The organism is Janibacter sp. CoH_79_TC_3 (genome assembly GCF_058197955.1).
This window is the reverse complement of the sequence record NZ_JBXWIV010000006.1, coordinates 1-57,671: the sequence shown is the minus strand read 5'-3', so window position 1 is coordinate 57,671 and position 57,671 is coordinate 1. Positions and strand designations below refer to the sequence as shown.

The following is a 57,671-nucleotide window of genomic DNA, read 5'->3' as shown; positions in this document are numbered from 1 at the left end:
GCGCCGATCGAATATGCGCATCGCTTGATGGAGCGTCAATCTGAGCTGCGCCGTGGCGGTGATCTGCCTTGGTTACGTCCGGATGCCAAAGCCCAAGTGACCCTGAAATATGACGGTAATAAACCGGTTGCCATTGACGCCGTGGTTTTATCAACTCAGCATGATCCAAGTATCTCGCAAGCAGACCTGCAAGAAGCGGTAATGGAATCTATCATCAAGCAAGTATTGCCAGCAGATTTATTGCATGCCGGTACGCGCTATCATATCAATCCAACTGGCAAATTTGTCATTGGTGGTCCTGTTGGTGACGCAGGATTGACTGGTCGTAAAATTATCGTTGATACTTACGGCGGTATGGCGCGTCATGGTGGCGGTGCATTTAGCGGTAAAGATCCTTCAAAAGTCGATCGCAGCGCTGCTTACGCGGTGCGTTATGTGGCCAAAAACATCGTTGCTGCCGGTATTGCAGATCGCTGTGAGTTACAAGTGAGCTATGCGATTGGGGTTGCTGAACCGACTTCGATTTCAATCAATACTTTTGGTACTAACAAAATCAGCAATGATGAAATCATTAGCTTAATTCGTACCCATTTCGACCTACGTCCTTACGGTATTACGCGTATGCTGAATTTATTGCAGCCGATGTACCAGCAAACCGCAACCTTTGGTCACTTCGGTCGCCAAGGTTCTGAAACCGCGTTTACTTGGGAAAAAACCGACAAAGCAGAAATCTTAAAAGCCGATGCAGGTTTATAAAATTTGTACTTAACATCTTATTATTTTATTCAGCGATTCAATTGCTGTGATAAATGTAAATTTACTTACCATTATTAGGAGTCGCTTATGTCTCAAGACAATATGCCAGACAATGTTCAAAACAATGCCCAAAATGATGCCCAAAATGACGATATTGATGCTGCTCTTGAAATCACCCCTGAGATGCAAGCATTTTACCAGCGTGCCGATGCGATTATTGGCGTGGCAAACAGTCAACTAGGCCCTGAAGCACATTCAGGTCAGGTAGGCGCGTCACTGCTTTATGCGGCGGCACGTTATAGCGCTTCAGTTGCCTCTATTGGCTTTGTAAAGGGTGATGATTTCGCCAAAGAAAAAGACGATATCGTTGAGTTTTATACCAAACAATATCGTCAAATGTTAAGCGATAACTTGACTGACTACGCACAAAACTTTGATAAGTATGTACAGCTTAATAAAGATGATAAACCTGCGCAGTAAGCTTCCTAAAATCTTATTCAAGAATTTTATTAAGAAGTAACATAAATAACCCAAGCCTTATAAGCTTGGGTTTTTATTGTTCTAATACTGCGCTTATTAAATATGAGTAGCGAATTGAAAACTCAGTTGTACATTTGCTTTTTGTTAAAAACTGGCGTTTAATACAAAACAAATGACGGAAATTATATAATGACAAAAACTGCATAAGGATATTTATAATGAGCGCTCTATCTAAACCATGGCTATCTTTATTAAAGCCTTCTACCCTTGTCCTATCACTCACCATAACTTTTACACTCGGTTTAGCAGGTTGTAATAATATCAGCCCTAACTCAAACTCTATGCCTGATAGCACACCTATTCAGCCGCCCGCTTCTAACACCAGTCAGCCTCCCAAAGGAATCGTTGCCCAATGTCCAACCTTTAACCCTGAAAAAACCATGTGTACAGCGCAATACGATCCGGTCTGTGTAAAAACTCAAGTCGGCTCAGTGATAAGCTATCGCACGGCTGGCAATGCTTGCTCAGCTTGTAGCACGCCTGAGGCAATTAGCTATGTAAAAGGCGAATGTTTATAACAGTAATAATTTCGAAATCATATTGTTAAATATCTATCATTCGCTAAATACCAATACATTATTAAACGCTAATAGAAAATCCCAGCTCAAAAACTGGGATTTTTCACATTATTAACTATTAGCATTTTTCAGAAAATTAAATTCTTGAGTTATCTAAATAGTTACTCATCAATTTTCTTAATGCTCGGCGGTCCCGTCAATAACTCTTCATCACGGAACTCATTGGCGGAGTTGTGCTCAGCCGATTCTTCAGTGATAAACCACTGCTGATTACGATAAAGTATCAATCTATCACGGCTCAAGCCCCGCAGTAATGAATACATCATAATGACAATGACCACGGCAAATGGAAGGCCAGAGACGATAGAAGCGGCTTGTAGCGCACCCAAACCGCCTGCGGCTAATAGCACCGCCGCTATCACGCCTTCTGTGCCCGCCCAGAATAACCGCTGGATTTTCGGTGGGTTAGTGTCACCGCCCGAGGTCAGCATATCAATGACAAAACTGGCAGAATCTGATGAGGTGACAAACCAAAGTACAATCATCACCACGATAAGTCCGTTTAGTGCTGCGGTCAGCGGATACGACTCCATCAATTTAAAGATAGCACTACCAGTATCTGCTCGCACTGCTTCAACCAGTCCTGGACTTGCGATATTTGGGTCAACCGCTGCCATCAGTTCCATATGAACGGCTGAACCACCAAAGGCGGTGAACCATAAGAATAAAATAGTAATCGGGATTAATAACACCCCTAGGATAAACTCGCGAATGGTACGACCACGAGAAATACGGGCAACGAACACGCCAACGAATGGTGACCAGCTAATCCACCAAGCCCAGTAGAACACCGTCCAAGACGACTGCCAGTTGGCTTCCCCTTCATAAGACTCTGTCCACAGACCAAGTGGAATCACTTGATGCAGATAATTGCCGATATTCTCAAAGAAACTGTTAAAAACAAACTGGGTTGGACCCAAAATAATGACAAAGCTTAATAGCACAATGGTGAAGAAAATATTGATATCACTTAAGCGCTTAATCCCTTTATCCAGTCCCATTAATAGCGACAACCCTGCCAGCATGGTGATAAAGGCAATCAAGATAATTTGCACGGTGATGTTATTTGGAATACCAAATAAACTCTCAAGCCCCGAGTTAATCTGTAGTACCCCAAGACCTAATGTCGTCACCACACCAAACATGGTACCAAATACTGCCAGTGTATCGACCGTATGACCCATAGGGCCGTAGATTTTTTTGCCAATTAACGGATATAGGGTTGAGCGAATCGCCAACGGCAGGCCACGGCGATAATGAAAATACGCCAAGGATAATGCCACCATGCCATAGAGTGCCCAGACATGCAGACCATAATGCAAGAACGAGATGTTCATCGCTTGCTTAGCGGCGGCAATACTTTCAGGCTCACCTAACGGCGGCGCCATAAAATGATATAGCGGCTCAGCCGTACCCCAATAGAGCAAGCCAATACCGATACCTGCGGAAAATAGCATGCCAATCCAAGACACCAGATTGTATTCTGGGTTCTCGTTCTGGTGACCGAGCCTAATATCGCCATAGCGGCTAAATATCAGATAGATACTCATTACCAACGTTAAGTTGACCACCATGATAAAAAACCAACCAAAGCGCATCGATACAAATGCCTTCGCTTGGCCGAACACTTCGGTTGCCAATTCATTAAAAAAGGCACCGAAAATAATAAACGCGAGGATTAAAATCGCTGAGGTTAAAAAAACAGGTCTACTTACCCGTGGAAAAGGGCCCAATCGGCCAACTTTAACGTGATCCATTCAGTCGTCTCAATTTTTTAGGACGCCAACCTTAACAAGATATTTACAAACTATCAAATCGGGCCAGTCATCTGCTAATGGTAAAAATTAAAAAATCCTAAGATAACGATGCATCTTAGGATTTTAAATGACAATTATTATATTATTTTTTTACATAAAACCTATAGCATCTAACTACATGATTACGTTAATAAAAACGCTTTTAAACTTGCTATACGTAGCCTATTAATCACCTTTCACAATTTTAGGCGGGCCTTTTAATAATTCCTCATCAACGAACTCATTGGCCGAATTATGATCAGCTGATTCGTCAGTAATGTAACGCTGCTGGTTGCGATATAAGATAAGACGGTCGCGACTCATGCCACGTAATAGCGCATACATCATCACAAATATAACCAAAGCAAACGGCAATCCTGCCACGATGGCCGCCGCTTGTAATGCGCCTAAACCACCTGCTGCTAATAAAATTGCCGCAATCACGCCCTGCATAATTGCCCAAAATAAACGCTGAATTTTAGGTGGATTGGTATCACCACCAGCCGTCAGCATATCAATGACAAAACTGGCCGAATCTGATGATGTCACAAACCAAAGTACAATCATGACTACAATTAATAAGGTGATGGGTTTGGTAAATGGATAGTATTCAACCAATTTAAAAATGGCACTACCCGTATCAGCTTGCACCGCGGCGACCAATCCTGGGCTGACCAAATCAGGACTGATAGCGGCTAGCAGCTCCATCTGAATGGCAACGCCACCAAAAGCCGTAAACCAGAAAAACAATATCGTCATAGGGATAAGCAGCACGCCAAATACGAACTCGCGAATGGTACGACCACGGCTGATACGCGCGATAAACACGCCGACAAACGGTGACCAACTGACCCACCATGCCCAATAAAATATCGTCCAAGCGCTTTGCCAATCAGTGCCACTATAAGCTTCGCTCCACGTCGATAAGGTGACGATGTTTGCCAGATAGTTACCAATATTTTCAATAAAGCTGTCAAAGATAAATAACGTGGGACCCAAAATCACCATAAAGGCCAATAGAATACCGGTCAGTCCCATATTGATATCACTGAGGCGCTTAATGCCTTTATCAAGACCTAACATCAGCGAGCCACAAGCTAATGAAGTCACAAAGGCGATGATAATAAACTGTACGGTCAAGGTATTAGGGATACCAAACAAGCCTTCTAGACCCGAGTTAATCTGCATAACCCCAAGACCTAAAGACGTCACGACGCCAAACATCGTGCCAAATACCGCCAAAATATCGACGGTATGTCCCCATTTACCATAAATCTTTTGTCCAAGAATCGGATACAAGGTTGAGCGAATCGATAACGGCAGACCACGGCGGAAGTGAAAATAGGCTAACGACAAGGCAACGACGGTATAAATCGCCCAAGCATGCAGCCCCCAATGTAAAAACGAGAGATTCATCGCTTGCTTGGCCGACTCTACAGTCTGTCCCTCACCAATGGGAGGCGCCATAAAGTGGTACAAAGGTTCTGCTGTGCCCCAATAGACCAATCCAATCCCGATACCCGCCGAAAAAAGCATCGCAATCCATGAAAATAAGCTATATTGCGCTCGTTCTGTTTGTTTTCCTAAACGAATATCGCCGTAGCGACTGGCAGCAAGGTAAATACAAAATACCAGCGCCACGTTAAATAAGATGATAAATAACCAGCGGAATTTTTCGGCGATAAAGTCCTGTAAGAAACTAAAAAGCGCGGCTGCAGTTTCAGAAAATAACGAGCCAAAAATGATAAAGCCGACAATTAAGATACTTGAGGTGATAAACACAGGTTTATTTACCCGTGGAAATGGGCCGAGCTTACTTATTTTTATGTCGTTCATTCGCTAAAACCTTATATTTAAGAAAGGTTACCTTAACAAACTAACCTTTAATTATCAATTAACTACCAAATAAACTCGATAAAGACATTTTTTAGTCACAAGTTGATTGGCTGGTTTAAGTCTCTATTAAGGTTGGATTTAGAGGTGCTAAGCAATTATTTTAGTTAGATTGTTTAGCTCGCTATTTATATATCTCCTGTTATATAGAGCGCGTTATATAAGGCATGTTATATAGGTCATGATGCAGACTATTAGAAAATCCACTAATTGGGTAATAATCGCAGCAGCCTACCATTAGCGCCATCTTCTAATAACCACACTTGCCCATCGACGTTTAAGACCCCACGAATACGCTCACCCATATCATAGCGATAGCGTTCTGCCGCACCGTTATTTTTATCAAAATTCACTACGATAAGCGCTTTTGATGACAAGCCGCTGATAAGGGCGTTGCCTTGCCATGCTGGAAAGTCATTATATTTACCCGCTTTATAAATACTTATGGAAGAAGGTGATATCACTGGTGTCCAGCTAATCTTGGGCGCAGTAAATTCTGGTCGGGTATCATGATCAGGAATATCCGTCCCTGAATAGTTACGACCATTGGAGACAACTGGCCAGCCATAGTTCTTACCTTTTTCAATGAGATTAAACTCATCACCGCCGCGTGGACCCATTTCGTGCGCCCAAAGTCTGCCTTTGTCATCGAAAGCCATACCCAGTACATTACGATGCCCGATCGTCCAAAACTGGGCAGCAATACTCGTATCACTGGTATTTTTCGCAAATGGATTGTCGGCTGGCACTGAGCCATCAGGATTTAATCTAATAATTTTACCTAGATTTACACTCATGTCCTGCGCAGGCGTTTTTTCTTGACGCTCACCTGAGCTGATATATAAATACTTGCCATCAGGTGAGAAGAGCAAGCGATGGCTATAATGCCCTTGCCCACTCACTTTTGGCATTTGCTGCCAAATGGGCGTAATGGCTCTCAAGCTTGGCGCGCCAGTATTCAATCCTGACAGCTTGGCCTTGATAACTTTTGCCCCGAATTTATCACTATCAGCGCCCTTGCCTGCTTCGACATAGCTAAGATAGATATTATTAGAAGTAGCAAAGTCTGGTGCAAGGATAATATCGCCAAGTCCACCCTGCCCGCCATAAGCCACTTCGGGAATACCAGTCACAGCGGTTTTCATTCCTGTTGCCGTATCAACAATCAAAAGCTCGCCTGTTTTTTGGGTCACCAGTAGTTTGGGCGCTTTATCTTTAACAGTAGGTAATGCGATCATTGCCCAAGGTTCATCGAAGCTAGCAATTTTCTTGGTTGTAAAGGCAGGTTTTTCCATGCTTGCTATGGATTCGCTGACAGATGCTTTCCCTTCTTTATATTCAGTCAGATCTGCATTGGTATTAACGGCTGAAGGGTTGGAGCAAGCAGAAGCACTAAACAGTAGTGCTGTGATGATTAACGGTAACATTAATGGTCTGCTCGTCTGTTTCTTATCGGTCATCATCATGATGTTATCTCCCTTAATTTTGCAGTTTTCTTATTCTCGTCTAGGTTATTTATACCACAGCCAAAGTATGGTAACGGTAAAATAATTATAGCGCCCAACGCAAAAACCCCTTACTTGCCTGTATAAACAATAGGCAAATAAGGGGTAGTTTTAAGCTTTCCATTAGCTAGAAAATGAAACTAAGTGTACTCAGCTAATGTAACAAACGCTTGATTTAGCTCATTCTAAGCTTATCAAAGGTCAGTTTATCATCGGCACCGACATCGACTTTGATGATATCGCCTGCGACAAAATCACCTGCCAGTAGTTTCAATGACAATGGATTTTCAATCTCTTGCTGAATAGCGCGTTTTAGTGGACGCGCACCATACACAGGATCATAACCAACTGCCACCAGCTTGTTCATCGCATCGGCTGATAACTCGATATCCAACTCACGCTCATGCAAGCGCTGACGCAAGCGATCCAACTGAATCGCAGCAATGCCTGACATCTGCGACATACCCAGTGGATGGAATACTACGATTTCATCAATACGGTTAACGAATTCAGGGCGGAAATGCTGTCCAACCGATTCCATAACCTCAGCTTTAATACTCTCGTAGCTTTCACCAACCATTTCTTGGATTTTGTGCGAGCCCAAGTTACTGGTCATAATGATAACCGTGTTTTTGAAGTCAACCACGCGACCTTGCGAATCCGTCAAGCGACCGTCGTCCAATACTTGTAGCAAGATATTGAACACATCGGGGTGTGCTTTTTCAACCTCATCAAACAAAATTACACTATAAGGCTTACGGCGTACGGCCTCAGTTAATGCACCGCCTTCTTCATAACCAACATAACCTGGAGGCGCACCCACCAAACGACTGACGCTATGCTTCTCCATATACTCACTCATGTCGATACGAACGATCGCATCCTCAGAATCGAATAAGAAGTTTGCCAATGATTTGGTTAGCTCTGTTTTACCCACACCCGTTGGTCCTAAGAATAAAAACGAACCTGAAGGGCGATTTGGATCCGATAAGCCCGCACGACTACGGCGTACCGCATTGGCGACCGCCTCGACCGCTTCATCTTGACCGATGACACGCTCATGAAGTTTTTCTTCCATCGCTATCATCTTGTCACGCTCGCCTTGCATCATTTTATTCACTGGAATACCAGTCGCAGCCGCCACGACCTCAGCGATTTCATGATCGGTGACTTTATTGCGCAGCAATTTTACAGTGATTGGCTCGCCAGCTTGCTCTTTTTGCTCTGCCGAATCAATCTCGGCAATTTGTTTTTCAAGCTCAGGTATCACACCATATTGTAAGCGAGACATCTCTGCATAATCGCCTTCTCGACTGGCTTTCTCTAACTGAATACGTGCTTTATCCAAGTTTTCTTTATGCTGTTTGCTCCCTTCAACTAAAGCTTTTTCGGCCTGCCAAATCTCATTGAGATCCGCGTATTCTTTCTCTAACTCTTCGATCTGAGCATCTAGTATTTTAAGCTCTGCTTGCGCGCCTGCATCCTCTTCATTTTTTAGCACTTCGCGCTGCATTTTCAGCTGAATACGGCGACTATCGAGCTTACCTAAGGCTTCAGGTTTACTGTCCATCTCCATCCGCAGGCGACTGGCGGCTTCATCAATCAAATCAATCGCTTTATCCGGTAACTTGCGATCCGTAATATAACGATGGCTCATTCGCGCTGCCGCTATAATCGCGCTATCTTGAATAACGACGCCATGGTGCAGCTCATAACGGTCTTTTAGACCACGCAAAATTGCAATGGTATCCTCAACTGTTGGTTCATCGACCAGCACTTTTTGGAAACGACGCTCAAGCGCGGCATCTTTTTCGATATATTGACGATACTCATCTAGAGTCGTCGCTCCGACACAATGTAACTCACCACGAGCCAGCGCAGGTTTTAACATATTACCAGCGTCCATCGCACCATCCGCTTTACCGGCACCGACTAAGGTATGTAGCTCATCTATAAATAGAATGATATTGCCTTCTTGCTTTGATAAGTCGCTGAGTACCGCTTTGAGGCGCTCTTCGAACTCACCACGGAATTTGGCACCCGCAATCAATGAGCCCAAATCTAACGACAATACTTCTTTATGGCGTAGACCTTCTGGCACATCACCACTGATAATTTTCTGTGCTAAGCCCTCAACAATAGCGGTTTTACCAACGCCCGGCTCACCGATAAGCACTGGATTATTTTTGGTACGGCGCGATAGTACCTGAATGGTACGACGAATCTCTTCGTCACGACCAATCACCGGATCAAGCTTACCAAGCTCCGCCTGTTCAGTTAAATTAATCGTATATTTATTCAGCGCATCACGTTGATCTTCGGCGTTTTGATTATCTACGGTGTCATCACCTCGCAATTGCTCAATCACCGCTTTTAACTTACTTGCGGTCACGCCAGCACTTTCAAATATCTTTTTAGTGTCGCCTTGTTCAGCGAGCGCCAACATCACCCATTCAGTGGCGATAAAATCATCGCCTTCTTTTTGTGCTTGACGATCTGCCAAGTTCAGAATTTTAACTGAATTGGGGTTTAAATTAACGTCGCCTGTTGGCTCGCTAATCGTTGCTTGATTCTCAAGCGCTTTTGCCACGCCATTTTTCAGCGCAGGGATAGACGCGCCCGCTTGTTGGCAGATAGATAAGTTAGACTCATCTTGCAGTAATACCGCAAGCAAATGCACAGGGTCAATACCTGTGTGGTCGCGACCTAGTGCCAAACTTTGTGCCTCTTGAATCGCCGACTGCAGTTTTTGGGTAAATTTCTCAAATCTCATATTTTTGTCCTCTTATAATTGATAATAATTTATATCTGATAGTAGCTGCGGCTTTTTATAAGTATTAAGATGCCGAAAGCTTTTCGTTGTTATCTATATCGGGTTTATTGAGTAATATTTCAATGTTAATTTAACTTTAATAAATAATTATTACAGGCTTATGAATGTCAATTCCTATCAGTTAAGAAGCCAATACACAGCGCTGAAATATCACCTTATTAAAATAAACCTTACTTATAACAATGATATGACGATAAAGCATTAATAGGCACATTTATGAGAGATTTCAAGGGAATATAGAAAAGAAAAGATAGGAAGCTTGAGTATGAGCAAAAACAAAGAAATGTATTTTAGAATACTATTAAACCAATAGAAAATACTAGGGCGTGTCCTCAATTCAATCGATGGACATCTAATCGATGGACATTTAAATGGGCTAAAAATAAGCTGAATAAGAGTACCTTAACTATGTTAACAAGGTATTTATTCTACAATTTCGATCGCTGTGCCAATCTTTACAGCAGCCATGATTTCATCCATCTCATCATTGGTCACTGCCATACAGCCTTCCGTCCAATCGCGTTGTTGGTTAAGTATGCCAAATGCACCAAAGCCATTTTTCTGCCCATGAATCATGATATCACCACCAGCACTGACGCCTCGCGATTTGGCGCGGGCTTTATCCGCCGCATTGGGATAACTGACGTGAATAGAACGGTAATATCCAGATTTTTCATTTTTATAATCGAGTGTATAGTTGCCAACAGGTGTACGTTGATCGCCTTGTTGTTGCTTATGTCCAATAGGATTACCACCGAGCGCAATATGATAAGATTTAATCACTTTATCATCACTTAACAACTGCAGAGTACGAGCGGACTTATCGACAAAGACTTTATCAATCATCGTGCTTTCAGGCATAGATTGTTTATTCTCTGAGTGACTCTTAGCATGAGTGATATTACTGGTACTCATAAAAGCAACTAAGCTAAACCCTATCGCGACAAATAACCAACTTGAGTATTTATGAGAATCTAGACGGAAAAATGACATAGCTTTTGCTTCTTATGATGAGTAAATAAAATTATCATCTATAAGATAGCAAAAAACTATGCCAAGCGTTGTGCGAGTTATAGGAATAAAACTCAAAGCTTCGATATTAAATCTCTAATACCCTATTACACCATACGAATCGCACCATCTAAACGAATCACTTCACCATTCAAGTAGGCATTATCAATGATATGCACAACCAATTTAGCAAACTCATTTGGAGTACCCAAACGTTTAGGATATGGTACTGCCGCCTCTAGTTGCTCACGCGCCTTCTCAGGCAGACCTTGCATCATAGGTGTTGCAAACACACCCGGCGCAATAGTCATCACTCGGATACCATGACGAGTCAGCTCACGTGCTAGCGGCAACATCATGCCAACGACACCAGCTTTAGATGAGGCATAACTGCCTTGTCCGACTTGCCCATCAAAAGCGGCAATAGAAGCCGTATTGATGATAATTCCGTTGTCAGCATTGACTTCGTCCGATGGTTTAGCAGCAACGCGCTTAGCAATACTCGCTGCCACCAAACGTGCCACGTTAAAAGAACCAACAAGGTTAATATTCACGCCACGGCTAAACGACTCAAGATCTGCTGGATTATTTTCACGATCTAACAATTTTTGTACGACAGCGATGCCTGCACAGTTAATGGAACCTTGCAGACCCTCGAATGCCTCTTCAGCCATAGCAACAGCCGCTTGAACGTCATCACCACTGGTGACATCACAGCGCACAAAACGAGTGTTGTCGCCCAACTCATCGACCAGTACTTGTCCTGCTGACTCGTTAAGGTCAGCGATGACAACCTTACCACCTTGAGCCACAATAGCTCGCACTACTGACTCACCCAGACCTGACGCGCCGCCAGTAACCAAAAAGCTGCGTTGCTCAATTTGCATAATTATTCCTTTAAATGGTTATTACTAATATCTGTTTTAATAGTCAATTGACACTTTATTCTTACTTAAGCCACAGATAAACTACGCAGCAAAAAGCGCTGAATTTTACCACTTGGCGTTTTTGGTAATGCTGCCACAAACTCAACTTCGCGGGGATAGGCATGGGTCGAAAGACGCTTACGTACCAAGTCTTGAATCTCTTTGGCAATCTCATCAGTTGCTTCGATGCCATCTTTTAGCACCACATAAGATTTAATCGTATGACCACGCACCTCATCTGGTACACCAACCGCTGCTGACTCTGCAACCGCTTCATGCTCAAGCACGGTGTTTTCGACATCGGTCGGACCTACCCGGTAGCCTGCCGTAATAATAATATCATCATCACGCCCTGAGAACCAATAACTGCCGTCGCTATGACGCTCGACCACATCGCCTGTCAGATAATAATCTTCAGTGAACGCATCTTTTTCATTCCAGCTATAGCCGCGGAAATAAAACGCGGGCGATTGACTGACCACCACTGCCAACTGGCCTTGCTCGCCATCAGGCAAGATGTTCATATCATCATCTAACACCACCAGTGTATGTCCCGGTAGCGCCATCCCCATCGAACCGACTGGACATTTATGCTCTAACGCATGGTGCTCACAACATGTCATGCCTGTTTCGGTCTGCCCATATTGATCACAAACTTTACAGTTTAAGTAGGTTTCAACCCAGTTGACCACTTCGGTATTCAAGGTCTCGCCTGCTGAATTGGCACAGCGTAACGATAGCTTGGCATTGGCGTCGTGGTGAGCACTTTCAAACACACCACTCGATTTCATCATCCGAAATGCCGTTGGTGAAGAAGCCAAATTGGTAATCTCATGACGGACCATAAAGTCGCGGGTATTAGCAGCATCAAAGCCCGATTCATTAAAATAAGTGGTGACGCCCATCAGTAAGGGACCCGTAATCGCGTAATATAGTCCATATGCCCAACCGGGATCAGCCATATTCCAGTAGTTATCATCGGCGCGCAAGTCAATCGCATAGCGCATATATAGATAAAAAGCTGATAGCGCACTTAATGGCACACTAACGCCTTTTGATTTACCTACCGTACCTGAGGTAAACATTTGCAAAAACGGTGCATCGGTATCCAATAACACTGGCTCGATAGCTTGCGGCTGCGCTGCCATCATCTCTGTATAGCTATCATCGCCCCAGTTATTCTCTAGCTTTCCATCATTCTCACTGCTAACCATGACCATTTTAGTTTGCTTAAGCAAGTCGTCGAACTTGCCGCGATTATCAATATTGGTAAAAACTACTTTAGTATTGGCTTTATCCATCCGATATTTAATCGAATCATAACCAAAGGCAGTAAATAGTGGCTGATAGACTGCGCCAATCCGCCAAGTGGCTAATACAATCGTGAGTAGCTCAGGGGTGCGCGGTAGCATAGTCGCCACTTGGTCACCAGCTTGCACGCCATAAGACAGTAATAAATTGGCAACTTGCGCACTTGCCTTATCAAGCTCTGCAAAAGTCATGCGCGTCACATTGCCAGAGGTATCTTCATGCACTAACGCCAGATGATCGCCGCGACCATCACGCACATGACGACCGCAACACGCCATATAAGTATTCAAACGGTCGTCTAACTGCTCGCCATAGATTTCTGACAATAACGCATTCATATCAAAGTTATGATAGTAATCGCTGTAGCTCGTTGGTGTATGAGTAATATTTTTACCGGAGTTTGCGGACGAATGGTTCGAAGAGGAGGTGTTCATAAGCTAATCCTTTAGCAATAGAGAGTCACTGACGCTATCAGCGCTTTATCAGGAGTAAAACAGTCATATCTTATTAACTATTTTCTCTTATGGTTCGCACATATCAAAGTGCGTATGCTCTATTAGTAACGCATTTTTATATTTGTTTCAATACATAACGTATCATTTTCATAATTAATATGATTTTTTGATAAAATTAAATTTATTGTATGGCACTTAAAAATCCTAGCAGCGCTTTCTCTTCACAGCTTTGATATTGCTTGGTACGTCCACGGCGCGCTTGTTTATAAGGCTCAAAAAACTGCCCTACTAAAAACTTATCGATAATAACGGGATTGACATAAGACGCTCGGCAGACAGCAGGCGTATTGCCAAGCTCTTCTGCCACCGCTTTAACCATATTCGTGACCAGTTGCTGACGCTCATTGCTGTTAGAATCACTGGCTAATATTGCGCTGCCATCAGCAGTCTGCAGCTCATCGTATAAATAACTGGCAGCAAGAACACTCGCCATCCATGTACGAAAATCTTTTGCGCTATATAAATCGCCACTATACAGCGCGCGCTCATTATCATAAGCGCAAGTATGCGACCGTAGATAGTCATTGATATCGCTACTATCGACAACTTGCTTATCACCATTATCATCCAAATATTTAAAAACCTGATAACCCGGCAACTCCGAACAGGCTTGCACAATCTCAATTAAACGCTCATCTTGCAGCTCTATATGATGCTCTTTAGCACTTTTTCCGACAAAATCAAACGCTAAGCCATTATCCGTTTCGCTGACGTGTTTACTGCGTAACGTGCTGAGGCCATAACTTTTATTCATCTTCGCATAGCGGCTATTACCAATACGAATCAAGGTCGTTTCTAATAGTTTCACCACTGCTGCCAAAACATTGTCACGCGATAGTGGCGCTGCTTGCAAGTCTTTTTCGACTTGCGCACGCAGGTTTGGCAACGCCTCAGCAAAACCTATCATGGCATTGAACTTAGCTTGATTACGTACGCGGTCCCACTCGGAATGATACAAGTATTGCTTGCGTGCTTTATCATCACGCCCTGTCGATTGCAGATGCCCTTTATCATCTTGGCATATCCAAACCTCTGACCACATCGGCGGTATCACTAAGGCATCAAAACGCTGGCGCAATGCTTTGTCTTTGACCGTTTTACCAGTAGCGTCTTTATAAGTAAAGCCGCGACCCCAACGCCTGCGCGTAAACCCCGGTTCATCGTCGCTGACGTAGCGTAAGTTGGCTAAACCAGCCAAATGCTCATAATCATGGCGTATGTCTTGCGTATTGGTTGGTTGATTTGACTTCGCCATAAAAAATACTCATCTGATAATATCGTTGTTTTAGCATAATCAACTGCCCTTATCTTTGCTGTGTATTTGTCATGGACAATGTGTAATCCTGTGTAAAATAAAGGCGATAAAAGCCTTGTGGATTTTGAGCGTTACGACATAATTTAAGATACATTTACTGAAGGCACCGCCAACATGACAAATTCCACCCTTATGAATTCAATCAATGGCTCTTTAAAAATAGCGTCATTATCTGCCGCTGACTATGAGTCTTGGCTCAGCTTGTGGCAAAGCTATCTCACTTTTTATGAGAGCAGCTTGCCATTAGAAACGACGAATGCAACGTGGAATAATGTGCTCGATAGCAACGTACCTATTTATGGGTTTGGGGCTTGGTTAGAGGATAAGTTAGTCGGTATCACTCACGTGGTGCTACACCCTAATACTTGGAATAGCACTGAATGTTGCTACTTAGAGGATTTATACGTGGCTGAATCTGTGCGAGGGCACGGTGTAGGACGAGCATTGATTGAGTATGTCTATGAGTTTGCCCGCCAGCAAAACTGCAACCGCGTTTATTGGGTTACTCAAGAAGAAAATACAGCTGCACGCCGGCTCTATGATACGCTTGCGACCAAAACCGATATGATTCAATACCGCAAGGATTTATGATTGATTGCTTGCAATTTTTGATAAATAAATAAATAGATAGATAGGTAGCTGCTTTTTTACAACATAGTCAATGTAAAAACAAAAAACGCCAAGTATTGAATACTTGGCGTGTTTATAAGTCATATTAATCTAAGCTAAAAAACTATGCACCATAAGTGCATAGATAAGCCGTTTCCACTGCTACTTTTACTTGAAATTTCTGATTGGCTTCAATAGTAAATTGCTCACCAGTATTGAAGGTTTGCCATTCATCACTATCTGGCAGCTTGACCGTCAAAGCACCGCTAACAACTGTCATCGTTTCAAATTCGCTGGTGCCAAATTCGTATTCACCAATCTCCATCACCCCAACAGTGGCAGGCTTAGTAGCGGTTTGAAAGGCAATAGAAGTCACTTTATTATCAAAATAATTATTAACGCTTGGCATAATTTTCCTTAATTGACTGTTGGTTGATATTTTAAAAATTTCTTTATGGTCTAGCTTTACAGTCCAGCCTTAAGACTCGCTTCGATAAATTGATCAAGGTCACCATCGAGCACCGCGCCGGTATTAAAGGTTTCAACGCCCGTACGCAAGTCTTTAATACGTGAGTCATCGAGTACGTAAGAGCGAATTTGACTGCCCCAACCGACATCAGACTTACCATCTTCAACCGCTTGCTGGGATTCCATCCGTTTTTGCATCTCAAGCTCATAAAGCTTGGCGCGTAACAACTTCATCGCTGTGGCTTTATTACCATGTTGGCTACGCTCGTTTTGACAAGTGACCACAACGCCAGTCGGTTCGTGAGTAATACGCACCGCTGAATCGGTGGTGTTCACGTGCTGACCACCTGCGCCCGATGAACGATAAGTATCAATACGCAAATCAGCTGGATTGATATCAATCTCGATATTATCATCAATTTCAGGCGATACAAAAACGGCAGCAAATGAGGTATGACGACCGTTATTACTGTCAAACGGTGATTTACGGACTAAGCGATGCACGCCAATTTCAGTCCGTAACCAACCAAAGGCATAATCGCCTTTAATTTCAATGGTTGCCGATTTTATACCAGCGACACCGCCAGCAGACACCTCGATAACGTCCACTTTAAAGCCATGCGCTTCTGCCCAACGTGTATACATACGCAGCAGCATCTCTGCCCAATCTTGTGCCTCGGTACCGCCACTGCCTGACTGGATGTCCAAATAGCAATTATTTGGGTCCATCTCGCCACTAAACATCCGGCGGAACTCTAAATCAGCAACGCGCTTCTCCGCATCGTCCAGTTCGGCTTGTACATCCGCCAGCAGTGATTCATCTTCTTCCTCAACTGCTAGTTCTAACATCGCCGAGGCATCTGCTAAAGTAGTCTCAAGCGAAACGACGACGTCGATGACACCATCAAGCTGGCTTTTTTCTTTATTAATCTTAGTCGCACGCTCTGGATCATTCCATAGCTCGGGGTTTTCTAATTCTAAATTGACTTCTTCTAAGCGTTCTTGCTTGCCATCGAAGTCAAAGATACCTCCGAAGGTCCTGCCCACGCTCAGATAAATCTTTGATTTGTTCTTGGTAAGGATTAATTTCCATAAAGGTTCCTATTTTTACGATAAATATCTAACGAATACGGCGCTATTTTAAAGGAGATTGATGATAAATAGTTGGCTAATTATGACTGGCCTTACCTTTAAGCACTTCAAACCGCCTGAATTGACCAGTCTTCAACTGCCCAGCGATGTGCGAGTGCATGCGCATGTAGCGCATCATCGGGCGACACACAGATAGCCACATCCGCCCATTCTAATAATGGAATATCATTTTTAGAATCTGAATAGGCATAGGTTTTATCAAAGGTAGTACCTACTGATTGCTGCTTATCCAGCCATTTATTTAGATGGTAAATTTTACCTTCCTTAAAGTTTGGTTGATCCGTTAGTTTGCCAGTATAGCGCTCGTTTCTTATCTCGAGAGGGGTCGATAAAACATTGGCATCTTCAATACCAAAACGCTTCGCAATAGCTGATACCACAAAGTTGTTTGTCGCAGAAATTATCACCACTTCATGACCCTTCTCAACGTGATGACAGAGCACCTCCATGGCTTTTGGGCGAATGTGCGGCTCGATTTCAGTCTTAATATAGTCTTCGCGTAGCTCATGCAGTCTAGCCATCGGTAAGCTACTTAAAAATTGCGCGACAAATTCATTATATTCGGTCGCATCAAGCGTACCTTCGATATAATCTTGATAAAACTTTTGATTGGCGGTGCGGTATTCAGCTTCGTCAACGAGATTATGCTTGACGATATATTCGCCCCAGAGATAATCGCTATCGACGTCGAGCAAAGTATGATCTAAATCAAAGAGTGCCAACTCTTTTGGTGCATGTCCTGCTTGTGTTGCCTGCATAATGGAACCTTATTTTTTATTTATTAAAAGAATAATTTTTTGAATGTAAAATATTTCAGAAAAATATCGGATATAAAACGTGCTGCATCATTCCCTATAAGCCTACTGTTTACCAAACAAATTTATGCTAACTTATTTACTTTAATGTCTCATTAGCTTATCTTTAGCCTGCTTGATAATAACAATAGAGAACTTTATGAAAGCGCCTGATGATAAAACCGTTTTGTCTAATAGACCGCGACGTCCTGCCCGCTCAATCAGAGAAATCAGACGACGGCAATTAGGCAAAAGCTACCAATCGCCTTTAGAGCGTCTGCTTTATGCACTGTTAAACGCGCTATTATATGGTTTTGGCGGCTTACTTATCGACCTTGCGATTGTTGTTATTCGCTCAATTGCCGGTATGGGTAATGGCGAGATATTCTGGCTATTTACCCCGTTTATGCTAGTTTTGGGGGCGTTAACAGGCTTTATCGTCGGTAAAAGCGCTGGTGCTGAAAGCGTCAATGCCTTAAATATCGACGATACGGGTAATAATCATTATCTTAGTGACCATTCTATACGCCATGATATCTTTCGCGGTCTGATTATTGGCATTATCATTTTTGCCATCATTTGGCTGATCATGATGCTAATGGCATAACAACCATTTGTATAGAAAGCGACTCAATGTCAAAAACAATATTAAACACCCTAAAAACTCATAAAAAGGATTGCTTACTTTAAAGCCATCCTTTTTTTATTATAAAACTCTTATTACTACTGTATTAATTAATCTGGCATGGCTATTTCTGTTAAGCCAGTTTTAAACTTTTGACAACGTTCCGCATAGTGCATTGCCGACAGTTTTAACATTGCCGCTTGCTCATCTGTCAAAGTTTTGACCACTTTTGCCGGCGCGCCCATCACTAGCGAATTGTCTGGAATCTCTTTACCTTCGGTGACCAAAGCTTTGGCACCAATGATACAGTTTTTACCGATTTTGGCATTGTTCAATACCACCGCGCCAATACCAATTAAGCTGTTATCACCAACTTCGCAGCCATGCAGCATCGCTAAATGTCCAATGGTGACATAATTACCAATTTTTACCTCAATGCCTGCATCGGTATGAATGACGCTGTTTTCTTGCACGTTACTATAATCGCCAATATGAATGCGCTCATTGTCACCGCGAATCACTGCCCCAAACCATACGTTGGCTTTATGACCCAAATACACATCGCCTATCACGCGAGCGGTATCTGCTACCCAACCGTTAAATGGTACTGCAAACTCTGGCGCTTTGTCTAAATATTGATAAATCATAATCCATCCTTAGTTGTTATTTTTATACAAGTTTATACATGGTGAAAAGTGTGTCGTAAAGAATGATAGCGTTAAAATCATGTCATAAATAAATATGATCTAAAGCGTGATAGTTGTAAAGAATGACAAAAACTTTATAGTATAATGCTGCCGATAAACAGAGCCGCTAATTAATAGAGCAATTAGCATTTAGAATAAAGCCGTATGCCATTTATCAATATAAAATGACCAGAATATTTTATACGGATAATTAACGCTCACCAACCCTCTTTAGGATCGCAGCAATGATCAGCAAACAATACGCCCCTATCATTTTATTATCGACCAGCTTGATGGTTGCCATCCCTGCCCACGCAGAAAGCAGCTCTACTACCAAGGTAGGCGATGTGCTCGCCTTTGCGATACCGGCAGCTGCTTACGGTAGCACTTATTATATGGATGATAAAGAGGGTCGTCAGCAATTTTACTATTCATTTGCGACCAACATTGCTGCGACACAAGTGCTAAAGTCAGTGATAGATAAAGAGCGCCCCAACGGTCGTGATGAGGACTCCTTCCCTTCTGGTCATACTTCAGTGGCATTTCAGGGTGCCAGCTTTATTCATAAACGCTATGGTTTAGAATATAGCATTCCTGCTTATATTGGTGCAGGATTTGTGGCATATAGCCGCGTTGAGGCCGATGAGCATGATGTGACTGATGTTCTGGCGGGCGCTGCCTTAGGTATTGCCAGCAGTATGTATTTAACCAAAAGCTATTATGACGACCAACTGCATATCGCTACCAATTTATCACCCGACTATTACGGCGTATCGGTGCATTATAATTTTTAACGATCGGTTATTTATCTGAATTAACGACGGGGCTGATTTAATAAAGTGACAGTATTGGTCTTAAGACGTGTACTTATCTTAAAATGGCGCTAAATATAGATCGAAAAATAACAGACGAGAGAAGGTGCTAGCCCTTAACGCAAAACTCTAGTATAATGCGCAAAATCTGTGCCAAAGCGAGCGGACATGATGTAAGTTACTTATTCACCCCTTAGTGAATCCTGTACCTTTTCATCGATGATGTCTTCTCGCTTTTTTGTGGAAAAAATTTGGCTTTAACACTTTTTTATCATTATTTAACAGCCGTTAGATAGAGATTAAAACGCACTTTAGAGCAAGTTTTTACCATAAAACATCATGGCACTCACCAATAACAGCGGAGGCAACCCTTGAATTCATCGACAGAAATACAAGCAATTTTGGCACTAGCAGACGGTACGATTTTTCGCGGTTTGAGTATCGGTAGTCTTGGTCATCGTGTCGGTGAGGTGGTATTTAATACAGCCATGACAGGGTATCAAGAAATCCTAACTGACCCAAGTTATGCGCGTCAGCTAGTGACGCTTACCTACCCGCACATTGGCAATACTGGTACCAACGCTGAAGATGTCGAGTCTGGTAACGGTCATCAAGTGTGGGCTGACGGTCTTATTATCCGCGATGCAACGATGGTCACTTCAAACTTCCGCAACTCTCAATCATTGAGTGATTATCTACAGAGCCATGATACGGTCGCTATTGCTGATATTGATACCCGTCAATTGACCCGCCTACTACGTGATAAAGGCGCACAAAACGGTTGTATTATGACGGCTTCTAATGGCGAGACTATCAGCCATGATGACGAGCAGCAAGCAATTAAATTGGCGCAAGAATTTGCTGGTATCGAAGGGATGGACTTGGCAAAAGAATGCTGTACACCGACGACGTTTGAATGGACAGCCGGTAGCTGGGATTTATCAGACACTCTACTGAACCGTAATGTAGCTGGTAGCCATGATAGCGGTACGGGTGGCTTCTTCAAGCATTTGGGTACGCATGTCGAAGCAAAATATAACGTGGTCGCCTATGACTTTGGTAGCAAAACCAATATCCTACGTATGCTTGTTGACCGCGGTTGTCATGTAACCGTCGTACCAGCGCAAACACCTATCGCAGATGTGTTAGCAATGAATCCAGACGGCATTTTCTTATCAAACGGCCCTGGCGATCCTGCTGCCTGTGACTATGCCATCGACGCGGTACGTCATATCATTGAAGAAACGGACATTCCAACTTTTGGCATCTGCCTAGGCCATCAGCTGATTGGTCTTGCCAGCGGTGCAAATACCATCAAAATGAAAACCGGTCATCATGGTGCTAACCATCCCGTACAAGATTTGGCCACGGGTACCGTTATGATTACCAGTCAAAACCATGGTTTCGCGGTTGATGAAGACACGCTGCCTGCCAACGTCAAACCTACTCATCGCTCATTATTTGATGGTACCAACCAAGGGATTGAGCTGACCAATAAGCCAGTCTTTAGCTTCCAAGGTCACCCAGAAGCAAGCCCTGGGCCGCACGATGCCGCGCCACTGTTCGATAAGTTTGCAGAGATGATGGCAGCCGCTAAAGCTTAAACTATCGATAATTAACAGCAAGCAAAATAAAAAGTATAAAGCTTGAAGCACAGACAGTGTTTCAAGCTACTCCAGACCAAACACGATAAGCGTTATTGAAAATACAGATTAATCAAAATATCACCCAAACGAAGGTAGCCTTAACTATGCCAAAACGTACCGACATAAAAAGTATTCTTATCATAGGCGCAGGTCCTATCGTCATCGGTCAAGCGTGTGAGTTTGACTATTCAGGCGCTCAAGCCTGTAAAGCACTAAAAGAAGAAGGCTACCGCGTCATATTGGTCAACTCAAACCCTGCGACCATCATGACCGACCCTGCCATGGCTGATGCGACTTATATTGAGCCGATCACTTGGCAGACGGTTGAGCAAATTATCGCTAAAGAACGTCCTGATGCTATCCTGCCAACGATGGGCGGACAGACGGCGCTGAACTGTGCCTTAGAACTAGATAAGCATGGTGTATTGACCAAGTATAACTGCGAGCTGATTGGTGCAACCAAAGACTCGATTGAGATGGCAGAAGACCGTAACTTGTTCGATAAAGCGATGAAACGTATCGGTCTTGAATGTCCTCGCGCTGAAACCGCTGAAACCATGGAAGAAGCCTTTGCAACCCAAGAAAAAATGGGTTATCCATGTATCATTCGTCCCTCATTTACGATGGGTGGTTCGGGCGGCGGTATCGCTTATAACCGCGACGAGTTTATCGAGATTTGTGAGCGCGGCTTTGATTTATCACCAAACCATCAATTGCTAATCGATGAATCGTTAATCGGTTGGAAAGAATACGAGATGGAAGTGGTACGTGACAAAAATGACAACTGCATTATCATCTGTGCGATTGAGAACTTTGACCCAATGGGCGTACATACTGGCGACTCAATCACGGTTGCACCAGCACAAACGCTGACCGATAAAGAATATCAAATCATGCGTAATGCTTCATTGGCCGTACTGCGTGAGATTGGTGTAGAAACGGGTGGCTCAAACGTGCAGTTCGGTATCAACCCTGACACTGGTCGCATGGTCGTCATCGAGATGAACCCACGCGTATCACGCTCATCAGCACTGGCATCAAAAGCCACTGGCTTCCCGATTGCTAAAATCGCTGCCAAACTAGCGATTGGTTACACGCTTGATGAATTGCAAAATGACATTACAGGTGGCAAAACGCCAGCGAGCTTTGAGCCTGCGCTTGATTATGTCGTGACCAAGATTCCACGTTTTAACTTTGAAAAATTTCCACAAGCGGATAACGTGCTATCAACCCAAATGAAATCGGTTGGTGAAGTGATGGCGATTGGTCGTAACTTTCAAGAATCGATGCAAAAAGCGCTGCGCGGCATGGAAACCGGCAATGATGGTTTTGATGAGCAAATTGACTTATCAAAAGTGAGCATTGAAAAGGCACGTAGCGAAATTAATAATCGCTTAACTATTCCAACGCCTGAACGTATTTATTATATTGCAGATGCTTTCCGTATTGGCATGAGTGTCGATGAAGTGTTTAACTTAACCAAAATCGACCCATGGTTTTTGGTACAAATTGAAGATATCGTCAAAACCGAAGCGCAAGTTAAAGCCTTAGGTTTTGGTGGTTTAACTGAAAAGAACTTACGCGGCTTTAAGCGTAAAGGCTTATCAGATTTGCGTTTGGCGAAACTGCTTGGTGTCTCACAAAAGCAGCTACGTACTAAGCGTTGGGATTTAAACGTTTATCCAGTATATAAGCGTGTCGATACCTGTGCCGCAGAATTTGCCACCAGTACTGCTTATATGTACTCAACGTACGACAGCGAATGTGAAGCCAATCCAACGAATAACAAGAAAATCATGGTCATCGGTGGCGGTCCTAACCGTATTGGTCAAGGTATCGAGTTTGACTATTGCTGTGTACATGCTGCGCTTGCGATGCGCGAAGACGGCTACGAGACCATCATGGTTAACTGTAACCCTGAAACCGTTTCGACCGATTACGATACTTCTGATCGTCTCTACTTTGAGCCAATCACGCTTGAAGACGTGTTAGAAATTGTCCGTATCGAAAATCCTGATGGCGTGATTGTGCAGTTCGGTGGTCAAACGCCATTGAAACTAGCCCGCGCCCTAGAAGCTGCTGGCGTCAAAATCATTGGTACCAGTCCTGATGCGATTGACCGCGCTGAAGACCGCGAACGCTTCCAACATATGATTCAGCAATTGAATCTTATTCAACCAACCAATGCCTTAGCCACCAGCTTAGAAGATGGTTTGGTCAAAGCAAAAGACGTTGGTTATCCATTAGTTGTACGCCCATCTTACGTACTTGGTGGTCGCGCGATGGAGATTGTCTATAACGAAGATGAGCTAAGACATTACCTGCGTACCGCCGTACAAGCTTCAAATGAAGCGCCAGTATTGCTCGATCGCTTCTTAGATGATGCCATTGAAGTCGATGTCGATTGTGTTAGCGACGGCACAGACGTGGTGATTGGCGGTATCATGCAGCATATCGAACAAGCGGGCGTACACTCTGGTGACTCAGCCTGTTCACTGCCGCCTTACTCATTATCTGATGAGCTGTGTGATGTGATGCGCGCGCAAACCGTCGCCATGGCAAAAGAGCTTGGCGTTATTGGTCTGATGAATGTCCAGTTTGCGGTAAAAGGTGAAACGGTTTATATTTTAGAAGTTAACCCACGTGCTGCGCGTACCGTGCCGTTTGTCTCTAAATGTATTGGTACTTCTTTAGCGCAAATCGCAGCTCGCTGTATGGCTGGCACGTCATTGAAAGACCAAGGTTTTACTACCGAGATTGTTCCTGCATTTTTCGCGGTAAAAGAAGCGGTATTCCCATTTGCTAAATTCCCTGGTGTTGATCCAATCTTGAGCCCTGAGATGAAATCAACCGGTGAAGTCATGGGCGTAGGTAAAACCTTTGGCGAAGCATTCTACAAAGCGGTTATCGGTAGTAATGAGCGTCTGCCAGGTCTGCCAACTGAGGGCGAAACCAAAACTGTCTTTATCTCAGTACGTGATAGCGATAAAGAACAAGTTGCCCCTATTGCCCGCCAACTTATCGACTATGGCTTTAAAATCGTTGCGACTGCTGGTACGCAAAAAGTGCTTGCTGAGAATGGTATTGAGTGCAAACAAATCAATAAGGTCACTGAAGGTCGCCCGCATATCGTCGATGCCTTGAAAAATGGTAAAATCGACCTTATTATCAATACCACTGAGGGCAAACAGGCCCAAGAGGATTCATTCTCTATCCGCCGTAGTGCTCTACAAGGTAAAGTGTTTTATGTGACGACCCTAGGGGCGGCAGATGCGGTTTGTAAATCTTATGCTATTGACTTACCATTTGATGTGTATAAGCTACAAGATTTGCATGAACAAGCAAAGACTATCGCTTAGCTCTATTGACTTGGCAGCATAATTTCAGTAGATTAAGCATAATTGCACCGCTTGTTTAATAGCTGATGCAAAACGTGTTATCGATATTCATATAACAGTAGTGCTTAAAAAACGTACTGCTTAGAAAAGAAGTGCTTTAAAAAATTAGTACTTTAAAAAAACAAAGTTTTAAAAAGACAGACCTAAAAAGCATAGTGGCTAAACTGCGACTATGCTTTTTATTACGTAAGGTTAATGTGCATTATCTAGCAGTGTATATACGTTCATAGATAAGCGCACATTTACTGATGACGCCGTCTAAAAATCATTCTTTTTATATATTCACATACTCATTGCAACAACACTGACACCATCTCACTATTCACTAGGAGTAGGAGATGGTGTGGTGTTATTGGTTTAAGGAAAAAACATGCAACGTTATCCCATGACTCCGCAAGGACATGCGGCTCTAGAAGCCGAATTAAAACAGTTAAAAAGTGTCGACCGTCCACGTATCACCGCTTCTATTGCTGAAGCCCGTGAACACGGCGATTTAAAAGAAAACGCTGAATATCATGCCGCTCGCGAACAACAAGGTTTTTGTGAAGCGCGTATCCGTGATATCGAAGCCAAACTTGGCGGCGCGCAAGTGATTGACCCGACGACGTTACCAAAGGATGGCCGTGTTATATTCGGTGTTAGTGTCGTTATCGAAAACATGAACACCGAAGAAGAAAAACAATACAAAATCGTTGGTGATGACGAAGCGGATTTTAAAGCCGGTAAAATCTCAGTCAACTCGCCTATCGCGCGTGGTCTGATTGGTAAATCTGAAGGCGACGAAGCTCGTATTGAAACACCAAAAGGCGTGGTCGAATACGAAATCATGAAAGTTATTTATGATTAATCTGGTTGGCTTTTATAGTGATTAAAATAGTAGTTTTCTTAAGAAATATATAAAGCAAAGCACACAAAAAGTTATTGTTTATAGGAGAGCAGTTACACAACGCTGCTTTTCTACTCAATTCGTTTTAGCGCATAATTGTTGAGTTGAAATGGCTAAATAATTGGGCGCATGGCACATACTTAGCTATTCATTAAAATAATGACGGATAAATTGGTTATTTAATAGTTTGATAACACGCCTCGATAGATAGCTTATATCTTTTGGCTGTTTCTGACTATTATCAGTACTGCTACCCTCGTTGATCTGCTCTATAGAGTCAATTAACGAGGGTATTTTTATCTAAGTGTTTGTCATTTTTGTTTTACTTATTATAACTTTAAAGGACTTTATTATGACTACTACTATTCATCGTTCATCAGGTAGCATGCAAAAAACAACGACATTTACCGCAGTATCAGCACTGTTGGCAGGCGCAGTGATGTCTATCGCCACAGCCAATGCCGCGCCTGAGATAGCGGTTAGCTCGTCTGTTGGTAGCACGACGGTGGTCGAGCAGTATTCTGATGGTAAAACCGCGGTCATCACCGCAACGCCTAATAGCATTACCATGCAAGATGGCATGCCGTTTTCGGTGACACAAGTGACCAATGTTCCGCGCTATACGGTTCGCCAAGTCGCCAGTAACGGTGTTAGCAATAAGGTCGTTACCCAAGGCAGTGCCACGGTTACGAGCGTGCCTGTGACCAACCAGATGACCAATCAAACCAGCAGAGTAGATGTCATAGCCGTGCCAATGACTAGCGTGACCGAAGTCTTGCCTGTGATGACAGCTACCCAATTGCCAGTCATCAATACGCCAACGACGACCATAGTGACTAACCAACCGGCAACGACGCAAATCGTATCTACCTCTTTAGACGCTCTGCAACTGGTCCCAACGTTTAGCACCCCTGGTGTGGTCAATGCACAAACCAAAGTCATGAAGATATTAAAAAACAAAGATGGTCGCGAAGTAGCCGTACCAGCCAATCATATCGCGCCTGGCGACATCATCGAATATCACACCACTTATACCAATACCACAGCGCAGCCTGTTACTGATATCAATGCGATGGTGTCATTACCAAACGGCGTGCAACTGGTATCATTAAACAGTCCATTGCCAACGCTTGCCACCACTGGCGGCGACAGCTATCAAACTATCCAACAAGTTGGCAATACTGTAGTCATCACAGAAAACTATTCTGGACTAAAATGGAACTTGGTTGACCTTCCTGCTAACGCACCGCAAACGGTGGTTATACGTGCGAAAGTTCAATAATAGTTATCTTGTATAAAAAATATCTGCTGAATAACTACTCTAAAAGTCCTGCTAATGCAGGGCTTTTTTGTTTATAGATAATATAAACAACTAACCTATTTTTGATAGTAACTTTTCGGCAGTAATTCTTCAGCTATAACTTCTCGATAATAAACTACTGTCACCTAACGACACTATCTGTCGTATTGTTCTTGAAATTCTCCACTACTTACAATGACTTAATGCCAATTTTGTTAAAATAGTCGTTCATTAATGCATTGGTAAATACCGCTCATGGCAACCATCAATTATGAACGACTGCAAGGCAAGCTTAATATCTTAGCGGACGCTGCTAAGTATGATGTTTCTTGTTCATCCTCCGCTGGTACTCGAAAAAACCAAGGCGGTGGCCTTGGCGATGCCTCAGCAACCGGTATTTGTCACAGCTATACCGAAGATGGTCGCTGCGTTAGTTTACTCAAAATTCTACTGACCAATCACTGTATTTACGACTGTGCTTATTGTACCTCACGCAAAACTAATGACACTCCGCGCGCCGCTTTTAGTGTCGAAGAAGTCGTCGATTTAACCATGCAGTTTTATCGTCGCAACTATATCGAAGGGCTATTTTTAAGCTCGGGTATTTTTAAAAGTGGCGATTATACGATGGAGCGCTTGGTCGAGGTTGCCAAGATATTGCGTACCCGTGAGCGTTTTAATGGTTATATTCATTTAAAAACTATTCCCGGTGCATCAAAAGAATTGTTGTTAGAAGCTGGTCTTTATGCTGACCGCTTAAGCGTTAATATTGAAATTCCAACTAAATCAGGATTGGCTTTACTAGCACCAGAAAAATCACATGAGCAACTAAAAGCACCGATGAAAACGGTCAAAGAAGAAATCATCACGATTCGTGAGAGCCGTAAAACCCATAAAAAAGCGCCGAAATTTGTGCCAGCAGGTCAGACCAGTCAAATGATCGTTGGCGCTAGTAATGAAACGGACTTGCAAGTGATTCAGTTATCGAATCATTTTTATAAGCAATATGATCTTAAGCGCGTTTACTATTCTGGCTATGTACCAATGTTATCTGACAGTCGCCTGCCAGCTATCGGTACACCTGTCCCTATGATACGTGAAAATCGTCTGTATCAAGCGGATTGGCTGATGCGTTTTTATGGCTTTGGCGCGCACGAAATCGTCGAGCCAGATTCGCCATTTCTAGACTTGGATTGCGACCCGAAACTTGCTTGGGCAATCCGCCATCGCGAGCATTTTCCGGTTAATATTCAAACCGCCACTTACGAGATGATTGTGCGTATTCCCGGTATCGGTACCAAAACCGCTAAAAAGATAGTTAAGGCACGCAAGTTTAATCAGTTGACGCTTTATCACTTGAAGAAAATGGGTGCGGCGGTTAATCGCGCCAAATACTTTATCGCAACGACGGGTAAAAACGAACATCTTGCCCATTTAACGCGTGACAACTTCCGTCAATACGTAATGGCACAAACGCAGACCAAATATAAAGATCAACGCAGTGGGCAGTTGGCGCTGTTTTAGTCAGCATGATTTTGATTAGCATGGTGTTAATGAGTACGGTTTTAATTACCGCTATTTTAAGTAGGAACATAAATGTCACAACTGATGCAAAGTCATGACTATATTGTCGGTCAATTAACGCCCAGTATTGTGCTTTATGAGCCCAGTTTTGAAGGTTGGCTTAGTGCGGTATTTTATGTCTATGCTAATAAGTTACAGGACGATGAATCCTTACAGCTAATTGCTCAAGACTGCTATGTACCTTCATTAATCTCACAATCGACCAGTGTTGCAACTGATGAAGACAAAGCCGAACGCGTATTAGTAAAGCTTAATCAGCTATTAGGTCGATCGGGTATGCGCAATATTCTGTGGGGATTTTTATCAGAAAAAGACAATATCGGCACGACTTTATTTCAGGTGGTTAAATATGCCATTGACTATCCTAGCCGCCATATTATGGATGATTTGGGTAACCTAAACGTCTTAGAGTTGGTACAAACCGTCAAGTCTGTCGGTCGAGAAAAGCACCGTATGGAAGCTTTTGTGCGCTTTGAGCATACGACTGATGATATTTATTTTGCGCGCGTTGAGCCTGATTTTAATGTATTGCCATTAATTGGCGAGCATTTTCGTCAGCGTTATCAAGATCAGCATTGGGCGATTTATGATTTGACTCGTAATTATGGTATTTATTATGACAAAAGCCAAAGCACGCCCAAGCGCCCCGCTGCCCTGCAAACGATTACTGACCTTGATGATGCGGTACTGCGCAATCCTGCCAGCATTCATAGCGAAGATGAGCAGCGCTATCAGAAATTCTGGCAAGGGTACTTTACCAACGTCAATATCAAAGAGCGTAAAAACCCACGTCTGCATAAGCAGTACCTACCGCAGCGCTATTGGAAATACTTAAGTGAGAAGCAAGTACAACCAAATGCTGAACATCTACAAAAACGTCGCTAGCTTTTTAAGATTGATACTAAGTTAACTGTCATTAAATGATTGCTTTTAGCTAAAAAAAGCATGGCAAATTTGACCTTATCTTTTTATCTTGGTGGTTGAGTTTTCAGCACTTTTAACTGACAATAGCAGCTTGATATCTTATTCGGTGACCAACGCTATTATGAAAGTTATGCGCTTACTGTCGTCTTTAAAGCATGATGAATCCGAGCGCGGTATTTTTCATCTGGGACGCGCTTTGGCTAAAAACGAGCATACTTCTATCATTATCTCCAGCGCTGATGAAGAAAACGACTTGGTCAAACGCCTAAAGCGTGACGGCAATATTTACCATCAGCTTTATATGAATAAGAAATCTTGGCTGTCACTGCTACAAGTTGCGCCGCTGCGTCGCTTGATTGAAAAATATGACCCTGATGTCATTCATGTGCATTCGCGCACACCTGCATGGGTACTACATTTAGCACTGCGCCGAGCGCGCGTCAAGCGTCGACCAAAACTGGTCTCGACCATGTATGGCTTTTATCCCATTAATAAATACTCGCAAGCGCTACTCGATGTCGATACCATAATCACGGTCTCTGATAGCGTCACCAATTATCTAAAAAAAGGCCTGCGCCGTGAGGAGCTAGAACCCAAAGTCATTAAACGCATCTATCGCGGTGTCGATACCCGCCGCTACCCATATCGACACAACCCTTCTGTTTATTGGTTGCGGCATACGTTTGCCGAATATCCTGAGCTTGAACATAAAAAATGGCTGGTTTTTCCGACTATCATTGGCAATGAATATGGGCAAGAATGGCTGATTGATATTTTGGGTAATCTACAAGGACAATTTCCCAATATCCATGTCATTATTATGGATGAAGATTATCGCGAGGGTGATGTGGCGCATGAAGACTTCCGCCAACGTAGCAATACGCTTGGGCTTTCTGAGCATATAACCTATGTCGGTAGCAAACGTAATGACATGCGCGAATGGCTGTCAGCTGCTAATATCGTCATGGCGCTAGCCAACGAACCCGAATCGATTGGTATCAATGCCTTACAAGCCATCCATTTAGGTACGCCTGTGATTGGCTGGGATCAAGCGGCATTTAGCGAGATTTTACAGCCACTCTATCCGCAAGGATTGGTGAAAAAATATAATGCTAAAGCGCTCTGTAAAGCGGTACGCAACCAGCTAGAGAGTGTCACGCGCCCTGAGATGACCAACAAATTCACCATGCGTGAGATGATTGACGAAACTCTCGCCGTGTATCGAGGTTTATATGACCAGTCGCTTGCAGAAGAACAAGCACAGGCAGATGCAGCAGCGGTTAAAAGAATTAAAAAGAGTCTGAAACCGACGCTAAAACCTTTTGATAAACTCTCTGAGCGCTTGGTCACTCCAGAGCCTGCAACAGCCGTTAATCTCAAAAAGAATAAAACGATTGAGCATAATAATCGTGCTATGAAACCTGGCAATGAAGTGGTGGAAAATAAACATAGTATAATTTTAAAGGATAAAAAACTGGATACTGAAGCCTTAGATAAGCAGTCTTTAGATCAGGATTCTTTGAAGAGTAATAGGTTAGACTAAAATTAGCTAATAATATTGAAACCTACTTATGGCTTTTCATCTTCAAAAAATGGGATTCATATTACTGAATCCCATTTATGGTTTTATAAAAATAAAAAAAATATGAACCTCGACAATTAACTAATGTCAGAACACCAGTATTTGATGGTTATATATTCTTCAATACCATATTTTGATCCTTCACGGCCAAAGCCAGATTGCTTGACGCCACCAAACGGTGCTACTGCAGTCGATATCAAACCAGTATTGTGCCCGACAATGCCATACTCTAAGGCTTCTGTTACCCGCCAAGAGCGTGCATAGTCTCTACTATAAAAATAAGCGGCTAAACCAAAAATGGTATCATTAGCCTTCTTGATGGCCTCTGCTTCATCTTCAAAAGTAAATATCGTAGCAACAGGACCAAATATCTCCTCTTGTGCGATATCCATATCAGATGTCAAATTAGTCAATACGGTTGGATTAAAGCTTAGCTTTGAGGCATCATTAGGATCGCCGCCAGTAATGACTTTAGCGCCTTTGTCAGTAGCATCTTTAAGTAGGTTTTGGACTTTCTTCAAACCATCTTCGTTGATTAAAGGCCCAATATCGACGCCTTTATTCATACCGTTACCAACTTTAAGCGCTTTTACTTTTTTGGTAAAGATGTCCAAAAACTTATCTTTGATGCTTGCTTGTACATAAGTGCGATTGGCACAGACACAAGTTTGACCGGCATTACGGAATTTAGAGACGATAAGGCCTTCTGCTGCCGCTTCCAGATCGGCATCTTCAAACACAATAAAAGGTGCATTGCCACCAAGCTCTAATGATAGCTTTTTGATGGTCGGTGCGCACTGTGCCATTAAAGTACGACCGACCTCGGTGGAACCAGTGAAGGATAGTTTTTTAACGCGCTCATCACTGGTCAAAACCTCACCGATGACCGACGATTTACCAGTTACCACTTGAATAACACCTGCAGGAATGCCTGCTTGCTCAGCCAATACGCCAAGTGCTAAAGCAGAAAAAGGCGTTTCGGTCGCAGGTTTAATAATAACGGTACAGCCTGCTGCAAGCGCTGGAGCAACTTTACGGGTGATCATCGCCGCGGGGAAATTCCATGGCGTAATAATGGCGCAGACTCCAATAGGCTGCTTAATAATTACGTGGCGCAAATTTGCATTGGTTGCGGGTATAACATCGCCATAAACGCGCTTCCCTTCTTCGGCAAACCAGCGGATAAAGCTATTAGCATAATCAATCTCACCGCGCGACTCGGTTAAGGGCTTACCTTGCTCAGTAGTCATAAGCACCGCTAAATCTTCGCGATTGTCATCAATGAGATCTGCCCATTTTTGCAATAGCTCGCCGCGTTCATGTGCAGTTTTGGCAGCCCAAGAACCTTGCTTTTCATTGGAATAAGCAACGGCATCTAAGATATCTTGCTCCGTCAAACTCGGAATCGTACCAATAACTTCGCCGTTAAAGGGGTTTTGCACATCGATAGTTTCACCATCGCTGGAATCTTTCCAACTGCCTTTTATTAAACATTGTTGCTTGATTAAATTTTGATTGGATAATTTCACATGACTAGCCATTATTATTGTCCTTATTTTATTTATTGCTTGTATATCATCATGGGTACGATAATAGCTGCTATAAAAGCTAAAACTCTATCTTGTACTTTATACGTCACACATCTAACTATTATAAAAAACATAAAACCGACTAGCCACCCTTACTCACACTTCTCTCACCATTTCATGGGTAATACAACCAGTTCACAACATAAGAAATACCTTTTATATAAGGTAAGCGGCTATTAACCTGTAATAAGAACTAAAAGAACGCTTGAATCCCTGTCTGCGCGCGACCTAAGATGAGGGCGTGAATATCGTGCGTGCCTTCATAAGTATTGACTGCCTCTAAGTTCATCACATGACGGATAATGTGGAACTCATCAGAGATACCATTGCCACCATGCATATCACGAGCAATACGTGCGATATCTAGCGCTTTACCACAGTTATTACGTTTAATAAGTGAGATCATTTCAGGAGCTGCATTATCTGCATCCATCAGACGACCAACACGTAGCGCTGCTTGCAGACCCAAGGTGATTTCTGTTTGCATATTGGCGAGCTTCAATTGTACGAGCTGCGTTGCGGCAAGTGGACGACCAAATTGCTTACGATCTAGCGTGTATTGACGGGCAGCTTTCCAGCAGAATTCAGCCGCACCCATTGAACCCCATGCGATACCGTAACGCGCTTTATTTAAGCAACCAAATGGCCCTTTGAGTCCACGGATATCTGGGAAAGCATTGGCCTCAGGGACAAATACTTTATCCATCACAATCTCTCCCGTGACTGAAGCACGCAGTGAAAACTTACCTTCAATCTTCGGCGCTGATAAACCTTTCATACCTTTATCTAAAATAAAACCGCGAATCTCATCGGCATCGTCTTTTGCCCAAACGACAAACACATCAGCGATAGGACTGTTGGTAATCCACATCTTATTACCCGTCAGCTCATAACCGCCATCAACCGCACGTGCACGGGTCAACATCGAGGCAGGATCTGACCCTGAATCTGGCTCAGTCAAACCAAAGCAGCCGACGTACTCACCTGTGGCAAGCTTAGGCAGATATCTCTCTCTTTGCTCTTCGGTGCCGTACGCCCAGATAGGATGCATGACCAAGCTTGATTGCACGCTCATCGCCGAACGATAACCTGAATCCACCGCTTCGACTTCTTTGGCTATCAAACCGTAAGCAACACTAGATAAACCAGCACAGCCATAACCTTCAATCGTTACGCCAAGTAAGCCCATCTCACCCATCTGACGCATGATATTACGGTCAAATTTCTCGTTACGATTCGCTTCAATAATACCAGGCATGAGCTCTTTTTGAAAAAACTGACGGGCGCTATCGGTTACCATGCGCTCTTCGTCAGTCAGCTGATCGCGTAATAAAAACGGATCTTCCCAATCAAAACGTGGGCTAGTAGATTTTGCCATGCGGAGCTCCTTGGTGTCAGTCATCCTGACCGACGAGTAGTGATTAATGAAGAAATTGACTGCACAGATGATTGACTTACTAATTCTGCTTTGCGAAACTTAGTTTCATAATTTAAATCTATTTAAACAAAGTTTTACGGCGCTGTAAACTTTATCAGCCCTGCCATTACTGGATCGAATCAATACAGTCCTTGAGCAAAGTATAGCCCTGCTCGTCTATCGGTCAATTTGCAAGTTGGCTCAGCTGTACCTGTCACACGAACCGCTATTTGACGCGCTTTTTATGCGGTTAGCTCGCTAACGAGACAGGCTGTTATTAGAAATAATCTACAAGAACATTTATCCAAAGAAGAGTATAACCGCGCGCAATCTGCTCTCTCTAACGCCGCAGAACATTATCAAGCGTATGGTTATACAGTATCAGATGGTGAGTTTTCTACTGACATATTGGCAGTGGCCGTTGATGTTTTTGATGTTGCGACTGGGCAATATGCATATTCGCTCAATGCCAGTGTGCCAAGTGCTAACTGAAAAAGCGATGACTATACGGCGATGATTGTGCCAAAACTGCAAGCGTTGGCTGGAAGGATTGGCAGTGGGGTTTAGAGAGAAAGTACTATAGATTACTGTCTCAAACTAGCTTGCTCTCAGTAAGATTAATCAGATAAATAATCCTGAGCATCAAATCACGAAAAATGTCTTGTCATACAGCTTTCTCTAAGCCGATAACGAGAAAGCCGATAACGGCAGTTTTACTCATTATCTACTTCATTCATCCCACGCTTAATTGACATTATTTGAAGTAAGTAGCTTTTACCTTGAGGGGTTATTTCCCAATAGCTAGTAGCCCCTATACCAGTAAAATTAATATAGCCTAATGATAAAAATTGAACTTTTATTCTCTCAAAATCAGTAAAGTCTAGTTGTGACGAATTGAAATTTTCATATTTTATTGAAGCTATATAATCACTTAAAGTATTAAAAACCACACTTTCATTCTGTCTTTTAAGTATTTTTGGACCAATACATTTGAATAAATTATTCCAAGTTACTTCTTGTTTCCAGGATTTATTTCCCGATTGTTCCCCATCCATAACATAGCATTGGACAGTAATTAAAAACTCATCTTCACCTTGCGCTAAATCCAAGATTTCACCTTTATTTTTTTGCAACTCTTCAACCTGTTTTTCAAGCTTATTATTTTCTTGTCTAAGGTCATTTAGTTGCTTTAATAATTCGGTGTTATCAGTTGCTTCGTTACCTCTTATCCATCCAATAGCCGGATAGGTTTTAATTGTTTTGGGTAAGCTCAACGCGACTAAGCCAGATAGTTCTTTTGCATCATTCCAAAACTTAACTAAACGATTAGTAGTAACTTTCTGTTTAAATACTTTTAGTTTTTGTTGAGCATCAGAATCTATCTCTACTTTTTCAACAGCTAGTTTCTCAGGACTACCATGTACTAATGCAATCACCTTAATACCTTTACGGATAGCATAGTCATACTCCATTTCTGTATAGCTAATACCTTCTTCAGACAGACTGCCATACCTACCACCAACTATAAGTAGGTAATAATCACTGTCATCAATCACTTTTTTAATGAATTCAAATTGCTCTTCATCTAAGGCAGGAAATAACTCCATACCAGCTGGTATACAGTCCATTTCCATTAATGTTTGAATAACATTACTTCGCTCATCTTTTAAGTCTGCGAATGTAGAACTTACAAATACTTGATATCTCTTATCCATACCTACTGACCTCACCTTATTTATAGTTTATTTTCTATATTTTAGAAAACTTATTGAATTATAGTTGATATATTTAATTATTTACCAGAATTAGTATATTAGCGTTCCTATTCTTCCAAAAGCGTATGATCAACTAATTAAAGCCTCACAGATGCCATAGTATTGATGATGTGATGCAAATATAAGACGATTTGGTAGGAGTGGTGTATAAGCTATGCTATATGGTTTGTATTGAAAGATAACAAGCGTTAAACTTTAACGTAAATATTAATAATAATAAAAGTATTGGAGTAAATAATGAAACTCGCCGAAGCTCTACTGATCCGTAGCGATATGCAAAAGAAGCTCGCCCAAATTAAAGGGCGTATTCGTAGCAACGTTAAAGTCCAAGAAGGCGATACACCAAGCGAAGACCCAAACGCGCTGATGATTGAAGCCAGCCAAATTATTACCGAGTTATCCATTCTCATTGAACGTATTCACCGTACTAATGCCATTGCAGTGACCGATAAAGGTCAGTCGATGCTGACGTTATTGGTCGAGCGTGATACATTAGAGATACGTCATAAATTATTAATGGAGACCATTGAAGCCACGGGCAGCGAGATTGACCGTTATAGCCCTCGCGAGATTAAATGGAATATTATGGTCTCAGTCGCAGGCTTACAAAAGCAAGCCGATGACATCGCGATCAAGCTACGCAAGATTAATATTGTCATTCAAGCCAATAACTGGCAAATTGACCTTATTGAATAACTAACTTTTGATCTGTTAGTTTTAGAATTTTCTATGTGCTTTATATAAGTGCATGGACTGCCCCTTTGGAACCGACTGGGCGAGTGTTAGACCCCAAACCTACACAGCAGGGGGTTGAAAATATACTGTAGTGTCCGTCACGCGTTGCGGGCAGACGCTTTTTTTACTACTCATGCCCTGCACCCGTCACCGCTCACAAGGCACCATTTAGACCTTACTACCAGACACTGACAGTCGGTTTCAATCTTAGTTTTAATACTTTGCACCTTTTCGCCAGTCCCATTGAATGCCATTTCCTTATCTTCTACGCCAAACCGTCAGTAGAAAATCATTTAAGACAATTAACCAGAGTAGTTTACGTCTAAAAACCGTCATTCTGAGAGCAAAATTAGCACTCTGTTACCCAATTAAACCGTCGCAGTGATATCATATGTGTATGATGTACGCGATAAATTTAAGCATTTAAACCACACTCAATAACCATGTTTATGACATGGTTATTTTGTTATTGATGGTTTATTTTCTTACCGTCGCGTTTTTATTATTTACGTATCACTGTTGAGTATCGTTATGCCCCAATCTCGTACCAATCTAAATCCAAAACCCAAACATGACTCTCCTTATTTAGTCGGCGTCATGTTGCGCTATAGTACTTTTGCCGCCGCCGCCTTGTTGTTTATAGCAGGGCTGTTATTGATGAATTGGTGGCTGATCATTCTTGGCGGGCTGGGTGTATGTTTGGGAATTTATGATGTCATACAATCAAAGCATGCCATCTTAAGAAACTATCCGGTTGCTGGTCATATTCGCTATGTACTTGAAGACTTCCGCCCTGAGATTCGTCAATATTTATTAGAAAATGACAAAGAACAAGTACCGTTTTCACGCCAGCAGCGCGCGCTGGTTTATCAACGGGCCAAAAATGTCAGTGATACCAATGCTTTTGGTACGCTTGATAATTTATACGCGCACGGTAAAGAATGGTTTTTACAATCAGCCGTCAGTCAACCTTTAGAAAATAAAGATTTTCGTATTATCGTCGGCGGTGAACGTTGTCAGCAGCCGCATGATATGTCAGTATTTAATATCTCAGCGATGAGTTTTGGTAGTTTATCAGCCAATGCCATTATGGCGCTCAATCAAGGCGCAAAAATGGGCGGCTTTACTCATGATACTGGCGAAGGCGCGATTAGCCCTTATCATCGTAAGTTCGGTGGCGATTTGATTTGGGAGCTGGGTACGGGCTATTTTGGTTGCCGTGATGCAAATGGTAATTTTGATGCGCAATCCTTTGCCGAAAAAGCGGTCGACCCACAAGTAAAAATGATTGAGATTAAACTCTCACAAGGCGCAAAACCCGGTCAAGGCGGCGTATTGCCAGCAGAAAAAATCACCCCTGAAATCGCTGAAACGCGTGAAGTGCCGCTCGGACAAGATTGCGTCTCGCCCTCGTCGCACAGCGCATTTATTACACCACGCGAGTTGGTTGCTTTTTGGCAGCAGCTGCGTGATTTATCAGGTGGCAAGCCCGTCGGCTTTAAGTTGTGTGTCGGTCAACCGTGGCAGTTTATGGCAATCGTAAAGGCCATGATAGAGACGGATAACTATCCTGACTTTATCGTGATCGATGGCGCAGAAGGCGGTACAGGCGCAGCGCCCGTGGAATTTATGGACAACGTTGGTATGCCAATGGTAGAAGGGTTTATGTTAGTTCATAATACCTTGGTCGGCGCTGGTATCCGCGACAAGATTAAAATTGGCGTCAGTGGTAAAATCGTTTCAGGCTTTGATATTGCGCGTATGATTGCGCTGGGCGCTGATTGGTGTAACTCAGCGCGCGGCTTTATGTTTGCCGTTGGTTGTATTCAATCGCGCTCATGTCATACAAATACCTGCCCAACTGGGGTTGCAACCCAAGATCCATATCGTCAAAAAGCGCTCGATGTGCCAAGTAAAGCTGAGCGCGTGGCAAGCTTCCATAAAAACACCCTTAAATCACTTGCCAGCATCGTGGGTGCGGTTGGTCTTCAGCATCCAAGCCAGTTACAGCCGTATCATATCGCTCGCCGTTTAGACGATGGCCAAATCAAACTGTTATCAAAGTTCTTTTACTTTGCTGACCAAGGTGCACTGCTTGAGCAAAATGCCCGCGCTGACGTCTTTAACCAAATGTGGGTCATGGCAAATCCTGACAGCTTCCTTGCCAATAACGATGCGCTGATTGCTTATAACAAAGACTCGCGTGATCGAGGTAAAGAAACCAGTGCCCCTACAAACTTGCACCCAGATGATTCGGTAGATCTTATCGATGGTGGTTTATTAATTGGTAACGTCAATAATACTTTCCGTGAAATTCCATCACTAGATGATTAAATCCTTAAGACAGATAAAATTTATCCCTACCATAAAGATAAGTCATCGATGCCAAGTTCTATTTTTACGTTATCTTACTCACCGTTGATGACAGCGCTCGTTGCATTAAGCATCAGCGCCTGTCAGCCAATAGACGATGTAAACAATGATGCGATAAGCAATGATAGCGAAAATTGGTCATGTCAGTCGCAAAACGTGCCCTTTGCTTATAGCGTTTGTCGTATCGAAGCGCAGACGTTATCAGACCCACGCTATTCATTGCAGCTGTTTTGGCAGCAAGCGGATAGCAGTGCTAATAACAACCAACCACTGCTAACTTTCGATACTTTATTAGTGGCACTGCCCTCTAACCAAACGCTGAATTTTGCCATGAATGCAGGCATGTATAATGAAAATTATGCCCCGATTGGCTATACAGTTATCGAAGGTAAAGAGCTGCGCGCGTTAAATCTTAACGAAGGCGGCGGTAACTTTCATCTATTGCCCAATGGCGTGATGTGGTGGGATAAGTCTGGCAAAGTGCAAATTACTGAAAGCAACGCTTTAAATGAGCAGCTCAAAAGTGGCAGCGCACAACCTTGGTATGCGACGCAATCAGGTCCTATGTTGGTCATCAATAATGAGATTCACCCACAGTTCAATCCTGACAGTACCTCGCTTAAGCTGCGTAATGGTGCCGGTGTTTGCAGTGACGGTAGTATACAATTTGTTAATAGTGAAGCGCCGGTGAGCTTTTATCAATTTGCCGCGCTGTTTAAGGATGAATTAAACTGTCCAAATGCATTATTTTTAGATGGTGGTATTGCTTCGGCACTCTATGCACCGACTATCGATAAGCATGATAAAAAAGAGATGGGCGTGATGATTGGGCTGACAGAAACAAAGAATTAGAAAAGAAAGAGTAAGAACACAAAATTAGAAATAAAAAAATAGCCGCTATATTTTATAACGGCTATTTTTATGAGTGTTTCAATAATAAATAAAGCAAATGATTCTTACAATTATCAATTAGCGCGCTAGATAATTGGTCATCTCCTCTACCCCATGCAAGGTCATCGGATACATTTTATTGTCGAAAAGTTTTTTAATCTCAACGATGGTTTGAGTATATTGCCAATAATTAGGGTTTTCAGGATTGAGCCAAGCGACTTTATCAAAATGCGCCAGTACCCGCTTGAGCCATACGATACCCGCCTCATTATTCATATATTCTACGCTACCACCGACCGTCATCAGCTCATAAGGCGACATCGACGCATCTCCAACGAAGATAACGCGATACTCTCGACCGTATTTATTGAGCAACTCATACGTTGGCATTGGCGCACTATGGCGACGATTATTGTCCTTCCAAACATAGTCGTACAAACAGTTATGAAAATAAAAAAACTCTAAGGTTTTAAATTCATTTCTAGCGGCAGAAAATAGCTTTTCTAAGGCTTCAACATGGACATCCATACTGCCGCCCACATCGAACAGCATCAATACTTTGACGCGATTACGACGCTCAGCTTGCATATGGATATCAAGCACGCCTTTTTTTGCCGTGCGCTTAATAGTTTCGTGAATATCTAGCTCATCCGCGCTACCGGTACGCGCAAACTGGCGTAAATTCCGTAGCGCCATCTGAATTTGGCGCGTGCCAAGCTGACTGTCATCATCGAGGTTGCGATATTTTCGCTGCTCCCATACTTTAGCAGCGCTGCGCTTACGCGATTCGCCACCAACGCGAACCCCTTCTGGATGGTCGCCATAAGCACCAAACGGTGACGTACCGCCAGTGCCGACCCATTTACTACCACCTTGATGACGCTCTTTTTGCTCTTTAAGACGCTCTTCAAGCGCTTTCATCAGCTCCTCTAATGAGCCGTATTTTTTCAGCAAGCGCCGCTGCTCTTCGGTTAGGTTTTTTGGGTCGAGCTTGAGATCGAGCCATTCTTTAGGAATGTCAGTCAGCTTAGCCAACAGCTCATCCATATCAAGACTGTCGACGCCTTCAAAATAGTCTGACATGGCGCGATCAAACTTATCAAAATGACGCTCGTCTTTGACCATACAAAGCCGAATCAGCCGATACATGTCTTCGCGACTAGCAAAAGTAGATAGCTCTGGATTTTCTGGATGCAGCTGCATCATCAGCCCTTGATCTAACGCAGCATTTAGGTCGAGCAGCTCACGGGTACTGACCGGCACGCCATAAGTACGTAAGGTATAGAACAGTTTGATAAACATAAGATTCGCATCGCTTATTAGCTGATATGGTGACGAATGAAGCCGTTTTATTAACTTCAATCATGAGCTTTAATCATGACAAATAGTCTGTTACTTAACGACGCATGATATTAGCAAAGCGCTGCAACAAACTCACATCAGCTTCATTTTTAAGCAGCGCACCATATAACGGCGGAATAGACTTCTCACCGCGCAAGTTTTCTTCTAACTCTGCTTGTGCCATGTCATCTGCCAATAACAATGTCAACCAATCAACCAATTCTGACGTTGATGGTGGTTTTTTAAGTCCCTGAACATTGCGTAATTTATAAAAGATATCAAGCGCGTCATTGACTAGCTTTTCTTGAATATTAGGAAAATGCACCTCAATAATTTGGCGCATGGTTTCTTCTTCAGGGAAATCAATATAATGAAAGAAACAACGACGCAAAAACGCATCCGGTAGCTCTTTTTCATTGTTTGAAGTGATAATCACGACTGGACGCTGCTCAGCAGTAATGGTCTCGCCGGTCTCATAGACATAAAACGACATTTTATCAAGCTCATGTAGCAAATCATTGGGGAACTCAATATCGGCTTTATCAATCTCATCAATCAATAACACACTGCGCTCTTTACTGGTGAAGGCATCCCACAACTTACCAGGCTTGATATAGTTGCCAATCTCATACACCTTATCATCACCCAACTGTGAATCACGCAAGCGCGATACCGCATCGTATTCGTACAGCCCTTGCTCAGCTTTGGTAGTTGATTTGATATGCCAAGTAATCAGTGGCATACCCAAACTTTCAGCAACCTCTTCTGCCAGCAAGGTCTTACCGGTACCCGGCTCACCTTTAATTAACAGTGGTTTTTGTAGCATCATCGCCGCATTTACTGCCAGTTGTAAATCGTCGGTAGCAATATAGCTTTGCGTACCGGTAAAGGTTTTCTTCGATTTATCGGTCGTGGTCGTCATAATTAGGTCTCAGTTATTGTTATAGATTAGGGGATTGAAAGGCAATTTTTGCATGATAAATAATAAATTAGATTAGCATAACCGTGCTGATTGCCCAAATACTCATGCGTTCGCAGTCACTAACAAATATTCTGCTGCGCTTTAACCCCTTATACCTTTAGCCAGCAGTAAATACTCTCACATAAAAAATGGTTTCACATAAAAAAAGACACGCACTGGTGTCTTTTAAATTTATAAATATCTTATTAATCTGGTTATCTCTGCTCAGGTGAGGTGATTGTTAGTTTTAGGGATTTAGTTTTAAGCATGTACTTTAAAAAACTTATATCACCTTATTATTTATCAGATTTCTCAATATCAGGCTTGTTAGACGAGCTGCTGTTTTTCTTTAAGCTCACTTCAGCGTCAGACTTAGTGGCTAATGGTAACTTAGTCGACTGCTGATTTACATCAGGCTGCTGAGCCAAAGTGGAATTTCCTGCCAAATAATTACCTGTCGTTAGCTGCCTCGTCGCCTGTACATCTTCTGCCGTCCGGCTACGGGCTTTATCTAAGCTGGACTCAAACGCGCCGCGAATCAGCTGCCACATGAAGCCGACGAATAAGCCAACAACCAAGACCACTAATATAGGCAACATATTGGCAATCGCGCCAGCCGTGTCTTTCATCATAATCGCATAAACCACAGCGATACTAGCAGGGGCAATCACGCTAGGGTCACCAAGCGCCGTACCGGGTGCTAATAAAACGGCAAATAGTATCATCCAGCTCATACCGCCCAACGGGCGCGGCAAGACACGAGCAACCAGTACCCAAAGTATCAATACGATAATGACACCACCAAGATACGCATACATCGGTAAGTCCGCGGCTGGCACGTCTTTTACCAGCTGCCCCCACCAAATGGCAATTTCGCCAAGAATGTCACTGATGGCTTCCAGCGGTAAGCTGCTTACAATACCTTTTAACCAGTCCATGCGTGTTTAGTTACCTGCGTTGATAAATCGTGCGTCACTTTTTTGTTTTTAAGCCTAGGTCTTTAAGCCAATGTATTTAAGTCTAAGTCTTTAAATCTGTCTTGCCATATATTGTATTTTGTCACGTATATAGACTGCTAGTTTATCACGACTTTCTACCAAAATGCATGCATGCAGATTTTTAGTAGATTTTTTATCGCTGACTTTTAAGCCTATCAATTTTAAAACGCTAAAGTTTTATACCCCTACTTTTTGGCAAACCATTAAAAATAGCTCAGAGCTATTTTTGTAATATAAGCGCACTAATCGTAAATGTTGTCTTGGGCTTCACGGGCGCGCAGCTCTGCTTGGCGGCGCATGACATCTTGCGGCGGCATTTGTACAAAATACCCTTGCGATTGTAATTTCGCCAATACTTCTTCTTTATCAACGCGCGCTAATTTTGGCGTGGTTGCCAAATCTAAATGCATGACAAAGTTGCTACGCCCTAAGCCTGCGCGGAAATCTTTTGGTAATACCCCAAGCCAGTCTTTAATCTCGTCGGTATCGTCAGGATAATCAGGACGCGCGATGTAAACATACATATCATCGTGCTTGGGAAACTTATAAATATCGCAATGCATAAAGACACCTATTGCATACTAAAGGTTAAAATCATCTATCAAAATCGCTATTAAATGACTGCTACTAAATAGCCTATATTAAATAGCTTAAATTAAATGAATGAGAAATATGGGAATAATGGCTGCTAGCCTAGCATAATTTATCTGGTTTTCAATAGTAGCTTTGCGTAGCAGGTTTTGCAGAGATAGCTTTTGATGGCTTTATGTTGCCGTATAGAGGTGCAATAAATTGGCTTTTTTAGCGGTTTATTTACCTCAATATCTCTAGAAAAGCGCATTTTGGTTAAATTATCCACTTTAATGCATGTGGTGGCTTGTAAAAAAACCATTAACCTTTCATAATAAAAGCGTTTTTCAGGAGAGAGTCTTTAGCGCGATATCGAGTGCAATCATTTAATGATTTGCATTGATCATTGCGACAAGACCACCGAAGGCGCATCCACCCTGCCAATCGCTCAGGTAAAAGGACTGAAAAACACATGCCACAACTGTTTCGCTGTCTACCGTCAATCGCGTAGCACACCCAAATACAAGGCATAACAAATCTGGAGAGCGGTAAGTGCGGACGACGCCTTACCCACCGAAGGGGAGAAAATGCGACATCATTGCTATTGTTCTGCAAGCAAATGCTTAGACAAAAAATGATGGTTCGTATTGAAAATCTCAGGTCACAGGACAGATAGGGCTTCTGCTTAAATCGACGTTCAGCGTTGGTTTGGCTTACTGCTTTATCTTTTTTTTCTGTGCTACCCTTGGTTGCAATGCTTGCACCCTGCAATATTGCTTCTCGCTACTATGATACTGCACATCGCTCATTACTCTGCCGAGTACGACCGATGTACACATAAGGATTTGTTATGACCGACACTCAAAACGCCAGCTCTCAAAACGCAAGTACTTCAGCCCCTAAACGCACACCTCTTTACCAGTCTCACGTTGATAGTGATGGCAAACTGGTGGATTTTTCTGGTTGGGAACTGCCAATCCATTATGGTTCACAAATCGAAGAGCACGAAGCAGTGCGTACCGATGCTGGTATGTTTGACGTCTCGCATATGGTCGTCGCTGATGTTAAAGGTAGCGACGCCAAAGCATGGCTACAAAAACTGCTGGCAAACGATGTTGATAAACTAAAAACCGTTGGTAAAGCGCTATATTCAGGTATGCTCAATGAGCAAGGCGGCATCATCGATGACTTAATCGTCTACCTAATGAATGAAGACGCGACCGAATATCGTATCGTCTCAAACGCCGCCACTCGCGATAAAGACATGGCACAATTTGAAAAAGTTGCCAAAGGTTTTGATATTACCATCACCGAGCGTCCAGAGCTTGCTATGATTGCCGTTCAAGGCCCAAATGCCGTTGAAAAGCTGGCGCAAACTAAACCAAGTTGGGCCGATACCTTGGCTGGTCTTAAGCCTTTCGTTGGCGCTGATTTAACAGACATCGAAGGCACCGATTGGTTCGTTGCTCGTACCGGCTACACGGGTGAAGATGGTGTCGAAGTGATTATGCATGGCGACGATGCACCTGCGTTCTTTGAGCAATTAAAAGCCAATGGCGTTAAACCTGCCGGCCTTGGCGCGCGTGATACTTTACGTATGGAAGCGGGCATGAACCTTTATGGTCATGATATGGACGACAGCGTAAGCCCTTATGAATGCAACATGGGCTGGACACTGGCGTTAAAAGACGAGCGCGACTTTATCGGTCGTGAAGCTTTGGTTAGTAAACGTCAGCAGGCAAAAGACGACAACACCGCTATGAAACAAGTTGGCTTACTATTGACGACGCGCGGTGTATTGCGTGAAGGCATGACAGTAACCATCAATCAAGGCATGGACAATGAGCAAACTGGCATCATCACCAGTGGCACCTTCTCCCCTAGCCTAAAAAATTCGATTGCCATTGCCCGTGTACCTGCCAGCTTATCAGATGACGATAGCGTGCAAGTCGATTTGCGCGGCAAAGGTAAGTTCGTTGATGTACGCGTGCTTAAGCTACCTTTTGTCCGTAATGGTAAGCAACAGTTTGACGCGTAGGCATTATAAATTCTATTATTAGCTTCCACTATTTTTGTAAACCATCCTCTATCACTTAGGAGAGAGACCATGAGCAATATCCCAGCAGAACTAAAATACATCGCCAGCCACGAGTGGCTACGCCTAGAAGACGACGGTACTATCACTGTTGGTATCACTGACCATGCTCAAGACCTATTGGGTGACGTGGTATTTGTTGAATTGCCAGACGTGGGTGACATCATCGCGGTTGATGACGAAATCTCAGTAGTAGAATCAGTAAAAGCGGCCTCTGACGTCTATGCGCCTATTTCAGGTGAAGTCGTTGCGATCAACGAAGCACTAGAAGACGATCCGGAAATCATCAACTCTGACCCATATGGCGAAGGTTGGTTCTTTAGAATGAAGCCTGACAATATCGCTGACTACGAAGCGCTGTTGACAGCTGATGAGTACGAAAACGAGCTTTAATATCAGCTTAATACTCATATCTAAAAGCGACATTTCAATTAAATATCGCGATTTATCAATAAAAATAGAACTTATTATCATAGATATCGGCGTCAGCTGGTATCTATAGGCTTTACTTTAAATCATATTTATCAAATATGCAGTGAGTGTCGAAAGTCACATGTAAAAATACTTTGCTATTCACAATTATCATTCAATTTTATTATTCCAACTGCTAGCCAATTTATTCGTATGCATCACTTGTCAGACAATATTGAAGAGATACACTCAATACTGACCCAAGTTGATCATTCACTCCACAGCATGGATTCTCATATGACCTCTGATACTGATAAGCAAGCAAATATTGCCACGCCTGACAATACGCCTCAGCTACAAGCGTTTCGCGAAGTGGTTGAATCACGTCGTTCCGTTCGTCGCTTTACCGACACAAAGATACCTGATGACGTGTTAGCAGATTGTCTGCGTTTGGCCATGCTCGCGCCGAACTCGAGCAATCTACAGCCGTGGGAATTTTACGTGATTGATGATGCGGACAAGCGCAAACTCGCGGTAAAAAACTGCATGAATCAAAACGCAGCAAAAACTTCAGCTCGCTTGATCGCGGTCGTTGCGCGCACGGATATCTGGCAAGATCACGCCAAGCAAATCTTAAATGAATACCCCGATACGCCAGTACCAAAAAAGGTCAAAGACTACTATAACAAAGTTGTGACCATGGACTTCTTGCGAGGACCGGTCAATGTAATCTCAGCAGCTAAATGGGGCGCGACGCAGGTGGTCAGACGAGTAAAAGGTCCGATCAAATCACCTTATTACACCTTTAAAGACACCAAAAACTGGGCTACCAACAATACTGCTCTTGCCGCTGAAAACCTAATGCTTGCCCTACGCGCGCACGGTTTTGATAGCTGTCCGATGGGCGGCTTTGATGAGCCTGCTATGAAGCGCTTATTAAATTTAAGCGACGATCACCATATCATTATGATGATTGGTGCTGGCGAGCGTGCTGATAATGGTGTCTACAACACCCAGTTCCGCTTTGACCAAGAACAGTTTGTGCATTACGTATAAAAACGTAAGCCGTCATTATTTATTATCAGTTATTTTAGCCATCTCCTTTATCATCCCTTTTATCAAGGACTGTTATGACTATCTCTCAAAACCCAACGTTTGATACTTTCAAAGGTTTATTCAACGAAGCTGAATTTGTCTATCGTCATTTGGGCTCAAATGATGCCAAACAAGCTGATTTGCTCAGTGCGATTGGTTATAACGATATGGCAAGCTTTATCAATGATACGGTTCCTGAGCCAGTGCGCTTGCATAAAGAGCTAGATTTGCCAGTGGCAATGAGTGAGCATGCTGCGCTTGCTAAATTGCGTACCATGGCAGACGAGATCACGGTTAATAAGAGCTATATCGGTCAGGGCTACTCGCCAGTACGTATGCCAGCGGTCATTCAACGCAACGTTCTTGAAAATCCAGGCTGGTACACCGCTTATACGCCTTATCAAGCAGAAATTGCCCAAGGTCGCCTAGAAGCCCTGCTTAACTTCCAACAAGTATGTATTGATTTGACTGGTCTTGAGCTTGCTGGCGCTTCATTACTTGACGAAGCAACTGCTGCGGCAGAAGCGATGGCCATGTCAAAGCGTGTGAGCAAAAGCAAATCGACGCAGTTTTTTGTTGATGCCCGTATCTATCCGCAAACCTTAGATGTCATCAATACTCGTGCCAAATACTTTGGTTGGGAAGTAATCGTTGGTGATTTCGAATTGGCTAAATCAGGCGATTATTTCGGTGCTATTTTCCAATATGTCGGTCAAGAAGGCGATGTAAAAGACTTAACCGACGTTATCGCGGCGGTGAAGAAAAATAAAACTTACGTCAGCGTTGTGAGTGACATCATGAGCTTGGTGTTATTAAAATCGCCAGCCGATATGGGCGCAGACGTGGCGTTAGGTAGTACCCAGCGTTTTGGTATTCCAATGGGCTTTGGTGGTCCACATGCCGCCTATTTTGCCTTCTCTGATAAAGCCAAACGCTCAGCGCCTGGTCGTATTATTGGCGTCTCTAAAGATTCCCAAGGTAATACTGCGCTACGTATGGCGCTGCAAACTCGCGAGCAGCATATCCGCCGCGAAAAAGCCAACTCAAACATCTGTACTTCGCAAGTATTGCTTGCTAACTTAGCTGGTATGTACGCCGTTTATCATGGTCCAAATGGCGTCAAGCGCATTGCGACACGTATTCATGCGTTTGCCACTGCCTTTGCGAATGTTATTAAACAAGCAAACGACAGCAATCTAAACGTGGTACATGATCAGTTCTTCGATACCGTCGTGGTTGATTGTGGTTCAGAAAATCTTGCGACGCAGATTTTTGAAAATGCGGACAATGTTGGTTATAACTTATGGCGTTTGGGCGACAGTAAGCTTGGCGTTGCATTCAGTGAAATCAGTGATGAGCAAGACTTTAACGTTTTAACTCAACTATTTGTTAGCAAATCACACGATTTACCCGAAGCGGCTAGCGTGTCACTTGATAGCGCCCACTTGCGTACTGATGATATCTTGAGCCATCCAGTATTTAACTCGCATCATACCGAACATGAAATGCTGCGCTACTTAAAATCGCTTGAAGATAAAGATTTGGCGATGAACCGTAGTATGATTTCACTTGGTAGCTGTACCATGAAATTGAATGCTACCAGTGAAATGCTACCAATCACTTGGCCTGAATTTGCCGATGTACATCCTTTTGCACCGCGTGATCAAGTCACTGGCTATATCGCTATGATTGATAGTTTGCAAGAGCAACTTAAAGCCATCACCGGTTTTGATGAAGTGTCTATGCAGCCAAACTCTGGCGCTTCAGGCGAATATGCTGGTTTATTAGCAATCCGTCGTTACCATGAATCATTGGGCGAAACTGACCGTGATGTTTGCTTGATTCCAATGTCAGCGCACGGTACCAACCCTGCTACTGCCATGATGATGGGCATGCAAGTGGTGGTGGTCAAAACTGATGACAATGGTAACGTTGATATCGACGACTTAACCGCTAAATGTGAAGAGCATAGCACCAATTTAGGTGCCTTGATGATTACTTACCCATCAACGCACGGTGTGTTTGAAGAAGGTATCCGTCATATTTGTGATTTGATTCATAAGCATGGCGGTCAAGTCTATATGGATGGTGCTAACATGAACGCGCAGGTCGGCATGATGCAGCCTGCTGATGTTGGTGCTGACGTACTACACATGAACTTGCACAAGACTTTCTGTATCCCACATGGCGGCGGCGGTCCAGGCATGGGCCCTATTGGCATGAAGTCACATTTGGCACCTTTTATCGCTAGCCATACTATTAGCCCGGTACATAACGCGCAAAATGATTTTTCAGCCGTATCGGCAGCCCCTTATGGTTCAGCAAGCATTTTGCCTATCTCATGGATGTATATTGCCATGATGGGCCGTGATGGTCTGCTAAAAGCAACAGAGCTGGCGCTATTAAATGCCAACTATGTGGCCACTCAACTTAAAGACCACTACCCTGTGCTTTATACAGGCAAAAATGGCCGCGTTGCTCACGAATGTATCATCGATATTCGTCCATTGAAGGAAGAAACTGGCATCACTGAAAGCGATATTGCTAAGCGCTTGATGGATTATGGTTTCCACTCACCAACGATGAGTTTCCCAGTAGCAGGAACCTTGATGATTGAGCCAACTGAATCTGAATCTAAAGAAGAGTTAGATCGCTTTATCAGTGCGCTTCAATCTATCAAAGCCGAGGCTATGAAAGCTAAAGCTGGCGAAGATGGTTGGACGCTAGAAGACAATCCATTGGTCAATGCACCGCACACCGCTGCTATGGTGACCACTGGCGAATGGACACATCCATACAGCCGTGATACGGCTGCATTCCCACTGCCTTACATTCGTGCCCATAAGTTCTGGCCGAGTGTGGCACGCGTTGATGACGCTTATGGTGATAAGAACCTGATGTGTTCTTGCCCAAGTATCGAAAACTATATGTAATCGTAGTTTTCGATAAATCATAAACAGTTTTTATAAAAAAACCTCCAAGTCAGCAGCTGATTTGGAGGTTTTTACTTTTTCTATTCTTAGCCACTAACTTAAAAGACAATGTCATTAGTACTTAAATTACCATTAAGAGACTTATATAATAAAATATCAGTGAAATCACTTTTTTGGATAATAATATGCAACAAACAAACCGCGTCATTCTTATTCACGGTCTGCATCATGCTCCATTTATCATGCGTCCATTAGCTAAACGCTTGCAGGCAGCAGGAGTTGATACCCATCAATATGGCTATCGTAGTGTGCGTGATGGCATCAAAACCAATAGCGCACGTCTCAATAGCTGGTTAGAAAAGCATCATCATCTTGACCAGCCCATAGATTTAGTCGGTCACAGTTTGGGTGGGCTGATTATTCGTGATTTTGTCAATCGATATCCGAAATGGCAAATAGGACACTGCGTCACGCTCGGTACACCGCATCTAGGCAGCGTTTGTGCAGACTATATTTGGCGCTTAACCCCCGCTGTGGTAGGGCACTCTTATGTCGATGCACTAGATGGGACAGTCGCCCCATTACCAGAACATATTACCCTTGGCGTTATTGCTGGCAATCGCCCTTATGGTATGGGACAGTTAGTTTTGCATCATCATAACCGTAAGCTGCTTAAAGCAGACCTACCGCCATTGAAGCAGCAACTTATGCATGATGGCACAGTATATGTCGAAGAAACTAAAATTGAAGCAGCGATCGATCATATCGTTATGCCAGTCTCGCATACTGGCATGCTGGTCAATAAAAAAGTCGCCAACCAAGTGATATATTTTTTGCAATACGGAAAGTTCAAGCGCTCATCGCCATTGAATGTCAATCGTGATTAAACGCTAGACATTAATTCCCATACCTTGTTGTAGCTCGATTTTATGCGCTGCAATAACAGGAATCAAGGTTTGTATGACCCATTCGTTGCGCCAACCTTTTAACCCTTCTGGTAACTCGCTTAGTTCTTTATCAAAAGCAATCACTTCATATAATTGTCCTAGCCATTTTTTACGCATCAATACACTAGCGGGCACACCTGTTATTTGCGCTTGCTCATCTATCGCCTGTTGCACCGCTTTTGATAGCACTTTATTTTTTGAGCGATACGGCGGCAATAGACAGTCTGGGTGCTCAGCAGGATGCAGATTTTTTGCTTCTTTGATGACCTTCAGCAGTTCTTCACCGTATAGCCGCAACATACTCCGGTGCATCGTGGTTTTATGAGCGAGCTCCCGCATATTGCTTGGCTTTTCAGTGATAATCTCTCGTACTGCTTGTTTTTTTATCACAAAGGTACGCGGCTGATTGGTCGCACGTGCCAGTTCCTCACGCCACGTCGCAACCGCTTGTAGTATCGCCATTTGCTCCGAAGTATAACGATAATCTGCCATCGTTAGATACATTGCGTCGTCTTCAACATGCTGCGCGTCATATAAATCACGGGCATAAAGTTGGCAGTCAGCCCATACATAATCGTATAAACCTTTCTTTTTTAACTCATACTCAAGGCTCAAATAAAGCGCTGGCAAAAACCGCACATCATCAATCGCATATTGCTCTTGCTCATCTGATAGCGGACGCTGTAGCCAATCTGATTGGCTGTGTTCTTTATCGATATGCATATCTAGCTGGTCATCAAGCGCCTGCTGATAACCCATTTGCAGCTGGCCCGTTAAATAAGAGAGCGCAATTTGCGTGTCAAAAATATTGGTCAACGGTGGACAACCAGATAATAGATAAAAAATCCCCAAATCTTCACCGCATGCATGCCAAATCGCGACATCTACTTTACGAAGCGCTTCCCAAAAACCCCCTAATTGCAATTGCGGCGCATCTAATAGATAGACATGATCGCCAATATTCAGCTGCACCAGCGCCAAGCGCGGATAATAAGTATCGCGCTTGATAAACTCGGTATCTAAGGCCACACGCCCGCAAGTCGCTAACGCCTGAATCACTTCGTCTAAACCACTTTGCTGCCGTACCCAAGTAATATCAACCTCATCAGCGATGTCCAATAGTGCATCGATATCTGGTTCGGGCGGTAAATCGGCTGACTTTATCTCAGTACTGATTGAGGGTTTTGATGATTCGTCATCAATATCAATAGCAGCATTGTCTGTGGTATTTGATTGGGTGGAAGCGGTTGAAGCATGGTTAGACACGGGCAGATACCTGCATAAATAGGAGAAAATAAAACGCTAAATTGCGTCTTAATAAAAGTGGATAAGAAAACAATTATAACAATTCCATCAAATAAAATGGACAAGACTTGGTTTTTATAGAGAATTTATGGAATTGCTATAAAGAATACTATAAGAAGGAACGATTTTGCATGGCTTGCCCAAGGGTCATACTATCAAGATACTCAAGCTCGCCGCCCATGGGTACGCCTTGCGCCAAGCGTGTCACCTTATTGACATGACGACCGACCGCTTCACTGATAAAGTGCGCCGTCGTTTGACCTTCGACGGTAGTACCAGTTGCCAATATCAACTCTTCAACAGGCTCTTGCTTAACCCGCCAGACCAGCTGCTCAATATTTAAATCATCAGCGCTGATTCCGTCAATCGGCGATAAGTGACCACCTAACACAAAGTAGCGCCCACGATAGCCTGCCGTTTGTTCGATAGCCATCACGTCTGCTGCGGTTTCGACCACGCATAATAGTCCATCATCACGCCTTGGGTCTTGGCATAATGGACAAACTGCCTCATCACTAAAGCTGTGGCAGCGCTGGCATTCGACGATATCACGCATCGCCTCATCAAGTGCTTGCGCCAATGCCATGCCTTGGGGACGTTTTTTAGTGAGTAGATGCAGCGCCATACGTTGGGCACTTTTTTGCCCCACGCCCGGCAAAATACGCAGCTGTTTGACCAGCTGATCAAATTTGGCTGTCAGCAAAGTAACTTCCTTTATTTAACTTAGTTTATAAATCGTAGCTATAAAAATGGGGTCGTATCGTGTCGATAACAACCCCATTTTTGTCTTCAGTATGAAGTATTTAACGCTTAGAACATACCTTGCATACCTGGTGGCAGACCCATACCTGAGGTTGCGCCAGCCATGGTTTCTTCGTATAGCTCATCCGCTTGACGAACCGCATCATTGATAGCAGCTGCAATTAAGTCTTCGATCATATCTGGCTCATCTTCCAATAAGCTTGGATCGATGGTCAAGCGTTTAACGACGTGACGACCTGTCATAGTGACTTTTACCAGACCACTGCCCGCTTCGGCGTGTACTTCTTTATTGGCCAATTCTTTCTTAGCGTTTTCAACGTTTGCTTCAACTTTCTTTTGCATCGTTTGTGCTTGTTGCATCAATGCTTGAATATTCATAGTTGCCTCTTTGGTTTTTTAATCATAAATGATTGATATTTTAATAATATAAAATGCTAACAGCGATTATACCGTTATCTTTACAAACTGTCTAAACCACGCGCCAAATCTTTGATGATATCTTCCACATCTTCCAAGCCCACTGACAAACGGATAAGGCTATCGTTGACACCTGCTTCTACACGCGCCTCAGGCGTCAGGCGAAAGTGGGTGGTGGTCGCCGGATGAGTAATCGTAGTTTTGGCATCGCCCAAATTATTGGTGATAGACAGCATTTGCGTTGAGTCAATCACATGCCAAGCAGCAGCTTTTGGATCAGCGCCCTTTAAATCAGAGCTAGCCGACGGCTTAACTTCAAAGCCCATGATAGCACCATAACCACCTTTCATATGATGTTGGCGCGTAGCCAATTCATGAGCGGAATGATTGCTTAATCCTGAAAAATGTACGGTACTGACATTGGGATGATTAACTAAAAACTCTGCCACCTGATTGGCATTGTGACAGTGCGCTTGCATACGCAATTTAAGCGTCTCAAGCCCTTTGGTAAAGACCCATGCATTAAATGGACTCATACTGATACCGCCTGAACGCACCACCGTAAATGCTTCTTGCATCAGCTTATCACTACCGACCAACGCGCCGCCCAATACTCGACCCTGACCATCTAAGTATTTAGTCGCAGAGTGAATCACCACATCAGCACCTAGGTCTAATGGCCGCTGCAATGCTGGCGTGGCAAAGCAATTATCGACGACCAATAAGATATCATTGGCTTTACATAGCTGACTTAAATATCCAATATCACAAATCTGTGCCAGTGGATTACTGGGGCTTTCACAGTAAATGACTTTGGTATTTGGCTGCACAGCCTTTTCCCATGCTTCATTATCGAAGCAATCGACATAGCTAACTTCGACGCCGAACTTTGCCATATAGTTATTAAACAAGCCAATCGATGAGCCAAATAATTGATTGGCAGCAAGCAGGTGGTCACCTGCTTTTAAGTAGGCTAAGCACATGGTCAAAATCGCACCCATACCTGAAGCCGTCGCAACGGCGCGCTCGCCATTTTCAAGCGCTGCCAAACGCCGCTCAAAGGTACGCACAGTAGGATTGGTATGGCGCGAGTAAACGTTGCCCGACTTTTCGCCATTAAAGTGGGCAGCGGCATCTGATGCCGACTCATAGACATAAGAGCTGGTGGTAAAAATTGCTTCTGAGTGCTCGCCCTCGTCAGTGCGATGTTGGCCCGCCCGTACGGCGATAGTCTGCATGCCATAATCGAGGTTTAAATTGAGCGCGTCACTGCGCCAGTTTGGATCTATTTTATTCAAATTGCTATCATCATGCGTTTGCGACTGACTCATAAGTTTTCCATTGCACGGGTTATTATTAAACATACGGCTTATTTTTGATTATAAATACCATTCATTCGCGTTATCATAGCATGCCAACTTATTCCAAACAGCTGCTTTCAAAGCCATGCTAAATATTATTTTTGCATACTATTTAGTAAGAAGATTCTTAATCATTTACAACCAAGACTGCTTAAAGCATTTGTAAGGGTGCAATGCAAGCGCAAACGATGACCGGAAGATATTTGTAGCATGGCTAATAAAGCGCTGTATCTAACAAAAATAACGTATTTATAATAGGCACAGATGACGACAACTGCTAAGCTTAGCGGCGCTTTGAATCTTGCTTTGAGCGATATTATCATAGGCTACATTATCAGTGCTATCATCGCTAAAAATAGCCAAAAAATTCAACCCCATTTAACTTAACAAGCGCTGCGTTATATTCAGGCTCACGAAGGTAGCTCATTTATGTCGATATTCAGTATAGAACCAAGCAACTTATCGTTGAGTCTCACGCTTGGGCTCACCTTAAGTCTTAGTGGCTGCCAAACTTTGCCAAAGCAGCCGCATTTGCCTGAAAGCCAAGCATTATCGGCACGCGTTGAAGCTTTATACCAACAGAATGATAGCCAACAGGACGCTAATCAACAAGCGGATAGCCAACAAACAGATAGTCAGCAAACTGCTACTCTAGAAGACAGTAGTAATCAAGACAGTGCTAATAAAAATAGTAGCCAAGATAATAACGCAAATACCAATCCACAAAGCAATAGTACGGATTTGGTGGCAGCGATTAGTGAACAAAACGAGATTCACCCTGATTTATCTGGTTACCACCCGATTGTGACGGGAGCCAATGCCTTTGCGTCACGCAGTATTTTGACCAATATGGCCACCCGTAATATCGATGCGCAATATTATATCTGGCATAATGACCAAGCTGGACAGCTGATGCTAAAAGACTTGTGGGATGCCGCCGAGCGCGGGGTCATTGTGCGCCTGTTGCTCGATGATTTTAATAATAGCGCCAAGTTTGATCAACATCTATTACGTTTTGCCAGCCACCCTAATATTGCGGTACGTATTATCAATCCATTGATGTACCGTAAATTTCAAACTTTAAATTTCGTCACTGGTTTACCGCGAATCAATCGCCGCATGCACAATAAAAGCATGATTTTTGATAAGCAAATCACCATTATTGGTGGGCGTAATATTGGCGATGAATACTTAAGTAACGATAAAAACAGCCAATTTGCGGATTTAGACGTTTTACTGATAGGCAAAGTCGTCGCCGATATTGACAACAGCTTTGCCAGCTACTGGTCGGCACCGATATCATTTGATATTCAAACCTTAGCGACCCTTGATAAAGGTGAAACCACTGACTTTTTAGAGGGCTTAGATAAATTAAGAAGTGATGAGAAAAATGATAGCAGAAGTAGTTTGGAAGTCTATAAAACTGCTATCGAGGATTCGTCTATTGATACTGATTTAATCAATAAACGTGTGCCCTTTCGCTGGACGAACATGCAGTTTTTGAGTGATGATGTCGGAAAACTGACCAAAACTGTGCCAGCGGATACCAATTTGGTGCATCAGCTGCGCACCCTATTGGGTAGCCCAAGCAAGCGCCTAACTATTATCTCATCTTATTTTGTACCGACCAAAGATGGTGTTAACACCTTGGTAGCGCTGGCAGAATCTGGTATTGAAATCAATATTTTAACCAACTCTTTTGATGCCACCGATGTGACCGCCGTGCATTCTGGCTACAGTCAATGGCGTCCTAACCTGCTACGTGCAGGAGTGAAAATATACGAGCTAAAATCTACGGCCTCTGAAGAAAAACGCGAAAACAAGCTGTGGAAGGCGCGCAGTCAGTCGTCAACCAGCTTGCATGCGAAAGCTTTTGCCGTTGATGACTATCAAGTATTCATCGGCTCATACAATGTCGACCCGCGCTCCGCTAATATCAATACCGAGATGGGGGTGATTATCAATGACGATGAGCTCGCAAAACAGTTACATGATGCGCTGAGCGATGATTTATTAACCCAAGCGTATGAAGTGAAATTATTAGAAAACGGCAATTTACAGTGGCATACGATAGAAGGTGGCAAAAAAGTGGTCTACGATTCAGAGCCGCTTGTTGATATCAGTGACCATGTTTGGCTGACCATCATGTCATGGCTACCGATTGATTGGTTGCTATAGTCAGTTCAAAATAAAAGTGTTATGCCTTGGACAAAGATCATAAAACAATTTGGATAAGTCGTTTTCCATCCA

The 57,671-nt window shown here is 43.2% G+C and carries 45 protein-coding genes and 2 riboswitches (1 of these 47 running past the window's edge); of the genes, 22 read left to right on the top strand and 23 right to left on the bottom strand.

Annotated features, from left to right (window positions below; genetic code table 11):
* The 3 genes from metK to AC2FA3_RS07510 form a co-directional block, all read left to right on the top strand.
* A protein-coding gene (metK, locus tag AC2FA3_RS07520; protein WP_490509054.1) for a methionine adenosyltransferase crosses the window boundary here: on the top strand, positions 1-756 show its 3' portion. The gene continues 411 nt to the left of window position 1, outside the view; 756 of the gene's 1,167 nt are visible here — the last part of the coding sequence; the start codon falls outside the window, past its left edge; it ends in the stop codon at positions 754-756.
* A gap of 87 nt (positions 757-843) precedes the next feature.
* On the top strand, positions 844-1,236 hold the full coding sequence (locus AC2FA3_RS07515; RefSeq protein ID WP_490509053.1) for a DUF3144 domain-containing protein: 393 nt from the start codon (positions 844-846) through the stop codon (positions 1,234-1,236).
* Between the two features lie 218 nt (positions 1,237-1,454).
* Positions 1,455-1,814 (top strand): hypothetical protein, encoded by a 360-nt coding sequence (locus tag AC2FA3_RS07510; protein ID WP_490509052.1) that lies wholly within the window; start codon positions 1,455-1,457, stop codon positions 1,812-1,814.
* 161 nt (positions 1,815-1,975) lie between these two features.
* On the opposite strand, the gene AC2FA3_RS07505 is transcribed toward AC2FA3_RS07510, so the two are convergent.
* From AC2FA3_RS07505 to AC2FA3_RS07470, 8 genes are all read right to left on the bottom strand, one after another.
* The gene (locus tag AC2FA3_RS07505) at positions 1,976-3,631 is read right to left on the bottom strand and encodes a BCCT family transporter (RefSeq protein ID WP_490509051.1); all 1,656 of its coding nucleotides are present in this window, start codon (positions 3,629-3,631) and stop codon (positions 1,976-1,978) included.
* 225 nt (positions 3,632-3,856) lie between these two features.
* A complete protein-coding gene (locus tag AC2FA3_RS07500; protein WP_490509050.1) occupies positions 3,857-5,506 on the bottom strand; it encodes a BCCT family transporter in 1,650 nt (549 codons plus the stop codon).
* Positions 5,507-5,769: 263 nt separating this feature from the next.
* Positions 5,770-7,029, bottom strand: coding sequence for a PQQ-dependent sugar dehydrogenase (locus AC2FA3_RS07495; RefSeq protein ID WP_490509049.1), 1,260 nt, complete (start codon positions 7,027-7,029; stop codon positions 5,770-5,772).
* Positions 7,030-7,243: 214 nt separating this feature from the next.
* A complete protein-coding gene (clpB, locus tag AC2FA3_RS07490; protein ID WP_490509048.1) occupies positions 7,244-9,841 on the bottom strand; it encodes an ATP-dependent chaperone ClpB in 2,598 nt (865 codons plus the stop codon).
* A gap of 483 nt (positions 9,842-10,324) precedes the next feature.
* Positions 10,325-10,894, bottom strand: a complete 570-nt coding sequence (locus tag AC2FA3_RS07485) for a L,D-transpeptidase family protein (RefSeq protein ID WP_490509047.1) — start codon at positions 10,892-10,894, stop codon at positions 10,325-10,327.
* 125 nt (positions 10,895-11,019) lie between these two features.
* A complete protein-coding gene (locus AC2FA3_RS07480; RefSeq protein ID WP_490509046.1) occupies positions 11,020-11,799 on the bottom strand; it encodes an SDR family NAD(P)-dependent oxidoreductase in 780 nt (259 codons plus the stop codon).
* A 65-nt stretch (positions 11,800-11,864) separates the two neighbouring features.
* A complete protein-coding gene (locus tag AC2FA3_RS07475; protein WP_490509045.1) occupies positions 11,865-13,583 on the bottom strand; it encodes an AMP-binding protein in 1,719 nt (572 codons plus the stop codon).
* 202 nt (positions 13,584-13,785) lie between these two features.
* Positions 13,786-14,919: a DNA topoisomerase IB gene (locus AC2FA3_RS07470; protein ID WP_490509044.1), complete on the bottom strand. Its 1,134-nt coding sequence runs from the start codon at positions 14,917-14,919 to the stop codon at positions 13,786-13,788.
* A gap of 174 nt (positions 14,920-15,093) precedes the next feature.
* Here AC2FA3_RS07470 and AC2FA3_RS07465 point away from each other — a divergent pair, with 174 nt between their 5' ends.
* Positions 15,094-15,570 (top strand): GNAT family N-acetyltransferase, encoded by a 477-nt coding sequence (locus tag AC2FA3_RS07465; protein ID WP_490509043.1) that lies wholly within the window; start codon positions 15,094-15,096, stop codon positions 15,568-15,570.
* 142 nt (positions 15,571-15,712) lie between these two features.
* On the opposite strand, the gene ppnP is transcribed toward AC2FA3_RS07465, so the two are convergent.
* The 3 genes from ppnP to AC2FA3_RS07450 form a co-directional block, all read right to left on the bottom strand.
* Entirely contained in the window at positions 15,713-15,997 is a 285-nt protein-coding gene (ppnP, locus tag AC2FA3_RS07460) for a pyrimidine/purine nucleoside phosphorylase (protein WP_490509042.1), read from the bottom strand.
* Between the two features lie 56 nt (positions 15,998-16,053).
* Positions 16,054-17,149, bottom strand: a protein-coding gene (gene prfB / locus AC2FA3_RS07455) for a peptide chain release factor 2 (protein WP_490509041.1) whose coding sequence is annotated in 2 segments (ribosomal slippage) — positions 16,054-17,076 and positions 17,078-17,149 — 1,095 coding nt in all. Because the reading frame shifts where the segments join, the coding sequence is not laid out codon by codon here.
* A gap of 106 nt (positions 17,150-17,255) precedes the next feature.
* Positions 17,256-17,966 carry an HAD family hydrolase gene (locus AC2FA3_RS07450; protein ID WP_490509040.1) on the bottom strand — a complete coding sequence of 237 codons (711 nt, stop codon included), beginning with the start codon at positions 17,964-17,966 and terminating at the stop codon, positions 17,256-17,258.
* 196 nt (positions 17,967-18,162) lie between these two features.
* Here AC2FA3_RS07450 and AC2FA3_RS07445 point away from each other — a divergent pair, with 196 nt between their 5' ends.
* Positions 18,163-18,609 (top strand): hypothetical protein, encoded by a 447-nt coding sequence (locus AC2FA3_RS07445; RefSeq protein ID WP_490509039.1) that lies wholly within the window; start codon positions 18,163-18,165, stop codon positions 18,607-18,609.
* 128 nt (positions 18,610-18,737) lie between these two features.
* Here the strand turns inward: AC2FA3_RS07445 and AC2FA3_RS07440 are convergent, their stop codons facing one another.
* Positions 18,738-19,274, bottom strand: a complete 537-nt coding sequence (locus AC2FA3_RS07440) for a gamma carbonic anhydrase family protein (RefSeq protein ID WP_490509038.1) — start codon at positions 19,272-19,274, stop codon at positions 18,738-18,740.
* Positions 19,275-19,558: 284 nt separating this feature from the next.
* On the opposite strand from AC2FA3_RS07440, the gene AC2FA3_RS07435 reads away from it, so the two are divergent.
* The 8 genes from AC2FA3_RS07435 to AC2FA3_RS07400 all read left to right on the top strand — a co-directional run bounded on the left by AC2FA3_RS07435 (position 19,559) and on the right by AC2FA3_RS07400 (position 31,406).
* Positions 19,559-20,107: a phosphatase PAP2 family protein gene (locus AC2FA3_RS07435; protein WP_490509037.1), complete on the top strand. Its 549-nt coding sequence runs from the start codon at positions 19,559-19,561 to the stop codon at positions 20,105-20,107.
* A 389-nt stretch (positions 20,108-20,496) separates the two neighbouring features.
* Positions 20,497-21,729 carry a glutamine-hydrolyzing carbamoyl-phosphate synthase small subunit gene (gene carA / locus AC2FA3_RS07430; protein WP_490509036.1) on the top strand — a complete coding sequence of 411 codons (1,233 nt, stop codon included), beginning with the start codon at positions 20,497-20,499 and terminating at the stop codon, positions 21,727-21,729.
* A 146-nt stretch (positions 21,730-21,875) separates the two neighbouring features.
* Entirely contained in the window at positions 21,876-25,130 is a 3,255-nt protein-coding gene (gene carB, locus AC2FA3_RS07425; RefSeq protein ID WP_490509035.1) for a carbamoyl-phosphate synthase large subunit, read from the top strand.
* Positions 25,131-25,539: 409 nt separating this feature from the next.
* The gene (gene greA, locus AC2FA3_RS07420) at positions 25,540-26,016 is read left to right on the top strand and encodes a transcription elongation factor GreA (RefSeq protein WP_490509034.1); all 477 of its coding nucleotides are present in this window, start codon (positions 25,540-25,542) and stop codon (positions 26,014-26,016) included.
* Between the two features lie 391 nt (positions 26,017-26,407).
* Positions 26,408-27,337, top strand: a complete 930-nt coding sequence (locus AC2FA3_RS07415) for a hypothetical protein (RefSeq protein ID WP_490509033.1) — start codon at positions 26,408-26,410, stop codon at positions 27,335-27,337.
* A 273-nt stretch (positions 27,338-27,610) separates the two neighbouring features.
* On the top strand, positions 27,611-28,879 hold the full coding sequence (locus tag AC2FA3_RS07410) for a putative DNA modification/repair radical SAM protein (RefSeq protein ID WP_490509032.1): 1,269 nt from the start codon (positions 27,611-27,613) through the stop codon (positions 28,877-28,879).
* A gap of 72 nt (positions 28,880-28,951) precedes the next feature.
* Positions 28,952-29,824 carry a TIGR03915 family putative DNA repair protein gene (locus tag AC2FA3_RS07405; RefSeq protein WP_490509031.1) on the top strand — a complete coding sequence of 291 codons (873 nt, stop codon included), beginning with the start codon at positions 28,952-28,954 and terminating at the stop codon, positions 29,822-29,824.
* Between the two features lie 160 nt (positions 29,825-29,984).
* Positions 29,985-31,406 carry a glycosyltransferase gene (locus tag AC2FA3_RS07400; protein WP_490509030.1) on the top strand — a complete coding sequence of 474 codons (1,422 nt, stop codon included), beginning with the start codon at positions 29,985-29,987 and terminating at the stop codon, positions 31,404-31,406.
* A gap of 116 nt (positions 31,407-31,522) precedes the next feature.
* Here AC2FA3_RS07400 and AC2FA3_RS07395 read toward each other — a convergent pair whose 3' ends face one another.
* From AC2FA3_RS07395 to AC2FA3_RS07385, 3 genes are all read right to left on the bottom strand, one after another.
* A complete protein-coding gene (locus AC2FA3_RS07395) occupies positions 31,523-32,986 on the bottom strand; it encodes an NAD-dependent succinate-semialdehyde dehydrogenase (protein WP_490509029.1) in 1,464 nt (487 codons plus the stop codon).
* A 241-nt stretch (positions 32,987-33,227) separates the two neighbouring features.
* Positions 33,228-34,412: an acyl-CoA dehydrogenase gene (locus AC2FA3_RS07390; protein WP_490509028.1), complete on the bottom strand. Its 1,185-nt coding sequence runs from the start codon at positions 34,410-34,412 to the stop codon at positions 33,228-33,230.
* 752 nt (positions 34,413-35,164) lie between these two features.
* Positions 35,165-36,166, bottom strand: coding sequence for a DUF4062 domain-containing protein (locus AC2FA3_RS07385; protein ID WP_490509027.1), 1,002 nt, complete (start codon positions 36,164-36,166; stop codon positions 35,165-35,167).
* Positions 36,167-36,463: 297 nt separating this feature from the next.
* Between AC2FA3_RS07385 and AC2FA3_RS07380 the strand changes: the two genes are divergently transcribed.
* The 3 genes from AC2FA3_RS07380 (at position 36,464) to AC2FA3_RS07370 (ending at position 40,186) form a co-directional block, all read left to right on the top strand.
* On the top strand, positions 36,464-36,922 hold the full coding sequence (locus AC2FA3_RS07380; RefSeq protein ID WP_490509026.1) for a DIP1984 family protein: 459 nt from the start codon (positions 36,464-36,466) through the stop codon (positions 36,920-36,922).
* 570 nt (positions 36,923-37,492) lie between these two features.
* Positions 37,493-39,295 carry an FMN-binding glutamate synthase family protein gene (locus AC2FA3_RS07375; protein WP_490509025.1) on the top strand — a complete coding sequence of 601 codons (1,803 nt, stop codon included), beginning with the start codon at positions 37,493-37,495 and terminating at the stop codon, positions 39,293-39,295.
* A gap of 48 nt (positions 39,296-39,343) precedes the next feature.
* Positions 39,344-40,186 (top strand): phosphodiester glycosidase family protein, encoded by an 843-nt coding sequence (locus AC2FA3_RS07370; protein WP_490509024.1) that lies wholly within the window; start codon positions 39,344-39,346, stop codon positions 40,184-40,186.
* A 117-nt stretch (positions 40,187-40,303) separates the two neighbouring features.
* Here the strand turns inward: AC2FA3_RS07370 and AC2FA3_RS07365 are convergent, their stop codons facing one another.
* From AC2FA3_RS07365 to AC2FA3_RS07350, 4 genes are all read right to left on the bottom strand, one after another.
* On the bottom strand, positions 40,304-41,527 hold the full coding sequence (locus AC2FA3_RS07365; protein WP_490509023.1) for a vWA domain-containing protein: 1,224 nt from the start codon (positions 41,525-41,527) through the stop codon (positions 40,304-40,306).
* 94 nt (positions 41,528-41,621) lie between these two features.
* Positions 41,622-42,488, bottom strand: a complete 867-nt coding sequence (locus AC2FA3_RS07360) for an AAA family ATPase (RefSeq protein WP_490509022.1) — start codon at positions 42,486-42,488, stop codon at positions 41,622-41,624.
* A 335-nt stretch (positions 42,489-42,823) separates the two neighbouring features.
* On the bottom strand, positions 42,824-43,465 hold the full coding sequence (locus tag AC2FA3_RS07355) for a hypothetical protein (RefSeq protein WP_490509021.1): 642 nt from the start codon (positions 43,463-43,465) through the stop codon (positions 42,824-42,826).
* Positions 43,466-43,767: 302 nt separating this feature from the next.
* Entirely contained in the window at positions 43,768-44,088 is a 321-nt protein-coding gene (locus tag AC2FA3_RS07350) for a YcgL domain-containing protein (RefSeq protein WP_490509020.1), read from the bottom strand.
* A 345-nt stretch (positions 44,089-44,433) separates the two neighbouring features.
* Positions 44,434-44,569, top strand: a riboswitch (glycine riboswitch).
* Between the two features lie 54 nt (positions 44,570-44,623).
* Positions 44,624-44,777: riboswitch (glycine riboswitch) on the top strand.
* Positions 44,778-44,945: 168 nt separating this feature from the next.
* Here AC2FA3_RS07350 and gcvT point away from each other — a divergent pair.
* The 5 genes from gcvT (at position 44,946) to AC2FA3_RS07325 (ending at position 51,516) form a co-directional block, all read left to right on the top strand.
* Positions 44,946-46,133, top strand: coding sequence for a glycine cleavage system aminomethyltransferase GcvT (gene gcvT / locus AC2FA3_RS07345; protein ID WP_490509019.1), 1,188 nt, complete (start codon positions 44,946-44,948; stop codon positions 46,131-46,133).
* 69 nt (positions 46,134-46,202) lie between these two features.
* The gene (gene gcvH, locus AC2FA3_RS07340; RefSeq protein ID WP_011280078.1) at positions 46,203-46,583 is read left to right on the top strand and encodes a glycine cleavage system protein GcvH; all 381 of its coding nucleotides are present in this window, start codon (positions 46,203-46,205) and stop codon (positions 46,581-46,583) included.
* Between the two features lie 315 nt (positions 46,584-46,898).
* The gene (locus AC2FA3_RS07335; RefSeq protein WP_490509018.1) at positions 46,899-47,657 is read left to right on the top strand and encodes a nitroreductase family protein; all 759 of its coding nucleotides are present in this window, start codon (positions 46,899-46,901) and stop codon (positions 47,655-47,657) included.
* A gap of 74 nt (positions 47,658-47,731) precedes the next feature.
* Entirely contained in the window at positions 47,732-50,629 is a 2,898-nt protein-coding gene (gene gcvP / locus AC2FA3_RS07330) for an aminomethyl-transferring glycine dehydrogenase (protein WP_490509017.1), read from the top strand.
* A gap of 185 nt (positions 50,630-50,814) precedes the next feature.
* Positions 50,815-51,516: an esterase/lipase family protein gene (locus tag AC2FA3_RS07325; protein WP_490509016.1), complete on the top strand. Its 702-nt coding sequence runs from the start codon at positions 50,815-50,817 to the stop codon at positions 51,514-51,516.
* A gap of 3 nt (positions 51,517-51,519) precedes the next feature.
* Here AC2FA3_RS07325 and AC2FA3_RS07320 read toward each other — a convergent pair whose 3' ends face one another.
* The 4 genes from AC2FA3_RS07320 to AC2FA3_RS07305 form a co-directional block, all read right to left on the bottom strand.
* Positions 51,520-52,842, bottom strand: coding sequence for a ribonuclease D (locus AC2FA3_RS07320; protein WP_490509015.1), 1,323 nt, complete (start codon positions 52,840-52,842; stop codon positions 51,520-51,522).
* A gap of 148 nt (positions 52,843-52,990) precedes the next feature.
* Positions 52,991-53,584: a recombination mediator RecR gene (gene recR, locus AC2FA3_RS07315; RefSeq protein ID WP_201543755.1), complete on the bottom strand. Its 594-nt coding sequence runs from the start codon at positions 53,582-53,584 to the stop codon at positions 52,991-52,993.
* Positions 53,585-53,691: 107 nt separating this feature from the next.
* Positions 53,692-54,021, bottom strand: coding sequence for a YbaB/EbfC family nucleoid-associated protein (locus AC2FA3_RS07310; RefSeq protein ID WP_201543753.1), 330 nt, complete (start codon positions 54,019-54,021; stop codon positions 53,692-53,694).
* Between the two features lie 80 nt (positions 54,022-54,101).
* Positions 54,102-55,391 (bottom strand): O-succinylhomoserine sulfhydrylase, encoded by a 1,290-nt coding sequence (locus AC2FA3_RS07305; protein ID WP_490509014.1) that lies wholly within the window; start codon positions 55,389-55,391, stop codon positions 54,102-54,104.
* A gap of 459 nt (positions 55,392-55,850) precedes the next feature.
* Between AC2FA3_RS07305 and AC2FA3_RS07300 the strand changes: the two genes are divergently transcribed.
* Positions 55,851-57,599, top strand: a complete 1,749-nt coding sequence (locus tag AC2FA3_RS07300) for a phospholipase D family protein (protein ID WP_490509013.1) — start codon at positions 55,851-55,853, stop codon at positions 57,597-57,599.
* The last annotated feature ends 72 nt before the right edge of the window (positions 57,600-57,671 follow it).

Bases quoted from the DNA above. Each gene is read 5' to 3' on its own strand.
- AC2FA3_RS07385 (WP_490509027.1), bottom strand. From the start codon at position 36,166: ATGGATAAGAGATATCAAGTATTTGTAAGTTCTACATTCGCAGACTTA.
- AC2FA3_RS07470 (WP_490509044.1), bottom strand. From the start codon at position 14,919: ATGGCGAAGTCAAATCAACCAACCAATACGCAAGACATACGCCATGAT.
- AC2FA3_RS07485 (WP_490509047.1), bottom strand. From the start codon at position 10,894: ATGTCATTTTTCCGTCTAGATTCTCATAAATACTCAAGTTGGTTATTT.
- AC2FA3_RS07300 (WP_490509013.1), top strand. From the start codon at position 55,851: ATGTCGATATTCAGTATAGAACCAAGCAACTTATCGTTGAGTCTCACG.
- AC2FA3_RS07445 (WP_490509039.1), top strand. From the start codon at position 18,163: ATGAAAGCGCCTGATGATAAAACCGTTTTGTCTAATAGACCGCGACGT.
- gcvH (WP_011280078.1), top strand. From the start codon at position 46,203: ATGAGCAATATCCCAGCAGAACTAAAATACATCGCCAGCCACGAGTGG.
- AC2FA3_RS07475 (WP_490509045.1), bottom strand. From the start codon at position 13,583: ATGAACACCTCCTCTTCGAACCATTCGTCCGCAAACTCCGGTAAAAAT.
- AC2FA3_RS07500 (WP_490509050.1), bottom strand. From the start codon at position 5,506: ATGAACGACATAAAAATAAGTAAGCTCGGCCCATTTCCACGGGTAAAT.
- AC2FA3_RS07370 (WP_490509024.1), top strand. From the start codon at position 39,344: ATGCCAAGTTCTATTTTTACGTTATCTTACTCACCGTTGATGACAGCG.
- AC2FA3_RS07325 (WP_490509016.1), top strand. From the start codon at position 50,815: ATGCAACAAACAAACCGCGTCATTCTTATTCACGGTCTGCATCATGCT.
- gcvT (WP_490509019.1), top strand. From the start codon at position 44,946: ATGACCGACACTCAAAACGCCAGCTCTCAAAACGCAAGTACTTCAGCC.
- AC2FA3_RS07515 (WP_490509053.1), top strand. From the start codon at position 844: ATGTCTCAAGACAATATGCCAGACAATGTTCAAAACAATGCCCAAAAT.
- AC2FA3_RS07310 (WP_201543753.1), bottom strand. From the start codon at position 54,021: ATGAATATTCAAGCATTGATGCAACAAGCACAAACGATGCAAAAGAAA.
- AC2FA3_RS07435 (WP_490509037.1), top strand. From the start codon at position 19,559: ATGATCAGCAAACAATACGCCCCTATCATTTTATTATCGACCAGCTTG.
- AC2FA3_RS07375 (WP_490509025.1), top strand. From the start codon at position 37,493: ATGCCCCAATCTCGTACCAATCTAAATCCAAAACCCAAACATGACTCT.
- AC2FA3_RS07450 (WP_490509040.1), bottom strand. From the start codon at position 17,966: ATGCAGGCAACACAAGCAGGACATGCACCAAAAGAGTTGGCACTCTTT.
- AC2FA3_RS07495 (WP_490509049.1), bottom strand. From the start codon at position 7,029: ATGATGATGACCGATAAGAAACAGACGAGCAGACCATTAATGTTACCG.
- AC2FA3_RS07365 (WP_490509023.1), bottom strand. From the start codon at position 41,527: ATGTTTATCAAACTGTTCTATACCTTACGTACTTATGGCGTGCCGGTC.
- AC2FA3_RS07410 (WP_490509032.1), top strand. From the start codon at position 27,611: ATGGCAACCATCAATTATGAACGACTGCAAGGCAAGCTTAATATCTTA.
- AC2FA3_RS07440 (WP_490509038.1), bottom strand. From the start codon at position 19,274: ATGATTTATCAATATTTAGACAAAGCGCCAGAGTTTGCAGTACCATTT.
- AC2FA3_RS07510 (WP_490509052.1), top strand. From the start codon at position 1,455: ATGAGCGCTCTATCTAAACCATGGCTATCTTTATTAAAGCCTTCTACC.
- AC2FA3_RS07465 (WP_490509043.1), top strand. From the start codon at position 15,094: ATGACAAATTCCACCCTTATGAATTCAATCAATGGCTCTTTAAAAATA.
- AC2FA3_RS07335 (WP_490509018.1), top strand. From the start codon at position 46,899: ATGACCTCTGATACTGATAAGCAAGCAAATATTGCCACGCCTGACAAT.
- AC2FA3_RS07395 (WP_490509029.1), bottom strand. From the start codon at position 32,986: ATGGCTAGTCATGTGAAATTATCCAATCAAAATTTAATCAAGCAACAA.
- carB (WP_490509035.1), top strand. From the start codon at position 21,876: ATGCCAAAACGTACCGACATAAAAAGTATTCTTATCATAGGCGCAGGT.
- AC2FA3_RS07390 (WP_490509028.1), bottom strand. From the start codon at position 34,412: ATGGCAAAATCTACTAGCCCACGTTTTGATTGGGAAGATCCGTTTTTA.
- AC2FA3_RS07480 (WP_490509046.1), bottom strand. From the start codon at position 11,799: ATGCAAATTGAGCAACGCAGCTTTTTGGTTACTGGCGGCGCGTCAGGT.
- AC2FA3_RS07400 (WP_490509030.1), top strand. From the start codon at position 29,985: ATGAAAGTTATGCGCTTACTGTCGTCTTTAAAGCATGATGAATCCGAG.
- AC2FA3_RS07305 (WP_490509014.1), bottom strand. From the start codon at position 55,391: ATGAGTCAGTCGCAAACGCATGATGATAGCAATTTGAATAAAATAGAT.
- gcvP (WP_490509017.1), top strand. From the start codon at position 47,732: ATGACTATCTCTCAAAACCCAACGTTTGATACTTTCAAAGGTTTATTC.
- AC2FA3_RS07380 (WP_490509026.1), top strand. From the start codon at position 36,464: ATGAAACTCGCCGAAGCTCTACTGATCCGTAGCGATATGCAAAAGAAG.
- AC2FA3_RS07405 (WP_490509031.1), top strand. From the start codon at position 28,952: ATGTCACAACTGATGCAAAGTCATGACTATATTGTCGGTCAATTAACG.
- AC2FA3_RS07360 (WP_490509022.1), bottom strand. From the start codon at position 42,488: ATGACGACCACGACCGATAAATCGAAGAAAACCTTTACCGGTACGCAA.
- ppnP (WP_490509042.1), bottom strand. From the start codon at position 15,997: ATGCCAAGCGTTAATAATTATTTTGATAATAAAGTGACTTCTATTGCC.
- AC2FA3_RS07415 (WP_490509033.1), top strand. From the start codon at position 26,408: ATGACTACTACTATTCATCGTTCATCAGGTAGCATGCAAAAAACAACG.
- greA (WP_490509034.1), top strand. From the start codon at position 25,540: ATGCAACGTTATCCCATGACTCCGCAAGGACATGCGGCTCTAGAAGCC.
- clpB (WP_490509048.1), bottom strand. From the start codon at position 9,841: ATGAGATTTGAGAAATTTACCCAAAAACTGCAGTCGGCGATTCAAGAG.
- AC2FA3_RS07350 (WP_490509020.1), bottom strand. From the start codon at position 44,088: ATGCATTGCGATATTTATAAGTTTCCCAAGCACGATGATATGTATGTT.
- AC2FA3_RS07505 (WP_490509051.1), bottom strand. From the start codon at position 3,631: ATGGATCACGTTAAAGTTGGCCGATTGGGCCCTTTTCCACGGGTAAGT.
- AC2FA3_RS07355 (WP_490509021.1), bottom strand. From the start codon at position 43,465: ATGGACTGGTTAAAAGGTATTGTAAGCAGCTTACCGCTGGAAGCCATC.